This window comes from Ruminococcus flavefaciens ATCC 19208, from assembly GCF_000518765.1.
Taxonomy (GTDB): domain Bacteria; phylum Bacillota; class Clostridia; order Oscillospirales; family Ruminococcaceae; genus Ruminococcus; species Ruminococcus flavefaciens.
This window is the reverse complement of sequence record NZ_JAEF01000007.1, coordinates 233,647-283,615: the sequence shown is the minus strand read 5'-3', so window position 1 is coordinate 283,615 and position 49,969 is coordinate 233,647. Positions and strand designations below refer to the sequence as shown.

The window sequence follows — 49,969 nt, the reverse complement described above, 5'->3', positions numbered from 1 at the left end:
CAGAGCCTTTGGTCGCTGTTCCCAGCTTTTAAAGAACAGCGAAATAATACGAAGGCGCACCGCAAGGGTGAATTCCGAAAACAATCCAGTGAATTGTTTTCGGAAGAGGGTGACTCCCCACGGGGTGGGGAGATGTCGCAGCGCGACAGAGGGGACGGACCCGATTAGGGGGTCCTGCAAGAGAGGGCGTCCCTTAACAGTTTGATACGCTCTCTTGGGGACGTCGAGGACGCCGTCCCCTACATTTCGGGCGGATAATATCCGCCCCCTACACGGAACGCCGAGGGCGGCGTTCCCTACAATGGGCTAACAGGTCAAATCAAAATTCAGCAAAGCTAAATTATGATTTATGTGAGCTTTATATCGAATCGTTCCAGCCAGTAATTGAGCTGAATGAAGAACGCGATAGTCTGTGGCAGATTCATGAGCTGACCGTACCACTGTACGTGCTCTTCATGCCGCAGCAGCTTTTCAAGCTCTTCGCGTTTGACGAGCTGAGTGAGCCTTTCGCCGCCGTTGTCAAGGATATCCCGCAGCTTCGCGGTAACTCCCTCAAGAAATGCAGGATTATGAGTTTTCGGATATGGACTCTTCCTGCGCCACAGGACTTTTTCGGGCAGCCATTCCTTCATGGCTTCGCGGAGAAGTCCTTTTTCTCTGCCCATATAGTCCTTGTATTCCCACGGCACATTATACAGGTATTCGGCAATTCGGTAGTCGCAGAATGGCACACGGACTTCAAGTCCGCTGTACATGGACATTCTGTCCTTGCGGTCAAGCAGAGTCTGCATGAACCAGTGAAAATTCAGCTGAGTCATCTCGCGCATACGGTATTCGAGGGGACTGTCATCAGGGAGCTTCATGGCGTAGTCGGCAGTTTTTCGGTACGCGCTGTAAACGTATTCCTCGGCATCTATCTTTGCAGCGTAGTCGTCGCAGATGAAGCGTTTGCGGTAGGCAGTGCTCTGCGCCCACGGAAATCCGTCAGTCATGCGGATATCCTTATCCCTGTACCACGGATAGCCGCCGAATATCTCGTCTGCGCACTCGCCAGAAAGTGCAACTGTGCCGTATTTCTTTATCTCGCGGCAGAAAAGCAGGAGAGAAGCGTCCACATCTGCCATTCCCGGGAGCCCCCGTGCTTCTGTGGCTTCATCGAGAGCGGCTATAAGTTCGGGAGTATCGACTACTGTCCAATGGTGGTCTGTACCCAGATATTCAGCCATGCAGGAGATGTACTCGGGGTCACTGTCAGGCTGAAAATGGCTGCTTTGGAAGTATTTATCGTTGTCGCGGTAGTCCACGGAAAAGGTGGAGAGAGTCTTGCCCTGCTTTTTCAGTTCAGAAGCTGCCACCGAGGAAATAAGGCTTGAATCAAGTCCGCCCGAAAGGAAGGTGCATACAGGCACATCGGAAACGAGCTGACGGCGGATAGAGTCAAGAACAAGCTCGCGGACATGCTCGGCGGTCTGTTCAAAGCTCTCGTGGAGCTCATATGCCCGAAGCCGCCAGTATTCCCACAGCCGCAGCCCGTCTGTACTGTAATATCCACACCAGCCTGCGTTAAGCTCCTTGACTCCGCGAATGACTCCGCAGCCCATAGTTCGTCCCGGGGCAATGAGGAGAAGCTCCGCCGCACCCTGAGCGTCTATCTCATGTGGGATATCTGGGTGTTCAAGTAGAGCAGGGAGCTCGGAGGCGAAAATGAGCTTGCTGCCCGTGTCATAGTAGAAAAGGGGCTTTACGCCTATCCTGTCACGGGCAAGGAAAACGCGGTGCTCCTGCTCGTCGCAAACTGCAAAGGCAAAGATTCCATTGAATTTGTCGACGCAGGAGCTGCCCCATTTTATGTAGCTTTTGAGAACTACCTCGGTATCGGAATGAGTGTCAAAGGAGAATTCGTCGGACAGCTCTTTGCGGAGCTCAGCGGTATTGTAAAGCTCGCCGTTATATACAATTGTATATTTCCCGCAGCTCATAGGCTGTCTGCCGCCGTCAATGTCAATGACTGCAAGACGGGTGTGTATAAGTGCAGCTTCACGGGTCAGCGTCATGCTATGCTGATCGGGACCGCGGCGCAGAAGCGCACGCTGCATTTTCTCATAAATTTTCATATCCTCGCGCATATCTTCAATAAAGCTTATAGCTCCTGCAATTCCGCACATAATATCTCTCCACCGCTTTACAGCATACGGCACGCTGTTATAAATCCTAATTTTGCTTTGCAAAATAGGATTTGAGTAAGTAGTTAGTAGATAGTAGAGAGTAGAAACAGCTTCGCTGCATAATACTACTTACTACTCACTACTCTCTACTTACTAATAATATGAAAAAGACCTCTGATGTGTGTCAGAGGCCGTGAGATATTATTTTTGTTTGCGGAGTCCCGAACGTATGCCGTCCATAATTGTGTTGCGCGCTTTTATGGCATCCTTCTTAGAGAGTGGAGGTGTGTCGCCGAGAGGATAATCCAGTCCCAGCTCTGCATATTTCGGCTTTGCCATGTCGTGATAGGGGAGCACATCAAGGGCTTTCAGATTGCTCAAAGTGGACAGATACTCGCCAAGCGCGAAAAGCTCCTCATATTTATCGGTAATACCCGGCACTACAACGTGGCGTATCCATACAGGTATGCCCATATCACGGATATGCTCGGCAAATGCAAGGATATTGCTGTTTCCCTTGCCTGTAAGCTCCTTGTGGCAGTCGCTGTCGATGTGCTTTATGTCCAGCATAACAAGGTCTGTATATTTCAGCACTTCGTCTATCTTTTCGTGATGTGAAGGATCGTAAACTCCTGCGGAAGTGTCAAGGCAGGTGTGGACACCCTTGCTTTTTGCAAGTGCAAAAAGCTCTGCAAGGAATTCGGGCTGAGCAAGAGGTTCGCCGCCTGTTGCGGTGATACCGCCTGTTTTGAGAAACTCCTTATATGAATCGTACTCTTTCATAAGCTCCTCTGCGGTAGTCTCTTTGCCGCCTGAAAAGTCCCATGTATCAGGGTTGTGGCAGTATTTGCACCTCAGCGGACAGCCCTGAAAAAACACCACAAAGCGTACTCCCGGACCGTCAACTGTTCCGAAGCTCTCTGTTGAATGTATTCTTCCTGTCATAACCTGCACCTCTGTTCTGCATAATCCATTATCTCGGCTTTGCTGTTGCTAAGGTTCCCGTCTATGACATGTCCGAGTATCTCGTGCAGCAGACTGCCTATTTCCGAGCCTTTAAAGCCCAGTACAGCAAGGTCTGAGCCTTTTATAACAAGTCCGCGGATATTTCTGCACTCGTTATTGGCAACTATTTCGTGCCCCATTTCGATAAGCTTGTCAAAGAAGATGTTCTCTTCGAGGACGAATTCATTTTTAGCCGAGTTATCGCATTTTTTCATGACCATAAGGCTGAAGAAAAGCTCGTCCCCGATATTGGACATCATTTTCTTCACATCTGCGCGGCAGCGTATCTTTTTGCTGTGATTGGCGATAAGCGTGGAAACATCGGTGATTGACCTATTGTCGTAGCGCAGCTCCTTCATCAGCTCCCGAGTCATTTCCGCACCAACACTGTCATGCTTTTTGAAGTGTCCGCGACCGTTTTCGTCAAGTGTCATACATGCAGGTTTGCCGATATCGTGGAAGAAAAGAGCTCTGCGGAGCTGTATATCCTCGCAGGGAGCAGAAGCAAGTGCGCGGACGATATGCTCCCAAACCGTGTATTTATGGTATGGTGAGCGCTGGTCAAGTCCGATGCATGGCTGAAATTCGGGGATAACTGCGGTGATTATGTCGCTGTAATCAAGCAGCACATCAATGCAGTTTTTGCCGCAGATAAGCTTGTCAAGCTCGTCACGTATACGTTCACGGGATATTTTTTTCAGGTCGTCTTTCATTCTGTGTACGGCTGCTGCGGTAGCTTCGTCGATAGTGAAGCCGAGCTGCGACGAAAAACGAACAGCCCGCATTATCCTGAGAGCGTCCTCGGTGAAACGCTTTTCCGGCTCACCGACACATCTTATGATACCTGCTGCGATGTCGTTTTTTCCGCCGAATGGGTCGATGATGCTGCCGTTTTTGTCCATTGCAATGGCATTTACAGTGAAATCACGGCGCGCAAGGTCGGCGGTAATATCAGATGTGAACTCTACTTTGTCGGGGCGGCGGTGGTCGGAGTATTCACCGTCGATGCGGTAAGTAGTTATCTCAAAGGGCGAGCCTCCACAAAGTACGGTGACAGTACCGTGCTTTATTCCCGTGGGTATTACTCTGTAATCGCGGAAAACTTCCAGTATCTGCTGGGGAAGAGCATTTGTGGTAATATCTATATCGTGGCAGTTCCTGCCCATTATGCCGTCGCGGACACAGCCGCCGACCATATATGCCTCAAAGCCGCAGCTTTCAAGCTCTGTAAGTATCTGCCGAGTATTCGTATCTATTTTCACAGTGGCTGCCTCCCTTCTTCAGTAAGTAGTAAGTAGAGAGTAGAAAGTAGAATGGTTATATTCGCTTTGCTCACATAATTTAAATGTGTCGCCGAAAGCGGCTCCGCAACTCTCAATTCTCAACTTAATCATAATCAAGCTTCGCCGAGTAGTAACTGCTATCTGTTTACTACTCTCTACTCACTATTCACTAATTACTAATCACTAAAAACTATTATACTGCAAATGTGGCTTTTTTGCAAGTCGTTTTGAATCATACAGCAATTATGGATTGAATAATGCTGTTTTTGAGGTGAAGCAATGTGCTCAATGAGGATATGTTATTTTTGTGCTGATTGCTAAATTGATTAAAGAAGGTAAAAAGTGTATAATAAAAAATAGGGGATATGATAGAGGAATTAAAAAAACTGTGCCCATATAATAGCAATCTTAAGACTCTTTTAAGTCAAATTTAAGATTATTTCAAGGTGCAGACATTATAATCTAACTATAGTCAAAACTTGGTTGACTTTGAATGGGCGATATTAAAAAAAGGAGAATGATATTTATGAAAAAGCATGGCTTAAAGAAGCTTGTTGCAGGTCTTTCAGCAGTATGTGTTGCTGCTTCTGCACTTCCTGTTTGCAGTTTTGCAGCTGATGCCGCTGTTTCAACAATAGTCGGCGATGCCAACAGTGACGGACAGGTTGATCTTTCCGATGCTGTTATGATAATGCAGGCACTTGCCAATCCTAATAAGTACGGCGTAGGCGGTTCAGACGCTCATGCTATTACTGAACAGGGCTGGAAGAATGCTGACTGTAACGGCGCAAACGACGGTGTATCCACAAATGATGCGCTTGCTATCCAGATGTATCTCTTAGGCAAGGGCGAGCTTAGCAGCGGCAAGACAGACGTTCCGCCTGTTACAGATGCTACTAAGATCCACCTTAAGAACACTTCTATCGAGGTCGAGGGCGAGAATGCAACAGTAAGCGGTACTACAGTTACTATCACTCATTCGGGTGAGTTTTACATTGACGGTACTCTCGATGACGGACAGATAAACGTAAATATTGCTGATACAACAGCAGATGCTGAGACAGTAAAGATCTTCCTCAACAATGCAAATATCACAGGTAAGACTGCTCCTGCTATCTATGTTACAAATGCGGAGAATACCTCTATAAACATTGTTGACGGTACTACTAATACAATTACAGACGGTGACACTGCTTATTCAGGGGATAACGCTAAATTAGCTGTTATCGAAGCTAAGGACGACCTTACTATCAAGGGCGGCGAAAATGGCGACGGTGTTCTCAATATAACTGCTAACACTCAGGACGCTATCTCATGCAACAATGATATCAAGTTCAACGGCGGTGATATTACTATCGAGGCGCTGAACTCTACAGATAAGACTGACGCTGTAAAGGGCAAGAAGTCCGTTACAGTAAAGAGCGGCAAGCTCAAGGTAGAAGCTGAGGGCGACGGTATCAAGTCGAGCAAGGGCGCAGTTACTATCTCAGGCGGTACTACCAAGATCAAGGCGGGTAATGATGCTGTACAGGCTGAAACAACTATCGACATCAGCGGCGGCAAGCTCATTGCAGGCGGCGACAGAGGCCTTACAGCTGTAACAGGCGTTAATATCACAGGCGGTACAGTAATTGCTACTGCTACTGATAATCAGGTTGATGAAAAGCTCCTTACAGGCACTACACAGACTACTGCACTGCTCAATTGTATCCTTAATTCCGAAAATTCAAAGGACGGTACATGGAGCAAGGACAATGCATTAGTTGCAGGCAGTGTTGATGTAAAGTATCAGAAGAAGTACAGATATGTCCTCTTCAGCGATGAGTCTATCAACGGCGCTAAGTCATGCGGCTTCAAGAACCTTGCAACAGGTAATGCTGTAACTCATACAGACGGCAAGCAGACACAGTTCCAGCTCAGCCTTGTAACTGTATTCGATAATGTTGATCCTACAGGTATAAGCAGCGGTACAACTACCGATCCTACTACACCTGATGATCCTACACCAGTTACAGAAGGTCTTACAATAACTCTTTCTGACGCAGGTATGACCACAAATGCTTCATCAGAAGCTAAGGTGGAGAATAACGTCTGCACTATCTCTCAGCCCGGCGTATTTACAGTAACAGGCGAGATGACAGGCGGTCAGATCATAGTTGACGTAGACAAGACTGCTTATCCCGACGGAGTTGTAGAGCTTGATCTCAGCGGCATGAGCCTTACAAATACAAAAACTTCTCCTATATATGTAGCGTCTATCGCAGACGAGGTCGTTATCGTTGCAAAGAACGGCACAGAGAATACTATCTCTGACGGTACTGAGTACACAAATGCTGACAACGATACTGGAGCTATCTACTCCAAGGACGATATAAAGTTCAAGGGCAAGGGCAAGCTCACAGTAAACGGCAACGCAGCAGATGCTATCGTAGGCAAGGACGATATAAAGATATACAACGGCACTTTGGTCGTTAACGCAGCTGATGACGGTATCCGTGCAAAGGATACTCTCACTATCGGCAATGCACCAACAGACGGTAAGGAAGAGGACTATTCGGCTCTCTCCGTAACCGTAAAAACAAAGGCTGGCGACGGTATCAAGGCAACTTCCACTGATGTTTCTTCAACAGCAAAGCAGTTGGGACTTGTTACTATCAACGGCGGTACTATAAATATTGATTCCTACGCTGACGGTATCTCAGCAGAGCAGTTCTTCACCATGAACGGCGGCGATCTGACTATCAAGACCTTTGAGGGCAGCTCATACACAGGCAGCGGCTCAACAGGCGGCAATAACGGCGGCTTCAATCCCGGCGGCGGCAGACCCGGCGGCGGAATGGGCGGCATGATGGACGGAAACTCCAACAAGACCGACATATCCGCAAAGGGCATAAAGGCTGTAGGTCTTTATGACGAGGCTGGCACTACATGGCAGAGCGTAGGCGATATCACTATCAATGACGGTACTATCACTATCGACTCCTCAGATGACTGTATTCACTGCGGCGGTAGTATGCAGCTTATCGGCGGCGAGTTAAAGCTTTCATCAGCTGATGACGGTGCTCATGCAGACCATGAGCTCACTATCGGTACTAAGAACAGCGGCAGCTACGAGGATATCGTTATCGCTGTAGAGAAGTGCTATGAGGGTATCGAAGCACAGAAAATTTACCAGAACAGCGGTTCTGTTATCGTAAACTCCACTGACGACGGCTACAATGCAGCAGGCGGCAGTGACGGTTCAGGAATGGGTAACACAGGTATGCCTTGGCAGCAGGGCGGCGGCGGATTTGGAGGCGGCGGCTTCGGCGGCGGCAACTCAGGAAACTATCTTCTCCAGTTCAACGGCGGTTTAGCAATAGTCAATGCTACCAACGGCGACCACGACGGTTACGATTCCAACGGTAATATTGAAATAAACGGCGGCTACATCATCTCAAACGGCAACGAGCCATTTGACTGCGGCGACGGCGGCAGCACTATCTCAGTAAAGGGCGGCACATGGGTATCAAATTGTCCTTCGGGCGGAATGAGCATGGGCGGCAGTGAGATGTCTGCAAGCGTTACAGCTTCATCGAATGTATCCGCAAACACAAGATTATCACTGGTAGAAAGCGACGGAAAGGTAATAGTATCTTTCATCGTAGACAAGGCTGTAAGTCAGTTAAAGGCAGGCGGCAATGGAACATCGGGCGCATCTTTCTACACAGGCGGAACACTTAACGGTTCCACATATTTCCAGCAGGTCGATCCGACTCAGCTTGCAGCCTTTGGCGGTACACTCTCAGGAGGTACGAAGTGTTAATGACTGTAAGGAAAGTCGTTTTCGATAAATGATATTCTTTACAATTTATCATAAAAGCCACAGTGTAAGCTGTGGCTTTTATGATTTCAGAAACAAAGAGTTAGAGCAGAAGTAAAAAGTTGAGAGTTTAGAGTTGTGGAGTCGCCTTCGGCGACATTATTTAAATAATGTGAGCGGAGCGAACACATTAACTCTCAATTCTCAACTCTCAACTCTGAACTAAACGATAATACAAAGCCCCGAAGCAATTAAACTGCCTCGGGGCTGAACTTATCATAGGATATATTACTGTGGGTTTTCGCCGCCCTCGCCGCCTTGTTCAACAGGCTGCTGCTCAACAGGTGGAGCAGGAGGATCAGTCGGTGCTTCTGTTGGCGGCTCTGTAGGTGCAGGAGCCTGAGTTGTAGGTACAGGAGCCTGAGTTGTAGGTACGGGAGCCTGTGTAGTAACAACAGGAGCCTGTGTAGTCGGAGCAGCTGTAGTATACTGAGGTGCTTCCGAAGTCTCGGCAACATAGTATACCGTAAGCTTTTTGCCATCCTTGTTGCTGAAGAAATCTCCTGCGTGAACGACCTTGCCGTCTACCTGTATCTCAACTACTGTATTTGCCTTGCCGTAGGAGTTTTTTGACTCAACGAACTGATAATTGAAATCGGTGATACCTGCCTTGTCAAGAGCGTTCTTGTACTGTTCAACAGTCAAACCTGAATAATCAGGGATATAAGCTGATGACTTACCTTTGCTTACCTTTACCTTGATAACCTGTCCCTGTGCAATCATTTCGCCTGCCTTGACGCTCTGCTCATAGATCATGTCGTTTTCATAATTGTCATTGTAAGCATATTCGGCATCAAGTACGAAATGTTCCTTCCACAGATCCTTGGAGTGTTCATAGAACTTTCCCACAAGATCAGGCATTTCGGTATCTGCTGCCTTTGTGGTCTCCTTTTCGTCGATTACGTTTTCGGTAACTGACGGGCGTTTCGGCGTTACTGTTGTGGTATCCTCTTCCTCGGGATTTGAGAAAATTTTGATTATTATCACCGCAAGGGTCATAAGTATTGCAAGCAGCAATAGACCGATGATTATCGGAACTTTTATACGGTCAACGGTATTGACCTTTTCGTAGTTATAGCTGTCATTGCGGCGTGACTGAGCACTGCGCTGATGTATCACGTTCTGAGGCTCAGGCTGCTGATACTGTGGCTGCTGCTCATATGCAGGCTGTTCGTAAGCTGTCTGCTGATACTGCTGCTGCTCATATGAGGACTGAACAGGCTCAGGAAGTACAGTTGTACTTTCAAGATCTTCCTCTTCTTCCTCAGTGGGCTGCTCAAACAGTCGTGTAACAAGCTCTGTGATAGTCTGTATACGGTCTCTGCCGTTTAAATTCATACCCTCCATGATAACTCTTGATACATGGCGCGGTATACGCGAATCAAGGTCATGGGGCTCGTGCAGGTCATCGTGCTTCAGGCGGCTGAGTGAGTCAACAGGCATACAGCCTGTAAGCGCTCTGTAGAGAAGAGCACAGACTCCGTAAACATCAGTCCATGAACCCTGACGGCTGCTGCTGTTTGCAGAATACTGCTCGGGAGCTGCATAGCCCTTGAAAAGCTCGTATTCAAGACCTGCGTTTGCAGTTCTTACAGCTGATACGCAGAAGCCTGAGAGCTTCAGCTCACCCTTGTCTGTTATATACACAGTATCAGGGCTTATAGCGCGATGAATTATACCTGCGTTATGGAGTATGCCGATAGTAGTAAAGAGAGGCGGGAATATCTTTGATACCTGCTCCCAGCTCAGCTCGCCTGCATTTTCCTTGAGGTAGTCGAGCATTTTAACGCCTTCGATGTACTCAAAGATAGTGTAGGTGGTATTGTTCTCGGCAAACATATCGAGGATAGGCGGTATATTGGTATTGTTCCTGAGTCTTGCAAGAGACTTGTTTAGCTCGGTATATTCCGCCATAAAAGCCTTGTATTTAGCAAGGTTGTTATAGTTTACGCTTATAGTTGGTTTGTTTTTTACACGGGTGCAGAGGTTTATAGGGACATATTCCCTGATATGTACTTTCTTTCCTGTAGAAATATCAGTGCCTATATAGGTAGCACCCTCACCGTTGTATTCCAGAAGAATACCGCAGAGGTACTTGCCGTGGAGTATCGTACCGGGTGGGACATACATGGGTTCGTGAGCGTCGCTTTCCACAAATCCGCAGGACGGACATACATGAAGCGATGCATCATACTGTTCCATGCATCTGTAGCAAAATTTACTGTCTCCCAAAGCAGCTCCTCCTCCTAAAGATAATAGATGCATAAAAAAGGCATCATATCTATTTTATCAGTAAAAAAGCAAAATGTCAACCGTTTAGAGCCTTATAATCCTAATTCTTGTGAATTTGTATTTCTTTTGTAATAATTTCAGGGGCTTTTTTTCTCATTTGTAATAATTGGAGCAAAACAACGAGGTTCGGGAGCAGTCCCGAACCTCGTTATTATTATATATTTCCGCTGTTTACAGAAAGTATCTTCATAGAGCTGAATTTGAATGTACCGTCATCCTTTTCGGTAAGGCGGAATTCAACTTGTTTTGATACGTTCTTTTCCATCCACTGCGGGAGCTCATCAACATAGTCAACGGTGAGGGTATAGTTCTTTCCGTTCTTGACGATAGACTTTATCTCAGGTGAATATGTGTGAGTTATAGGCTTTAATCTTACGTTGTATACGCCGTCAGCGTAGTAGAAACGTGATTCCAGCGGTCCGACTGTAGCATGAGTGAATTCAGGCAGATTTTCACCGAAAAGGTCTACTGCGTACTTTTCTACGTCTACATCGGGGATCGAAACGGTATCAAGAGTAGGCTCATACTTTGATATCTTGCTGTCGTCCATGATTATCGACCAGATAGTAGCTGTGATTATCTGCTCGGAGGTGAGCTGTGAAGGATCTGAGAACGGCTCTATATCCATAATTGCAGCAGGATATATCATCTGAGTGAAGCTGTCCTTCTTTGCTTCGCCTGAAGTGAAGCTGCGGAAGAATCCCACACATTTGATTATGGTAGCGATAATGCCGATAACTGCAAATATGGTAAATATTACGCCAAGAACAGTATAAAGGCGCTTTTTCTTGTAAGGGTCGCCTGCTATAGCTTCATCAGGCTCGGTATGCTCCTTGCGCTGAACAATAAGCTCATCTGGGTCTTCATCGAGTATGCGTCCGAGAGCAGATGTGATCTTTCCTTTTGGCTTCTGAGGAGAAGTTTCCGAAGGCTCAGAAGCTTTTCCGGCTTCTGTTTCAGGTTTTTCAGCATTTTCCTCAGCTGATGTTTCAGTGGCTTCTGTATCTTCAGGAGCTGATACAGGTTCTTCCTCGGTCAGGAAGCTTTCATCAGCAGTCTCGTTGTCGGAAGCTACAGCAGGTGCAACTGCACCCATCTGTGCTCTTCTCATTTCGATGACCTGCTGCTGTTTGTCGGCAGAAAGTTCGTCAAAACGTTCTTTGAGCTCCGGAGATAACCCTGCGATTATATCCTCGTCTGAGAGTATCAGCGGCTCACTTGGAGCTTCGGCAGCTTCTTCCTTTGGAGCATTCATATCTGCAATGGCTTCTGCCGCGTCCTCGCGGATATTGTCCAGCATACTGCCTACAGGGTCACTGTCTGAAACAGCTTCAACGCTGTCCTCGGGGTGATTTATTGCAGCGATAGCTGCGTCTATAAGCTCTGTTGCCGACGGAGAATCAGCTGTTTCAAACAGTCCTTCCTCGGGAGCAGGCTCTGTATCTGCATCGGGCTTGGTCTCTTCCTTGCCCTTGCCCATAAGCTTCTTGAAAAATCCAAGTTTCTTTGGCTTTTCGGTCTCTTCTTCCTGTATATCGGCAGCAGCTTCTTCCGCAGCTTCGCCAAGAGATCCGATAGCTTCTTCAACAGCGTTATCAGATGAAGAGTTTACGATGATCTCCTCGTCCATAGTAACGGCAGTGGGAACATCAGACGCTGCTTCTTCGGCAAGACGCTTCATTTCCTCGATCTGACGGAGCTTTTCTTCTTCAAGTGCTATGCGGCGCTGTTCAGCCTCTTCCTCGGCAATGCGCAGTCTTTCGGCTTCTTCTTCAAGTCTCCGACGTTCAGCCTCTTCCTCTGCAAGGCGCTGTATTTCAGCTTCTTCGGCGAGTCTCTGGCGCTCAGACTCTTCCTCGGCGATACGCTGTCTTTCGGCTTCTTCGGCGAGTCTCTGACGTTCAGCTTCTTCCTCAAGCCTTCTTCTTTCAGCAGCTTCCTCTGCAAGGCGTTTTTTCTCCGCAGCAGCTTCTGCGATCCTGCGTGATCTTTCTTCTTCCTCAGCGATGCGCTGCCTTTCAGCCTCTTCTCTTTCAAGTCTTCGCTGCTCGGCTTCTTCCATTAAACGCTGTCGCTCGGCAGCAGCCTCGGCTGCTCTTCTGGCTCTTTCAGCTGCTCTTGCTTCCTCAGCGGCAGCTTCACTGGCAAGCTGTGCCTGTCTTTCTTTTTCGGCTTCTTCGCGTCTGAGTGCTTCATAATCAGGGAGTTCACCTGTTATGACTATTTTCTTTTTCTTTGCAGGCTTCGGGAGCTCTTCGCTCATTGGGATAGCATCGAATACTCTTGTCATTTCTGCCGAAGCCTCTGTATGCATGACTTCGGATATGATATTCGGTACTTCTTCCTCTTCTTCCTGCATTTCAGGCTCGGAAGTTTTTTCTGCCGGCGGTGCGAACTCCCATACAGAAGGCGGTGTATCCTCATGGTACTCCTCAGCGGGAGCGGTATCATCAAGGTAATGCTTTTTCTCGTCTTCAAGTGCGTGGAGCAGATCGTCGACCGACATATCGTCGAATTTGCTCTTTCTTACGGAACGGGGAGTATTATGGCTGCGGGCAGGAGTGCTCCCACCGCCGCCGTCCATAAGACTGTTGAGCATATCGTCAAGATCTTTTCTAATAGCCATTTCGACCTCCAAAAATCAAATAAAAACTGGATATATAATAAGTCAGTTATCTTATCTGACCGTTTCCGTTGATCAGATACTTAACTGTTGTAAGTTCAGTAAGTCCCATAGGACCTCTTGCGTGGAGCTTCTGTGTGGAAATGCCTATTTCTGCGCCGAAGCCAAATTCTCCGCCGTCTGTGAAGCGTGTGGAAGCGTTTACGTAAACAGCCGCAGCGTCTACCTGCTTCTGGAATTTCTGTGCATTTTCGAGTGAACGTGTAATTATGCACTCGGAATGCTTTGTGCTGTACTTTCTTATATGAGCGATAGCTTCATCTATATCGTCAACTACTTTTACAGCGATGATGTAGTCATCGAACTCTGTTGCATATTCTGTTTCGGTAGCTTTTTCAACTGAACTGCCAAGAATAGCGATAGTTCTGTCACAGCCGTATATCTTCACGTTATGTACCTTGAAGCGTTCAGCTATCAGCGGCAGGAACTTGTCTGCGATATCCTTGTGAACGAGAAGGCTCTCGATAGCGTTGCATACGGAAGGACGCTGAGTCTTTGCATTGTCGGTCACTTCAACAGCCATATCAAGGTCAGCAGAAGCGTCAACGTAAACGTGGCAGTTGCCTGCGCCTGTTTCAATAACAGGTACGGTAGCATTCTTGACTACAGCCTGTATAAGACCTGCACTGCCTCGTGGGATTATAACGTCCACATAGCCGTTGAGGCGCATGATCTCGGTAGTTGTCTCACGGTCGGTCTTATCAACGACCTGAACCATATCAGCAGGGAGTCCTGCTTCCTCGATAGCTTTTCGCATTATATTTCCGAGGCATACATTGGAGTTGATAGCTTCCTTGCCGCCCTTGAGGATAACTACGTTTCCTGTTTTAAGGCAGAGTGCGGCAGCATCAACAGTTACATTCGGGCGTGACTCATAGATTATTCCGATAACGCCCAGCGGTACACGAGTCTTGATTATCTGCAAGCCGTTTGGACGGTTGCCGCCGCCGATTACCTCACCGATAGGATCGGGGAGATTGATTATATCGTAAAGGCTCTTTGCGATATCCTCGATACGCTTTTCGTTAAGCATAAGTCTGTCCTGTTTGGCTTCCGACATACCGTTAGCCTTAGCGTTTTCGATATCCTTTGCGTTTTCAGCGATTATAAGGTCTTTGTTAGCAATAAGTGCCTTTGAGATCGCTGCAAGAGCGTTATTTTTCTGTGATGTGGAAGCGCTTATGGCAGCAGCTTCCGCAGCCTTGGCTCTTTTGCCCAGTTCCTCTGTATAACTCATAATTACACCTCGTTGTTAGTGGTCTATTATTATTGTGCTTTGAAAAGTGTGCCTATCTCTTTGTCCTCAAAGAGGTCATAGAGCTTTTCGGGGTCTTTTCCGTTCATGATTATCATGTCTATGCCCGCATTTGTGGCTATTTTGGCAGCGGTTATCTTTGTTGACATACCGCCTGTGCCCAGACTTGTTCCTGCACCGCCTGCAACAGCCTCTATCTCGGGAGTTATCTTCTCGACGAGGGGGATAGGCTTTGCGTCGGGATTTGAACGTGGGTCGTCGTCGTATAAAGCGTCTATATCAGAGAGTATAAGCAGCAGATCAGCGCGTGAAAGCTCTGCAACAAGAGCTGAAAGAGAATCGTTCTCGCCTATTTCAAGCTCCAGCTCATCTATAGCGATAGTATCGTTTTCGTTGACTATAGGGATAACGCCCATATTCACCAGCTTCTCTACGGTATTCATGAAGTTTTCGCAGTGATTGGGGTTATTTATAATTGCCTTTGTGAGCAGTATCTGTGCCACTGTTACGCTGTATTTAGCGAACATATCATCGTATACATGCATGAGCTCGCACTGTCCGATAGCGGCTACAGCCTGTTTTGTCTTGGTATCCTTTGGCTTTTCGGGGAGACCCAGCTTTCCTGCGCCCAGACCTACAGCTCCCGAAGATACCATGATTATTTCACGGCCCGAGTTGTGAAGGTCGGAAATAACGCGCACAAGATTTGTCATTCTGCGGATATTCAGCTTGCCTGTCTTGTGGGCAAGGGTGGAAGTACCAAGCTTTATGACGATACGCTTTTTTTCTGATATATTTCTCATAGGATCAGCTTCCTTTAGTTGACTTTGTTCTGCGGACAGCCCTTCTGCCACGCTTTTATATTGCTGCATACGATGTCCACAAGGCGTTCTCTTGTTTCGAGAGGTGCCCATGCTGTATGCGGAGTAATTACGCAGTTTTCAGCACCTTTAAGGGGAGTGTCGGGAGACATGGGCTCCTTTACCAGTACATCGAGATAAGCAGCTGCTATCTTTCCGTCATTGAGTGCTTTTGCGAGGTCGGCTTCATTGACAACGCCGCCGCGTGAGGTATTTATCAGCATAGCAGACGGCTTCATATGCGAGATGAGCTCGCTGTTGATGATGCCTGCTGTTTTGTCTGTGAGAGGACAGTGGAAGGTGAGTACATCAGCCTTTTCTGCGGCTGTGAACAGGTCTGTGACCTCATATGGGCAGTCCTTTGGCTGAGTCCTTGTGCTTACGACTATATTCATGCCGAAGGCAGAGCCTATCTCAGCAACCCTGCGTCCTATAGAACCGAAGCCCACAATGGAAAGAGTCTTTCCTGCAAGCTCGGCAGTAGGTACGGGGAAGTAAGAGAATGCGGGAGAACGCTCCCACTCGCCGTTCTTTACAGCAATATCGTAGTCTCTTATGCGGCTGAAGCGGTCGAGTATGTAGGCGAAGGTCTGCTGTGCAACAGCGTCAGTGGAATACTGACCTGCATTGCAGACAACGATGCCTTTTTCTGCGGCATAGTCTATATCAACATTGTTGAAGCCTGTGGCAAAAAGTCCGATATACTTGATATTCGGGCAGGCGTCCATAACTTCCTTTGTGATGAGCACCTTATTGCAGAGAACGATGTCTGCATCTCCGATATTGGCAGCTGTTTCCTCGGGGGGAGTAAGGGGGATTATCCTTACATCGCCCAGCTCTTCAAGCTGAGAAGTGGGGATATCACCGCTGATGTTGACGGTATACCAGTCAAGGACTGCAATTTTCACAGCTTAGTCCTCCTTAGCCTTTTTATCGGAAGATGCACTTGTTTCAGCTTCATTTGGCTTTGAGAAAATAGTTGTGAAAATTGCGATCAGGAAAAGTATAAGTTCAATTGCGCCAACTGTATAGAAAAGAGTTCTGTTGTTTGAGATCCATAAAAGAAGTGAAATTGGCGCAGCTACTGCGAAAACAAGCTGATATGGCTTTTTCTGTACAGCGAATCTGTAGCTGAAAAAGATTAAGGAAATTACAGCAAGTGAAATATGTAATTTAAAGGGGAATGGAAAAATGATCGGATTATTTACGTCTGATATTTTTGCTAAACAAGTGAGCATATTTGTAAGATTCATACTATCTCCTTACCTCCGCCGTTTTTATAACTGAAAAAGTGGCGGAATTTATAAATTTGCAAAAGTCTGCACATTACAGTATAACATAAACGGCGGAAAAATTCAACTATTTTTTAAAAAATACACAAAAAATTTATGACGCATTTCTGCGTATTTTCGGATGTTTTTAACAGGGGGTTGAATTTTTTGCCGAACAGACGTATAATATAGGGAGTAGTGAGTAGTAGGGGAGCCTGCCTTCGGGCTCCCACATCATACATTCCAATTAACATTAGCGCGCTGTAGGGGCTGGTGTCCGCGACAGCCCGTAAATTTAGAATGTAGGGCCGGCGTTCCGCCGCCCGTGTTCCCGTAAATCCCGCTGCAAATAACATGAATGTACTGTAGGTACGACCAATGGTCGTCCGCAAATCAAGAGAAAATACTAAAAATGAGAAGGAAGGCGTTATTATGATATATATGCTCGAAGATGAAGCAGGAATAAGAAATTTCGTTATATATGCCCTTGAAAGCTCAGGTATGACAGCTAAAGGCTTTGAAACGCCTTCTGAACTGCGTGAAGCTATGGCACAGGAACTGCCTGACCTGCTGCTGCTTGACCGTATGCTTCCCGAAGAGGACGGCCTTTCGGTGCTGAAAAAGCTGCGCAGTACTCCCGAAACACAGAAGCTGCCCGTTATAATGCTTACGGCAAAGGATTCGGAGCTTGACAAGGTTGAAGGACTTGACAGCGGTGCTGATGATTATATCGCCAAGCCCTTCGGCACTTTAGAGCTTATATCACGTATAAAGGCACTTCTTCGCCGTGCTACGGATAATCTGGCTGAAAAGCTTGAATTAGGCAGGCTTACGGTATATCCATCAAAGCATGAGGTGTTTGCGGACGGAAGCAAGGTAACGCTCACCCTTAAAGAATACGATCTGCTTATCATGCTTATGAAGCACAGGGGAGAGGTATTTTCCCGCGATGACCTGCTGAAAGAGATATGGGGCTATGATTTTGCAGGTGAAAGCCGTACAGTTGATGTTCATATAAGGACGCTGCGTCAGAAGCTGGGGGACTGCGGCGATTTTATACAGACTATACGCGGAGTCGGATATAAGGCAGGTGACGATATTATTGACTAAGAAAATATTTGTCAGTATCATAACTATCTGTGCTGTATCGGTAATAGCGGCTATAGTGCTTGTTACGGCGTTCATGTATGACAAGTCGGTAGAGACGGCGGAAAAAGAAGTGAAAACACAAGCTCATATAATATCCTCTGCCGTTGAAAGGCTTGGAGAATTTTTCCTCGAAAGCACAGATTTCGGCGATGATATCCGCGTTACATGGATAGATAGGCGCGGACAGGTGGTTTTCGATACGGAAGAAGCTCCCGAAGCTCTTGAAAACCATTCCGACAGAAAAGAGATATCCGAAGCCTTTGAAAAGGGCGAGGGCAGCTCGTCACGCTATTCAAAGACTATAATGCAAAAGACTATAAATTACGCTGTAAGGCTCAATGACTACTCCGTAATAAGAGTTTCAAGTGTACATATATCTCTTGAAGCCCAGCTTCTTGATGTATTGAAGCCTATGCTGCTCATACTTGCGGTAGTTGTCGTTTTCTCGGTACTTGCGGCAACAAGGGTATCAAGAAATATCGTAAGACCTATTAATAATATCGACCTTGCTCACCCTGACACGAAAAACAGCTATAAGGAGCTTGCTCCGCTTCTGGAAAAGCTCCGCAGCCAGAATAACAAGGTAAGCCGTCAGATGGACGAGATACAGAGCAGCCGTGAGCAGTTCGGACTTATGACAGAGTCTATGGACGAGGGACTTATAATCACAGACCCTAAGCTGAATGTGCTTACCTGCAATACCAGTGCAAAGAAGCTTCTCGGAGCAGGTACATTTACGGAAGGGCAGAGCATCTATGCTCTCAATAATTCCGAGGTATTCAGAATATGCCTTATGAACGCTCTCGGCGGCAGGCGTTCGGAGTGTATCCTGCGTACAGGCGGCGGTCAGCGCGAGGTCATTGCCAGTCCTGCAAACAGTATAGACATGGTCTGCGGACTTGTGGTATTTATCATGGACGTTACGGAGAAGCAGGAGCTTGAGACTATGCGCCGCGAGTTTACGTCAAATGTGTCCCATGAGCTGAAAACTCCTCTTACGACTATATACGGCATTTCCGATATGCTTGCAAACGGCATGGTCAAGCAGGAGGACGTTGCGCAGTTTGGCGGAAATATCCGCAGCGAAGCCGAAAGACTCATAAACCTTATAAACGATATCGTTTCCCTTTCAAAGCTTGATGAGGACTCTGCTCCACGTGAGAATGAAAGTGTTGAGCTGTACAGCCTTGCTGAGGAAGTGCTCGGAAGACTGAAGCTAAGTGCTGAGGAAAAGGGCGTGAATACGGAGCTTACAGGCGAAAAGGTATCACTTATCGGAAGCCGCACCATACTTGGCGAGATACTGTACAATCTCTGCGATAATGCAATAAAGTACAATGTCAGCGGCGGAAGTCTGAGCGTTAAGATATCCCATATACCGCAGAGGGCTATAATTACTGTAAGCGATACGGGTATGGGAATACCGCAGCAGCATATAGGACGTATTTTCGAGCGTTTTTACCGTGTTGACAAGAGCCGCTCGCGGAAAATAAAGGGTACAGGTCTCGGACTTTCTATCGTTAAGCACGGCGTTATGTACCATAACGGTACTGTAAGAGTTGACAGCGAGGCAGGAAAGGGCACTGTTTTCACAGTAGAGCTGCCCATAGAGAAAAAACAATGAGGTGTTTCAATGAATAATGGCATTACTGCCGCAGAGCTTGAAAAGCTCGATAATTCGGAATATACAATAATAGATATACGTGACAGCTCCGCTTTTGAGTACGGTCATATGGACGGAGCTGTGAATATTCCGCAGGATGAGGTACTTTCTGTGGAACTGCCGCCGGATAAGAAGCTGATAATATGCTGCCGCAGCGGTATAATAAGCAGAGATATCGCGGATAAGCTGTGCGAAAAAGGCTTTGATGCATATAATTTAGATGGCGGCTATGTTGATTGGCTTCGCGTTAAAATGGAGAACAGGGAAGTTACAGAGGCTGTGGAGCTTAGTATCAGGAAGAAGTTCAAGAAGTCTATATGGTGCAAGTTTACAAAGGCTATAAACGAATACGAGCTCGTAAAGCCTAACGACAAGATAGCAGTCTGTATTTCGGGCGGCAAGGACTCAATGCTCATGGCTAAGCTCTTTCAGGAGCTGAAACGCCACGATAAGTTCCCCTTTGAGCTGGTATTCCTTGTTATGGACCCGGGCTACAGTCCCGAGAATCGCCGTGTTATAGAGGAAAATGCACGTTCTATGTCCATTCCCGTGCATATATTTGAGTCGGATATATTCGATTCTGTGTACAATATTGAGAAGAACCCCTGCTACATATGTGCGCGTATGCGCCGCGGCTATCTCTACAGCCACGCAAAGGCTTTAGGCTGCAATAAAATTGCCCTCGGACATCATTTTGACGACGTTATCGAGACTATCCTCATGGGTATGCTTTATGGCGGACAGGTTCAGACTATGATGCCGAAGCTCCACAGTACCAACTTCGAGGGCATGGAGCTTATCCGTCCCCTTTATCTTGTGAGAGAAGCCGAGATAAAGCACTGGCGCGACTACAACGATCTGCATTTCATACAGTGTGCCTGCAAATTCACTGATACCTGCACTACCTGTGCTCCCGACAGCCGCTCGGTCTCAAAGCGACTGGAGATAAAAAATCTCATTGCGGAGCTTAAAAAGGTCAATCCGCAGGTTGAAAAGAATATCTTCCGAAGCGTTGAAAATGTCAACGTGAATACGGTCATCGCCTATAAGGACAACGCAGGTGTTCACCGTTTCCTTGATAAGTATGATGATGTGAAGGAATGAATTTGAATATTCATTTATGTTGCTCTTTTGTAAATGGGCTGAAAAATGGCGGAATTCAATGCAAAAACGTTGAATATCGGAAAATAAATTTTTGAATTCAGTGTTTTTAACAAAAGTACAGACTGAGTTTTGTGAAGTATCACGGATATTGAAAAAAGGACTGAGATTTTCTCAGTCCTTTTTGCTTACTTCCAGAATATAACTGCATCTTCAAGAGTATCTATAAGGCTTGGGAAGCGTTTCATAATAGTGCCTTCTCCCCAGTTGAAGAGCTGACCGAAGATGAATACCACTGTCAGTGCCATTGAAACTCCCGAAAGAACGTATCTGCTCTTGTGAGCGGAGGGCTTTGAACAGCCGCGGAATATGCCGATCATGGCTGCAAATGTCATAAGGGGCATGATGTCAAATATATAGTGTGTGATAAATCCGCCGAGACAGAAGTCAGCCCATGCAAGGAATACTGACATTGCAAGGCATATAGCCAAGAACCATCTTCTGTAGCGGTCGTTTATCTCCTTTGTTTTCGGACCGAAAGCCTGAGGCTGGAGAAGTGTACCGAAGAGGATAACAGGGAGTGTAAGTGCTCCGAAGCCTATTACCGTGTATACATATGAGCCGTAGTTTTCAAGTCCGTTGAAGCCTGTTTCAAAGAAGGGGAATGCAGGCTTTGATTTCGGCATCTGTAAGAAATAGTGATATATAGCCGACGGCAGATTTGAAAGCCTGAGAGTATTTGCGTGGATATCACTTACTGTGAGCTGATATGCGGCACCAAAATCAAATGGTGAGCCAAATCTTGCAGCGTTGTACTTCATTATCAGTGCCGCACCTGCAATAAGCGGAGCTACAAAGCTTGCTGCAAGTCCGAGACGGTAGTTGAGCTTTTCCTTCTTGTCGAGGAGTATGCCGATGAAGAATGGCCCAAGAACTGCACCGCAAAGTGCAACTGTAGGACGTGAAGCAACTGAAAGTGCAAGAGCTGTACCGCTTATGAGGAGCAGTACCGGTTTCAGCTTCTTCTTTGCCGTGGTGCAGGCTGTCATGCCTGTGAAAAGGCTTATCATCAGGAAGCAAAGTCCCGATACAGTCGGCAGAGTATAGCGGTCTATCTCATTTCCGAGAGTCCAGAAGCCCATTGTGGCTGTTGCAGTAGGCAGCATCAGCAGCAGGAGCAGGAGCTTTGGTTTCAGGTCAAGCAGCTTTACAGCGGCGAGTACAGTAAGGCACATGAAGAGAATGCCTATCACTGTGTAGAAATTGTTCGCCATTGCAAGTGTGGGCAGCTTTCCTGTTAATTTATAATAAGGATAGTAGAATGTGAGCACGGGAGCTACGCCGAAATAGCTGTAGTATTTGCCGTTGTAGTATGCAAGATCCCAGTAGGAGAAAGCCTGAGAGCTGCCGCGCAGACCTGAATCGTATACGTTTTCGATATTTTCAAGTTCGGGATCAACATCAAGGTCAAGGTAGACCTGATCCTTTTCAAAGGCATCAAGAGTCAAAGCAAAGGGGTCGTCTGTATATTTTTCCGTGCCTGTATACGGTCTGCTTTCCTGATTTGGCTGACGGAGGCAAAGTCCCGAAAGTGTACATAATACTATAACAGCTGCAACAGCAATAATGTGGGAACGTTTCTTTCTGTCGTAGTCAACAGCGTAAAATCCGAATGTCTTTATTGCAAGACAGCCTATTACTATAATATAGAGAAGAACGAACCTCAGATCTGAGAATGAATAGGGGACAGCCCTTAGAGCTCGTATCTGATGTATCTTTACAGGAGTTGTTATTCCTGTTAAAGAAAGCGTGAGAGTATTGAGCTGTTCGTATGGTTCAAAATAGAGTGAAAGCTCTGTATTTCTGCCGCAGGTGCGTTTGTGCTGAACGACAATGTCCTGAGTGGAGAAATTCTTATCTGACATACTGAGCTTTACATCAAAGGGTGTTGACGAGCCGCCCTCAGCGTCAAGACTTACGAGCAGTATCCTTGCATCTTCGGGAATATTGCTCATTCTCAGGTCTGTGTCGCCTGTGACGGATATATCGCTGTTTTCGGAAAGAGCCGTATTTGCTCCCAGTGTGATATCGTAAAAGGATATTTCCTTGTCTGTCTTATCGGAGGTGAAGCTTTTTCCGTTGAATATGAGGACTTCCGCAGCAAGTATAGCTACAGCACATACTGCGCTCTTTTTCAGGAATGTGCCTATTCGCGGAGCTTCATAGCGCTTTGCAAGTACAGCACCGAAAACGGCAGCACTTGTAAGGGCAGCCCCAAGAAGGGATATGTCGTTTTTCCCGTCTATCATGGCAATTGATGTTATAGCACTTACCAGTACCATAGAACAAATAAGAATGCCGAGAGCGACAGCGAGATCTTTCATTGTATGTTTTGAGGCGTCTTTTTTCTTTTTGTCACTGAATTTTTTATCACAAATATTCATTATTGACAGTGAAATAAAGAACATAATTGGCGGTATGATTATTGACCAAAGCATTTTTTATAGCTCCTTAAAAATATATTTCGTAGATCAGACATTTAAAGACTGTGATTCTCCTGCATAAAAACTGAAAAGATCAGCAAATAATATCAAAAGACACAGACATATATATTATACTATCAATATGATGTCAAAGCAAGGGTAAAAACACCGGAAATTATATTTTGGGGGATTTTCGTCAAATTGTACATATTTTCCCATGTCATAAAAGGTGCTGAGCGGGCTATAATACTATCACGGCATCAATAATCAATTTCTTTAAGGAGATAATGATAATGAGTAATAATAACAGCAATAACAACGGAGAAATGACACAGAAGGGCAGAGAGACTCTTGAAAGATTCAAGATGGAGTCTGCAAACGAGCTCGGTATCGACCTCAAGAAGGGCTATAACGGCGATCTTACTTCACGTGAAGCCGGTTCTATCGGCGGCAACATGGTCAATATGATGTGTCCGGAACAACAATGGGAATTTTGGCGAAATAGCGTGAGATCAATGGGACACAAGGTGGTGTATACATACTATATGCAGGTCGGAATATGAAAAAATCAGGCGTTGCTTGCAGAATATTATGAAACCGTACCGACGCAGTTTTGAGATAGTCAATTAACAATTGCATCAAATATTTATTACTAAATATTTGAGCCTTGAACGTATACGTTGTGTTATTGTTGCCATACAATAACACAACTTTTTTTATCCATAATTGTAATGATGTGAAGCAGACTTATGAATGATTGAAAAACCTCTCCGAATATGGTATAATTATGGAAATTACAGAAAGGCGGTGTCTCTTACGGGAGAGAAGGTCTCGCTGCTGGGCAGCAGGACTATCCTCAGCGAGGTGCTGTACAATCTCTGCGACAACGGCATAAAGTACAACGTCAGCGGCGGCAGACTGGACGTGAAGATATCCCATGCGCCAAAACGTGCTATAATCACCGTCAGCGATACCGGTATCGGTATACCCAAGCAGCATATCGGGCGTATCTTCGAGCGCTTCTACCGCGTGGACAAGAGCCGCTCACGTAAGATAAAGGGCACAGGTTTGGGACTTTCCATTGTAAAGCACGGCGTAATGTACCACAACGGCACTGTCCATGTGGACAGCGAATCGGGCAAGGGAACTACGTTTACCATTGAGCTGCCCATTGAGAAGAAAACCAACGAACAAGGAGAAAATATATGAGCAGGACTATTACTGCCCCGGAGCTGAAAGACTTCGGGGACGCAATGCTTGTGGATATCCGCGACAGCTCCGCCTTTGAGTACGGACATATCAGCGGAGCCGTGAATATTCCGCAGGAGCAGGTGCTTACAGCGGAGCTTCCCCGTGATAAAAAAAATAGTGATATACTGCAAGGGAGGTATCATCAGCGGTGATATTGCCGAACAGCTCTGCGACAAGGGCTATGACGCCTACGAGCTGGCAGGGGGCTATGTAGAATGGCTCCGCGGCAAAATGGAGCAGCGCGATGTCACAGAAGCGGTGGAGCTGAGCCTGCGTAAGAAGTTCAAGAAGTCCATATGGTGCAAGTTCACCAAGGCTATAAACGAGTACGAGCTGGTACAGCCCAATGACAAGATAGCCGTCTGTATCTCGGGCGGCAAGGACTCAATGCTCATGGCGAAGCTCTTTCAGGAGCTGAAACGCCACGACAAGTTCCCCTTCGAGGTGGTGTTCCTTGTTATGGATCCGGGCTACAGTCCCGAGAACCGCCGTGTTATCGAGGAGAACGCTCGTTCAATGTCCATACCCGTCCATATTTTCGAGTCGGATATCTTCGACTCGGTATACAATATCGAGAAGAACCCCTGCTACATATGCGCGAGAATGAGGAGAGGCTACTTATACAGCCACGCAAAGGCGCTGGGCTGCAACAAGATAGCTCTGGGACATCATTTCGACGACGTTATCGAGACTATCCTCATGGGTATGCTTTACGGCGGACAGGTACAGACCATGATGCCGAAGCTCCACAGCACCAACTTTGAGGGCATGGAGCTGATAAGACCGCTTTATCTTGTCCGCGAGGCTGAGATAAAGCACTGGCGCGACTACAACGACCTGCATTTCATACAGTGCGCTTGCAAGTTCACCGATACCTGCACTACCTGCGAGCCCGATAGTCGCTCCGTGTCAAAGCGCCTTGAGATAAAGAACCTCATCGCGGAGCTGAAAAAGGTTAATCCGCAGGTTGAAAAGAATATCTTCCGCAGCGTGGAAAACGTCAATGTGAATACTGTCATCGCCTATAAGGATAACGAGGGAGTTCATAGATTTACCGACAGGTATTGAGCCGGTAATTTCTGTGTTATAAAGGGAAACAGGCTCGTTCATGCATATTGTTTCAAAGCTTTTGCATGAATTATAACTGAGAACGCTTTTTATTACTGCGGATATAAAAATTATCCCGATGAGGAGTTATGACCATACTTGATAAAGCAGAAAACCGCCTTAGGAATTATCCTGAGGCGGTTTTTCAGTGCATTTATATACCCTCTCTTTTTCTCTTTTTGTATCTCAGGATACAGCATATCGGAACTGCAGGGAGAATAAATACAATTAAACTGAATACAAATGATACTGATACACCTGTCGGCACTATCTTATTGAAGGAATTCGTAACGACAAGAGATGTATTTTCAGTGACGATGAAGCTCTTTGAGGTTATCTTTTCTGCTTCACCCGAATTAAGGCAAAAAGTTGTGGAATAGTCTTCGTTGTCCTCGGAAACTGTTATATCCGTGCCGCCGGGCAGTGATATGACCACAATATCGTCGTTTTTCATAGTGAACGTGCAGTTTTTAGTCATAGGAGCCTGCAATTCACCATTCTTTGACCAGTCGAATCTGTCGCCTTCCGCTGCACTATTAATAGTTACATTAAAGGTGAACTCCTTGTCCTTATTGCCAAAATTACCGCTTATCAGCTTTTTTATAGAAAGCTCTGCATTATCATTTATCTTTACGTTTGGAACGCTGAGAGTATAGATATAGCTGTCCTCGTTTTCCACAAGCTGACCGTTGTATGCGTCGCTTACCATTGAAGGAACTCCTATAGCGGATATCCTGAAAACTATATCTTCTTCAAGCTTTGAATAATTCAAAGGAGCTGCTGTTTCGGTCAGGAAGTATATCGCGCCGTTTTCGCCAGGATCTATGATCCTGCCGCTGTTTCCGCCGCACACGCTTACCTCTCCGTTTACGGTTTCCATGTCCTCAAAGCCTGTCATAGGCTCCTTGTTCTTTACGTAGCCGCTGATAGTGGTATTTGCCTGTTTATACAATGCGAAATGGGCTGAACCCAAATGGATCGGGGACATTTCGTTGTCGACCTTAACTATTTTGAAGTTGAACGGCTTATTATAGACATCAATTGCGGCTGTTATGCCGTTTTCGCCTTTTTCCCATTCAGCCCACTTTTTATCATAGCTGTCAACCATGCCCCATTCTGTAGCACCGTCCTGATAATACAGGGAAATGGTATCGTCGTTGTTTACCTTGAAGCAGAGCTTCTTCTGCATACCTACATAGCCCTTTGGAGCAGCTTTCTGAGTAAGGGTATAAAGCTCGCCCCTTTCAAAATTATACATCATGGTTACGATACCGTCGGAATTTGAGGTGTATCTGCCGATAACATTTCCGCTGCTGTCGGCAAGAGTGAAGTGTCCACCGCTGAGGGGCTCACTGCCTGCCCATTTAAACAGTCTTACGGCTATTCCGCCGTCACGGGTATTAGTGATGGTGTCGGTACGCGCAGAACCGTTTGATGTACCCTTTTCATAGGAAGGGATATAATCATAATTCTTGTCTCTGTCCTCACCTGCGGGAGTTGCCTCGTCGGTACGAGTCGCCATAAGGTTTATCCTGTCTCCGCTTGAAAGAGGGGTGAGGGTGTCATAGCCTGTGACATTTCCTTCGCTGTCAACGCTTATATCTCCGCTTAAAGCAACTTCTCTCACCTCATAGCCATTCATGCTTGTTCTTACTGAATTATCGGCATTCGGTTTAAGAGCTGTCCAGAAATAGTATGCAGAGGTCGAAGGAGAAGCTATCTGCTTTACCGAGCCTTCAAGAAGCTTTCCGTCCACATATACCGCAGTATATATCGGCTCATGGTATGTGGTTATGTCAAGGTCGCTCCATTTTTTGTTGACGGTAAGACCGTAGCCTTTTTTGTTGTGTACCTCGATATACGGATCAACGTCAGATATTACCTTTCCTATATTTGTAGGATTTCCGTCGTAAATGTGATATGAAGCGATAGGAGTTACACTGTTGTCGGCATTTACCTTTTCGCCGAGAACTCGCTTGTATCCTATAAGACCGTAGCCCGTCTTTACGTCTTCTGTGACCTTGAATATAGTGCCGACAGGCAGACCGGGAACGCATACCGTATAGCCTGACGGTATTCTTGATACAGCGCCGTGAGACGAGGTATCAAAAACAACATTTTCCGTTTTTATACCGTATGAAGCTATAGTTCTGCTGTGCTTGCTGTCATATTTTTCCCATATATCGTCATCATCGGCGGTCTCGTTTGAATATGCATTCAGCGCCTTGACAGCGTCGCGGTTGTAGACAAGCTCTGTGGGAACGAATTTTCCGCTTGTACTGTCGTATCTGCACATTCTCTTTTCCCTGTCGAGCACGTAGTAATTGTACATGAAGGCAGGCGGTATATCAGCCGCATCAGTATCGACTGACGAGATATACAGTCTGAAATCAAATGAAGCAGGATCGTCTGTTGTTTCGTTGTTTTCGTCATCATACAGCCTTTTTGTGATGTAAAGATCCTTGATAACGTCGTCATTTACGTGATTATCGAAGGATATCGTAGGTCTTTGAACTGCGTCTACCTTTTCCGAGCCATAGCTCTTCAGGTTGCCCTTTATCTGTATCCTGCCGTCGGGAACCTCCTCGCCGTTTATCAGGACGTTGTCATATACCGAGCTGTCCACAGCACATTCGACTATCCTGTAGCTTATAGTCTCGTCGGGGAAGGATATTTCTGCGTTTTTCAGCGGATTTATGAAGTATATGTTCTCATAGGCGTCTTCATCGCTGAATCCCGGCGGTCGGTACTTCTTTACGAAGGTAACAGGCTGATTCGAGTTCTGATAGGTAACTCTTATATGAGAGTCGTCGTTGCCGAGGAGGTGCTCCTCGCCCTCAGAGCCGTCTTCCGATTCAGGGAGAGTATAGTATATCTGGAAGGGATATTCCACGAAATCCTTGTCGAGAACGTCTGCACCGTCGCCGATCATGTTCTTTGATACTACAACGTGTCCCGGAGTTACCGACGCAAGATTGAAGCGCATATGGAGATTTGAAGCTCCTGCACCTCTTTCCATGTAGAATACTCTCATGGTATGGGTGGTATAGTCCTTGAATATGTAGCCGCCCTTGCCGTTATCCTCAAATATCTCGTCAAGCTTGCTTTCGATATCAGTTTCGCCGCGTGATTCGTAGTTTTTCCTGAATATTTCCTTTAAGGTCGTCTTTGTTTCGATTCTTGCGGTATTTCCTTTGTCTACAAGGCTGAAAACCACCTCGCCTGTACGGAAGTTTACTCTGCCGTGCTCGGCACTGTGAGTACCACCGAGGTCGATAACAAGTTCTCCGTCAACATACAGCCAGAAATCGTCGTCGCCTGTGAAATCAAAGATTATGTCATGTCCCCATGCGTCAAGACCGCTGACTGTCTGAACGAAGCTTGCGCTCATTTCCATGCCGAAGAAATAATCGGGATTATCTATCTTATGGAGCTTTTCGTATTTACGCGGATCGCTCTCGTCGAGCTTTCCGACGTTTTTATTTGAAGCCAGCGCGTCCATATTGTAAAGATTCTGAGGGCTTTTTGCTGAGTAAACGCCTGCCTGAATGGTATTATACGGGAAGAACTGTCCATGCTGGAGGGTAGGCTTTGTATCTGAATTGGTAGTGCCTATCTCGCGGTATACGGTAAAATCTCCGCCTGTTTTTCCGTTCAGAGTAGCGAAATTCTGACAGCTGTCGAACTCGAAATAGCCGCTTGAATTATAAACGCTCTCAAGGAACAGATGATTGACGTCCTCTGCACCTGCATACATATCCCTGAAGGATTTTCCGTTGGACTTTATGGTAGGGTAGCCTGCGTTCTTTTCGCCGCTGCTGTTGGTATCATAGGTGAGTTCGTTGTTCAGAAGTCCCTGAGCATTGGAGAAATCCTTGTCGAAATAGTTCTTTGTGACATCTGTATTTGCAAGGTCGTTGAATTTTCCGTCGAAATTGAACATCTTCATGGTTATACCATGCTTAGTATTGTCAACAGTGGGAACAGGGTGGAGCTTATCACGCTGATTCAGCTCTTCAAGAGTTGCGAAGTAGAATGGAACTGATGTTGCCTGAGAACATGGGATAAGGCGTGTCTTGTCCTCGTTTGGTCTCATGCCTACGAAAGCATAGTTATCGTCGTCCCATGCGATAATATCAGAGAAGAATTCGCCGTTTTTACGTCCCGGCATGGTTATACCGGGCTTATTATAGGAAAGGATCTGTTCATTGTTGAGCTGAGGAGCGATGTATTTTCCGAATAGGGATTATAGAGCTCGTAGTAATAATTGGGCTCTTTGGTGACCTCATGGTAGTATTCCGTAAATACCCATTCAAGAGAACCTGTACCGTCGCCGAGCCACAGTATCTTACCGCCGCTTGCATAGCACGGATAGAGAGTACCGTTATAGTCAACGGCGTACATATCGTATTTTTTGTTGACATCGTCCCAGATACGGGTATAAATTATGACCTTTTGTCCGTTTTCTGCTTCGGAAACACTTATACGGTCTGCGGAATAGGTGATAAGGTCATCATCGTCAAGGGGAGCAAAGTTTATGAAGCTGAGCCATGAATTGCTTCCTGAAATTGTGCCTGACATGGTGAAATCCGTAGTAAGTCCCTCACCGTTGTCGGCAGCGGTAAAAGTGACATACTTTCCGCCTGTTGAAAGCTGTATTCTGCCATTATTATCGGCATTTACCTTGAAACGCGAAGCACCTTCCGCGGTTTCTGCAAGAGTCAGGGAATCACCGCTTACAGCAAGGTATTTTTTACCGAGCTCGGTATCGCAGCTGAGAGTATAATTATCTCCGCCGACATTATGGAAGGTCCAGCGTGTTACCTCGCTGCCCTCATCTACATATAGGGTGATACCCTCGGCGTCTGCGGTCTGATGTGTGATGAGCTCAACAAGGGTATGGACTCCGCCGCCGTTCATAAGAGCGTAGCCGTGGGTACTGCCCTCGGTATAGTTCATAAGACCGTAGGTCTTGCCGTCAAGCTTATAAGGATCGTCGTCAACGGCTGCGGAATACCATAGATCCATATAGTTGTTTACATCACCGGCACTGTCATATGAACAGAATCTGCTTCCGTTTGCGCCGCCCTGCATATTCCAGTACCATTTGCCGTTGCTGAACCGAAATCCCTTGCTGCTGTCATAGCTGACGGTGAATACAGTTTTATTGCTTTCGGTAGTGAACGAAAGGCTGTTATTGCCATTGTTGTAAAGGTACTGTTTTTCGTTGCCATTGTAGCAGTATACGCAGAACCGGTCATCTGTTCCGTCGACCTTTTCAAAAAAGTAGGCAGCAGCGCTTCCATAGGGTGTCGAATTAGTGGGTTTCGTTTTGGTGATACCCATTCTTGAGCTATCGCCGGTTGTTGAGTTGGTGAAATAATAGCCTTGTGTACTGCCTATATACAGTCCGCCGCTTCCGAGAGAGGTGATATCTTCGATACTTGTTATCTTATGCCATTCGCTTTGACTCTGGTCAACGTTTTCGTCCTTGACTATCTCATAAACGCTGAAGCCCGAAGCATAAAAGCTTACGGTATCGCCTTCGATATCAAATATTTCGACCTTTTCGCGCTCACCGCCGTCCTTTATATGCCATACGGCGATATTTTCATGATCTGCAATGGCAGGATCGGTTATTTCGACAAATACAGGCTCATCCTCAACAGGCTGGAATTCGTCTCCGCCGTTCATGATAGTGATATCGTAAGCGACAATGCCTTCGTATTCCTCGGAAACGTCTTCTGCTACCGCAGATGCGCCCTCGGGCATTTTTCCTTCAAGGGTTATGACCTGTTCGGCTTCTTCACCGTTAGGGTGGAGCTCAAGGCTCTGATGACAGAGCTCAGAGGACGAAAGCTCCGCATCTTCGCGGGCAAATACATTCAAAGGAGATATTGTGCTGCCAATGTTAGAGAACAGCATTGAAAATGCACAAACCGTGCTAAAAAGCCGTTTTTTAAGTATATCATTCATCATTGTCGTCCTCCTTTCCTCTGTTTTTCTTAAACATGAAAGAAGCGACAGCAGTCAGAAAAGCGAAAAGCATGATCATTCTGACTGTATGTGCAGGGAAGCTGTCTCCTGTGAGGACACTTCCGATGAATTCTGTGATAGAAGGGCTGTTATTTTCAGCTAAAGCAGAAACTGCCGAGGTTTCTGTCGATGACTCTGTTTCTGTTGATGCGGCTGATGTTGATGAGATTTCGGCAGTTACCTCAGCGCCATTTACAGCACTGTCGTTATTGGATACCGTTACAGTCATTCCGGAGGCTGCCGACAACGGATCTGTAGTCGTTGTGGGTTCATCTCCTGCAATGACCATGTTTCTGAACCTTATTGCGTCTTTTTTGCGGTCATTGCCTTCTGAATATACAGAAATTGAGTAGGTAAGCTCGTCGTCATCGCCGTGTTCTGCGAAAACAGTAACGATATATACATTCCTGTCGTATTCTATTTCAGGTTCTTCTCCTGATAATTCGTATATCCTGTAGGTATACGTACCGGGTTCGGTGATATCTATTTTAAAGCAGCCCTTGCCGTTTTCCGATATTTCCAGCTTATCGGATCTCGGAGCAGGGAAGCTTTCGTTTTCACTTTCGATTTTTATTGCGTAGGTATTATCCCTTTCGTCGGGTATTTCAAGACAGTCAACAGTGATATCCGCGTCTATGGGAACATATGCGTATGCATTGATACTAAAAGCATAAGAGAAAAAAAACGAGAGCAGACATACTGCCGCTATGGATAATGATCTGAGTTTAGTTTTCATATGCCTGCCCTCCTTTCAATGAGCTTTATTCAATGACATAGCAGAAAACAACGATACGTACTGAAGAATCCGCGTCCGCACAGGTAGAGAGACAAATAATGTCATAGTCCTTTTCTTCTGTGAAAACAATGGAATTATCGCGGATATAGTTCCGTATTTTGTCCTGCTGAATGTCAAAAACTGTTTTTTCGCGGGCATTTGCTTTAGCTGACGCAAACACTTGCAATTTATATGTTTTTTCAGCATTTCTGCCTGATGTGAGCGTACCTGTAGAATGAGTTTTCAGGTACGATTCACTTAAAAAGTCATCAAGTGCGCCAAACATCTTTCCATAGTCCATATGATGACCGTAGATGACAGAGTAGCTGTCCGAAAAATCGGGACTGCACCTGCTGTCAAGGAAAATACTGCCTGTAAGCGAGTATTCTCCGAAAGGATCGGTGTTAAGGAAATACGAATTGTCCGAAGCCTGCATGACAGGATAGTCTATATTCGTATCGTCAATAGTTATCCAGCCGACCATTTCATCTGTTATTGGTGAGCTTACGGGCGCAGTATCGCCGCCTTGGTTAGGCTGAGGCTTGTACTTGGTGATACTGCTGTCAATGGTGTGCTCAAAGATATAATAATTATCATAGACCTGCCATAAGCCGATAAGCATGATAAAGCCGAACAGCGCTATAACAAGCCAGCCATAAAGCTCGTTCAGCCATTTAAGAAGTCGGCACAAGGCTTACTGCTCCTCTGACTTCTTCTTTTTGAGGTAAAGCATACCGCCTGCGATACCTGTGATACCGATCGCAACGATACCCAGTGAGCCTGCAACTGTGGAGAGGATACCTGTGGGGATAGAACCGCCGAGGAAGTTGGTATATTTTACGGTCGCATCAGCTTCAAGTTTTTTGTCGCTGATCGTATCTATACCCTGAGCTAATGTAGCTATATCACCTTCCGTTGTGTTTTTAGTATCGCCTGAAACAGTAATTGTAGGCTTATATTCTTCTTCTGCTTCGACTATTTCGTATCCTAATCCCTCGGGAATACCATTGATTATAACATTCTGACCGCCTTTAAGATAAAATATCTTTCCTGCTGCTATTTCAGCGAATGTGACATACGTAACTTTATTTGCTGTCTCTATAGTTTCGGCTGTATATTTAGTAGAATCGGTGACAGAGGAAACTGTTCTGTCCAGTGTACCTGTAACAGAGAATCTGTCATCATTGTTTATTGTAATCTTGTCTGTACCTGTTGGATTAACAAGCTTTACAGTGAATGCAAAGTATTTATTCTTTGAGGACTGATTACCGCTGACAGTTTTTTCGATAGTAAGGTCTTTGGTATTATAGCTGTTTGTAAAGCCTGTTGATTTCTTATCACCTGTAGTAATAGCCTGTATATAGGAAGGCTGACTGTCATCTATCTGGAATACACTTGCTCGTATTTCAAGCTCGTTTTCAGTTCCTTCCTTGTTTACGACATAAACATCAAGATATCTGTTAGGATTTGGGTCTGAAACTAATCCGCCGTATGTGTTTGCAGTTTCGGTTATAACATATCTATACAGACCAGGTTCTGTGAAGGTAACACCTGACAGGTCTATAGTGATAGCTTTGGTAGCAAATTTTTCATTTCCGGGGGTAGAATCCTTAAAACCGATAGTTTTCTGAGCGCTTGCTGCTTCATCTAATACTGCTGAATCAGTAGGCACAAAGGAAACTTTAGCAGTAGTATCGCCTGTACCTGATACGGTAACGCTGTCTCCGTCTACATGTTTGAATTTAGCACCTGCAGGACCTGCGCTTATTGCCTGTGTTGTTGCAGTTGCGGCTTTAGCCTCTCCTGGAGCGATAGTATATGTAAAGGATACATTTGGAGTAGTAGCATCTTTATCCATTACGAGATACTTATCAAAGCTTACATCTCCGCCGTTAACGGCAACATATCCATCTGCACTTGCACTCATCGGAACAGCCGTAAACAGGGCTGCGGTAATACCGAGTGAAGCAGCTAAAGCTGATATTTTTCTGGTTTTCATAATTTTTCCTCCTCTTTAATGAGCATTTATTATTCAGATACCGCGCATTCTCATGGTAAAAACCACAGCGCCTTCAACATCATCAAGCGGTATACCGCCATAGGTCCTGCTGTCGGAAATATCGCTGCGGTAGTCATTGAGTACAAATACGCAGTTTTTCGGCACCTGATAGGGATAGCTGAAAGCCGAGCCCTCAGGCGAGGTCGGATAGACCACGTTTTCGGATATGCCATAGTCGTTTACAGCGATATAATCGTTGAATATCTCGACTTTATCACCGCCGAAGGCTATAACGCGCCCGAATTTGACTTTATTGCCATGTTTGTAGATTATCATTGTTCCTTGTTTAAGGTCAGCCCGACGGTATGTCAGACAAAACTCGCCGTCTCTTATCGTAGGGTAGGCACTGTTTGTATGGCATATATGCACACCTGCGATAAAGGTAAATATCACCCAGAGCGCAAGAGCTGTGCATAAGAGCTTCAGCAGAAGTGAAACAGCGTAGTTAAGTGCCGTTTTCTTCTTTTTCGGCTTTTTTGCAGCTTCGGAAGCCTTATCATGAACGTCTTCATTAGTTGTCAGGTTATCCGTCATCGGCACTCTCCTTTACAATAAAATAACACCCCGTGGGAGCTCTGCAGCTTGTAACAAGCAGAGTTTTACCCTGAGGTGTTCTGATAAGATCTGAAATTTCCTGTAAAAAGGCAATTATATATTTGAAAAGAGCAGAATTTTTCCATAAACGGAAAATCCCATTCAAATATCGCATTTATGTCACCCCCCTGAGCAATGTCAAAAGCTCGAAATTCAGAAATAATGTTAGTATATGTCATCTATAAATTATATTATATCATTATAAAAAAGCAATGTCAACATAAAATAGTACAAAAAAATTCTTTTATTAGCTTTTTTGACACTTTTGCTTTGTTTGAACAATTGAAAAGCGGCATTTCATTGGCGGAGCTCTGAACTTGACGATCCGCGCTATTAATGCTATCATTCAATGGTATAACCTATAGAAACTATAGTGAGCCACTAATAATAATCCTGTATAATAAGAGAAAGAGCTTGTGTACAGGAGAAACAAGGAGTGGCAATAGCAATGGAGATCTATGAAAAGATCAGATATTACGGCAGTCAGAGAAGTAATATCTCCGGCTGCTGTTTTTTGTATAACATAACAAAAAACGCAGAAATGTTGATATTGTTTGCAAAAAGTCTTTATATATGTTGATTGATTATGTTATCATACAGCTGTAAAGATTCTTTTATATTTAACAAAATCAAAGCGACTCTTATTAAATATATTGAGCTAGTCGTGTGCCATTTGCCTGCCGATTACAAATCTGTAATTATCCGCATTCGGGAGAAAAAATATGCTACAATTACTTTGTCATTAGAAAAAAGGACATAAATGCTTCCATCAATAACATAAAACAGAAGCAAATATATCTGCATATGGGGATTGATGATATGTTGTAACAATGTTTTTTATGAAATACACAGATAAAAGAAACGGTTTAAATTTAAAAGGAGGAATTGAAATTGTCTAATCGAAGAATACTCAAAAAAATGCTCAGCTTTACCACAGCAGCTCTTACCTGTACAAATCTTATGTTCGCAGGTAATTGCGGTCAGCTCTTTTCACAGGAAGGTTTTACAGTATTTGCAGCAGAAACAGAAAATACTGGGATAAGTATCGACAAAACTTACTTGAAGGTCGGAGAGGCTCTGAAGATCAATAATCCAACAGGAAGCATGATAAGATGCCTTGCGGACGGCAGTGAGGTCGATCCTGAGAGCTTTGTCCTTACAGAAGAATTCTATGAGAAGTGGATAGAAGTTCAGGAATTTGACGGTGAAGGATACGAAACAGTGGACAAGGTATACTTCAGCAAGCTTCCCGTTATTTATATCAATACAGATGACGGTCAGGTCCCTGCATTTAAAAAGGACGCCAAGAGCGGCGAAATGTTCATACAGAACAACGAAGATACAGCAGAGCCGATTTACAACGACAAAATGACTATGCAAGGCCGCGGCAATACTACATGGGGTTGGGAAAAGAAGCCATATAAGATAAAGCTCGATAAAAAGACCGACTTTTACGGTATGGGTAAGAGCAAAAAATGGTGCCTGCTTGCAAATTATCAGGACGAAAGCCTTCTGAGAAATACGACTGCTTCAAAGCTTTCCAAGGAGCTCGGTCTCACCACTATGGAGACAGTCTGGACAGATGTAGTCATAAACGGTGAATACGTCGGAAACTATCAGCTCTGCGAGCAGGTAGGCATTGAAGAAGCAAGAGTGGATATATTTGACTGGGAGGGCGAAGCTAAGGACGCCGCTTCTGCTATCGCTAAAAAGGAAAAGATAAAGGGTGACAAAAAAGACGAGCTTACAGATATGATGACAGAGGATATGTCATGGATAAAAGAAGGCGGTACAGTTACTTTTGACGGAAAAAAATATCTGGTATCGGACTATTATGACTTTGAAAGCGACATTTCGGGCGGTTACCTTTTTGAGTCCTCTGAGGAATACGACGAGGAATCAAAATTCATGACAGATTCGGGACTTAAAGTAATGCTCAAATCCCCCGAATTTCTTGCTTCAAACGACGCAATGATGAGCTATGTGCAGGATTACTGGCAGAATTTTGAAAACGCCTATCGTTCCGAGGACGGATATACCGAGATAGACGGCAAGATGACTCATTACACCGAGCTTGCTGATTTTGATTCAATGGTATCCTACTGGCTGCTTATGGAGATAATGGGAAATGACGATTCGCGCTACAAGAGCAGATATATCTATAAACCGCATGATTCTCTCCTTAAATTCGGTCCTCCATGGGACTTTGACACAGGCGCAGGTTCAATAATCGTAAGTCAGGAAATAAGCAGTGAGGCAACAGGCTGGAAGGTATCAAAGTTTGAAAATCCGCAGAATTTCTACAGAGAGTTCCTTGATGATCCGCTGTTTATTTCGGCAGCAACCGACAGATACTGGCAGATAAGGCCTTACCTTGAAGACGTTATAAAGGAAAACGGCGCACTTGAAAGAGACAGCGAATATCTTTACGAATCGGGTATGGCTGACAGTGCGCTCTGGGACAGAAATAATCAGTGGCCCGGTTACGGCAGAGGCTATATAGCCGACAGAGACTTATTCATATCGTATATGCGCGAAAGGATAGCGTGGCTTGACGAGCAGTTCAGCTCGGATGACGCATTGCTCGCAAGCACATATAACGAAAACAGCGCTTCACCGTATATTAGATCAGATGCAGTGAACATCTCGACACCAAACGCTGTTGATGATACGATATCAGTCAGCGCTCCTGCCGATGCTGTTATCAAGCCTGAAAAAGATCTTATCATGCAGATAACCGTAAATGATTCGCAGACAACAAGTCTGAAAGTATACGTAAACGGTTTGTATTATGATACTTTTGCACTGTCAAACGGTTCTGTAAGATTTGAGCTTCCTTCCGATAAGTTAAGTCAGGCAGCAGAAAAGAAAAACGTGATATCCTTTATCGGAAGAGACAAGTATAGTAATACTACAGTGAGAAATTTCACTACTGTAAAACAAAGCGAATACGCTGATGAACCCTTTCCTGAATTCAAGACGCAGAGTATTGTTCTGAGCAGACAGATCAGCTTTAATTTCTACCTTGACATTACTTCTCTTACAGAAGAAGAAAAGAATAACAGCTATATGGAATTCAATATCAATGGCAAAACATACACAGATGCCTTTGACGCTGATTTTATGAGCTGTGACGAAAAATATTATGGCTTTACTTGTTCTCCCGATTCATTTGCAATATCCAACAGGATAACTGCGGTATATCATTACGGGGACAATAAGACCATAACAAATACGTTCTCGGTTCCCGATTATATAAATACGATAATAAGGAACACATATAACAGGTACAATGAGAGAATAATTTCTATTATCCGTTCATTGCTTGGTTTAAGGAACTATTTCTGTCCGCCGCGCCAGAATAATAGTATTTTCAGAACATGGTACTAAAATGATGTAAAAAGATGGAGCCGCTTTTGCGGCTCCATTATCATCAAAAAAGCTTTTGCGGCAACTACCTGTTCAGTATTTGATTTTCCTGCAGCTTTACGGATAAATACGCTTGTTCTCGGAAGAACATTGTGTATCACTGCTCTGTCTCCGCCAGTTATATCAGCCATAACATAATCGCCTACGGCAGGGAAATCAGATACAGTTTTGACGTCGTATCTGAATTTGCCCGATACCTGTGCCTGCATCATCCCGTCTTTATGTATGACATGGTAAAGCTCTTTTTCCTGCAAAACTATACGGCACACTGTAAGATCAGGATATTCTGCGCTATACGCCTCATATACAGGCGGTAAGTTCTCTAATTTCATTTGTCTCTCCTATCTGTTCAGTGCTCACTTTTTGGGAGTTTGAAAAGCATTATCCCCTTTATTATCAGCAGCAGGAACGCTACTGTTGCCGCATAGGGTATTCTTGCCATAGTCAGGAACAATACCGCGATAATGCTAAGTACAAGCGATGTGCCAGTAACTGTGCTTCTGCCCTTTTCTATGTTCCTGTAATTCATAAACAACTTCACTGCACCGATGATTATAAGTATTGAAAACAGTCCCCAGCATACACAGCTTATCCCGAACGATATATGCGTGTAATCAAACAGGGCAACTGCCGAAACTGTCTCCCCAGCCTTTTTAGGATAGAGCGGCAGAAGAATAAGCATTATACTCATTATATCTACTATCCCTATCAGCAGGTCTATCATTTTTCCGATATTTGAGCGGTTCTCGTCTTTTGCCGCGGTAATGAGTTCTTCCGATGACAGCAGCTCATCTATAGTCACGGAAAAGAACTTTGATATCTCTTTCAGTGAATCAATATTAGGATAACCCTTTCCCGATTCCCATTTAGAGATCGCTGTACGGGATACATATAGCTCCTTTGCAAGTTCTTCCTGAGTTAAGCCTTTTTTCTTCCTTAATTCCTGCAATTTCTCATGAAATTCCATTTTCATTTCTCCGTTAGTTATTTTTGTCAGTGAGGTGGACAGCACCATGATATATTAAGTACAGTCCAGAGCTCAGCAGAACAGAGCCTGCTATATCCGTCAGCCAGTGTACTCCCGCAACGGTGCGTCCCACCACCATAAACGCCGTGAATAAGGCCGTAAACGCATAAAGCACATATCTGACTTTAGTGTTTCGTATCCTGCGATGCACCTGAAAAGCAAACGTAGGCATTACGCTCATAACAAGGAGCGTTGTTGAAGACGGGTAAGAAGCCTCCATACGTCCTTCTAAAAGTATCGGCCGGTAGTTTATAGGTATCATCTCAAATATGAGATAACCGAATATCACAAGGATATAGTAAATACCAAGCAGGATAATATCCTTATCAACTTTAAGAAGACTTCTCCGCTTTATAAGCTGGACAAGACCGACAACTCCGAATATCATACAGATAAAGATCGGCACAAGTCCAAGCCAGTCGGTGACAGTATACACCCACATATGAACGCCTGTCGTTTTATGGAACCACACATTCAGACCTGCAAAACCGATGTCCGTTCCGTTCTGTCCCACTGCCTGAACATCAACTGTCTGTATCAGTACAGTCCAGACTGCAAACAGTATCAGCATAATCGTGCCTGTGATAAGTGTGTTCTTTTCATTCTTTTTCATAATTCCGTGTTCCTTTCAGATGATTTCCTTTCGGCTGATCTCATGGTAACACGGGGGCTGAAAAAAGTAAAGAACCGTACGGTCACACCCATGACACGAATCGTGACATATGCGATATTACAACGTTTACAGCATATCTGTCGACATAACATTTTTTAATGACTTAAGCTTGATTTTATTATAACCGAAAGGTGAGATTCCGTCAACACATAGTCTTGACCAAAACATGCTGATGTGTTATGATATATACAGCACAGCAGTGCGATCAGATGACAAAGATAAAAACGCAACGTGTACTTTCGGGTATGCCAGAGCCGGTAGGTAGCCCGGCCGTCCTGTGAATACAGGGTAAGTAACCTGCCCCTCCGGGTTGTCCGTTCTTTGTCCATAACTATTTTCAGGAGGGAAAGATATGGACAAAACGAACGGTATGCTGACGGTATTTTTCGATGAGCCTTTCTGGGTGGGAGTTTTTGAACGCTCTGAAAAGGGTAAACTCTCAGCGGCTAAGGTCTCATTCGGAGCAGAGCCCAAGGAGAGCGAAGTCTGGGATTATGTGCTAAGGCATTACTACAAGTTGAAGTTCAGTCCTGCTGTCAAGGCAAAAACAAACCAGACTGCTGACAATCCCAAACGGCGGCAACGCAATGCACGAAAGCAGCTCAGTACCGCAGGTATCGGCACTAAGTCTCAGCAGGCGCTAAAGCTTATGCAGGAGCAAATGAAGACCGAACGCAAGCAGATCACAAAAGAGCAGCGTGAAGCCGAAAAGCATCGTCAGTTTGAGCTTAAACAGCAAAAGCGCAGGAAAAAGCACAAAGGTCATTGACAGCTTCCTGCAAAAAAAGTCCTGACAGTTTCAACTGTTGGGACTTTTTATCCAATCAATTAATATTAAGATATACATTTTGTTCAGGAGACCAGATATGATCGATACAGCGTCTTTGATAGATAAATTTATCTCAGCCTTGAAAAATACATTTCCAGACAGGGTATGTTTCGTTGGCTTACAGGGCAGCTATGCACGCGGAGAAGCAACAGAAAGCAGTGATATTGATATAGTTGTGATTCTCGATAATCTTTCGTGTGAAGATGTAAGACGTTACCGGACTATGCTTGACACTCTTCCGCACAGGGATTTACTTTGTGGATTTCTTTCTGATGCAGACGACCTCAGGAACTGGGAGGTATCTGATCTGTTCCAGTTCTATCATGATACGAAACCGATAATCGGGACTCTTGATGATATTATTCCGCCAATAACTGATGATGATATCAGACGGTCAGTCAGGATAGGAGTCTGCAATATTTATCATTCCTGCGTTCATAATCTGATATATGAGAAAGATCCAGAAATACTGAAAGGCTTGTATAAATCCGCCTCCTTTGTGATACAGGCACTCTGGTATCTGCGATCAGGAGAATATATCGCACATTCTCAGGAGCTTGTCTGCAAAGTTGTAGACAACGAAAAAGATATTATCTCTGCTTATATACAGATAAAAAACAGCGGCGTATCTGATTTTGATAGGCTGTCAGAGCTTATCTTCTATTGGTCGAAAAAGCAGATAAATCAGATGCACGAATAAATTGAAAGAAACATTCTGATATTATGAGACTGCAATGATTGAAACAGAACATTTGAAAAAATACAAAAAGGCGCAAAACTGACCCGCCTTTTTTATCATTTTATCTCACCATTACATATTGCAGCATACATATCTTCCGATATCATCGGAGAGCATATTTCTGCGAGTAAATCATTATCTATCGCACCGGTTCCGGCGTACTGCTTTCCAGCTTGTCTGACGAGTGCAAGTCTCGGTACCGTCACTTCTGCGGCTTCAGGAGCGTTGAACATCGGACTTTCGGGAACGGTTATGATGGTATGATTGCTTGGAAACATAAGCTTGAACTGGGTTACGACAGGCTCGAAATTATGTTTGCTGTTGGGAAATCCGCAGCCGCATATCATCATGTATCTCAGGTGAGAAAAGTCAGCCTGTCCGACATGAACATATCGGTCTCCCTGCTTTTTCATTGCCATACTGGAAAGCGGCATCGTGCGGTCGATAAATACTTTCAGCGGAGCAGGCATTCCGTAAGCGTAGAGAGGATAACTCATCAGCAGGAGATCACTCTCCAGAACCTCGCTGAGAAGCGCACTCATATCATCGTTGTGTATGCACTCTCCGCCGTTACGTTTACAGATGAAACAACCTGTGCAGAATTCGATGTGCTTGTCGATGATATTGACTATGTGAACTTCCTGAGGTGATTCATCTTTCATGCCGTCAAGGAATGCTCGGGTTATGTGCATAGTGTCACTTTTTTCACGCTTTGGACTACCGTTCAGAACAAGTATTTTCATAATAACCATCTCCTTGTAGGTTTCAAAAATATCTGTTTTTATTATAAACCTGAGGAGAAGCAGCGTCAATCCACGTTCCGTAGAGTTGACATTATCAGCGCTAAGGTTTATACTGTTTTGGGTGGATGAATATTATAAGAACGAAAGCGAGTAAACTATGGATCATGTTTATATCTATTCTTGACTTTGGGCGACAGTGCGGTGTATAATATGGATAGTAAGCAGTTTTACTGCGATAAATCGGAATTTAACTGTGAAAGGGGTGTTGCGTATGAAAACGATAATAATAAAAACGAATCAAAAGAGTGAAATAGATAATATAGGAGGATTATCATTTGATTAAAATTGAATTATTATCAGAAAGAAATTTCTGTTTAGAATCATTGGATTTATATAACAGAAAACAGAATGTAAATAAAGTATATCGAAGAATAGACGGAGAATATACATTAGTAGAATGCAAATATACCGAAGATTGGGATTTAAACAAAAAGCGTTCTGTGGCAAAGCAAATAAGCAGTGATGATTATATTACATACGTTGCATTAGATAATGAAAAAGTTGTTGGCTTTATAGGGCTATTAAGGAAACTAAATGGTCCATACATGATTCTTGATATGATGCAGGTATCTTCTGAATGTAGAGGTCAAGGTGTTGGCAGACAATTATTTGAAGTAGGAAAAGCTGAAGCAAGAAAAGCTGGTGCAGAGGCTTTGTACATATCTGCTTGTTCTTCTGAGGAGACGATTGCATTTTACAGAGCAATGGGAAGTGGCCTGGCAAGTAATCCTATAAAAGAAATTGCTGAAGAGGAACCATTTGACCTTCAGATGATTTGTCCTGTGAAAGATTAAGTGGTGATTAAATTCTGATTCAGCTTAGTACCATGACAGATCAAAACTTATGAAAAAATGATACAGATAGCCCCCGCAATAGCGGGGACATTTATATTAGAAAGCTCTTATATTAGAAAAAATCTTAGAAAAAAACGAAAAAAGCACTTCCGATTTCTCAGAAGTGCCTATTTCATAAGGGTGGGAGATGGGATTCGAACCCACGGTCTTCGGGACCACAAGCCTATGCTGACGGATATTCCGCAGTTTCATCCGGTTTATCAAAATACTTTTTTGCGCCTATATTTCGAGGATTTGAGCAGATTTGCCGTGTAATGCCTTTGCAGAAAAAATTGTCTAACTGTAGGAAAAGTGTAGGAAAAATATTGCAGACAATTACTGTTGATACTTCATTTTTCACTGGTTGCAACACAGGCTGCAATCAACGAAGGAAAGTAATTCCAAAATATACTCAGATTGGCTGTTTTACGCTGAATCTGGACGATGCTAAAGAATACCTTTACGCGAAGTCTACGAAGCGCAGAATACTAAGCTGGCGTGATATTCACGTTAATGTGTTTATCTGAATAAAACAATAAGGCTCTCATAGCTTCAGCTATGAGGTCTTTTTTGTCCCAGAAAAAACTTTTGAGTGAAAAAAGTGGTATAAGTGGTAAAAGCATTTTTGTATGCTATGTAGTATTAGTGAAAGACAGTCATAACTTACTGCTCGCATTCAATGCAGTGATTCTCACAAACTTTGCAATATAGCTTTATTTGACCTTTATCCCAGTTGATTCTGCCCATCTGAATCATTTTCTCATCTTTTCCCCAACATACAGCGCAGTAGCACACCTTTTGATTATCACCTTGCAGTGTTATATACGGCTGTTCATGCCTAACAAACCTTTGCTCCGTTTCTTTGGATTTTTGTAGTTCTGAATTCTCTTCGCGTAGTTTTGCTATTTCAGTCTGCATATCCAAGGCCTGTGAACTTAAATCAATGAGTTGTTTGTAAAGCTCGACGTTATCAGCTTTTTGTGCTAGTGCAGGACTCCCGTCCCCAGGCATGATCTATAATGAATTCAGCGTTAACACCAAATTCCTTGTATAACAGAGCCTCCGGTAGCATGGTGATACCCTGCATATCATAGACTCCGTATTTTGCTAGCCTTGCGGCTTTAATGAATGGATATTCGACTAGCTTAATGACATTAGCCATTACTGCGGAGTTTTTTATAATTTATATTAATAAGCATGGGATGTTTGGCGCTAACAATCAATGGCACAACATCCCATTATTGCCTTTCTCTGTATTCAGATGGAGACATTCCTGTCTTCGCTCTGAACTGACGCATGAAGTGAGTAGCGTTCTGATATCCGCAGGAAGAGGCAACCTCGCTGACACGCAGATCGGTCGTTAACAGAAGCTTCTTTGCCATACCTATACGTGCTTCAAGCAGGTCATCAATATAACTGACCTCGAAATGCTCCTTGTACAGTTTCTGAACATAGCTTTTGCTGATGTTCAGCCGTTTGGCGAGTACAGAGAGACTCCAGTCAAGCTCAGGCGCCTTGTGTATCTCACGCCTGAGCTTTTTGAGCTGACTGATACCTGTAAATCCCTTTTCCGCAGGCATACTGCTGCTAAGCGACTCCCACAGCTCAGAGAGACATTTCTCAGCCGGATATGACACCTCTCCGCAGACATAGTACGGCTCAGGAAGAAATGCAGCCGCCGAACCCTCCTGCATTTTGCGTATGAGTACTTCAAGCTGTATCATCAGTTCTTCTGCATAGTATTCAGGTGTTTCTTCCTCAAGAGAAAAAACTATTGCAAAAGTTCTTTTGTCGAGACGTGCAGTCTGATACTTCCGTCCTGATATCAGACGTATCGCATTTGCAAGCAAAAGCTCTGACTGAAGTACGTTATCGGTCATTATACTGCTGCTCATGTTGTTCGGTGAAGCCGTAAGCATAGCGATAGTAACGAGCATTATGCCGTTATTTCTGCTTGTCTGCTCCTGGTTCTCGAGATAAAGCAGCAGCCCTTTTTTGCTGAGCATATCAGTCATCTTATCGTACATTGAAGCTTCTTCTACCGTTTTTTGCAGATACTCCGCATATAGTCTGTGCCGCAGGATACGCAGACCGTTTGCCACGGAACTCAGAAGGTTGAAAAGCATGACCGATGCCTTGAAGTCTGCTGCTTTTTCATAGACAAATCCGCAGTATCCGAAAACCTGTGATGCGGCGTGCAGCGGCAGAAGTATCAACAGAACAGGTTCATGAGGCTTTGCAAGCATTGGCACTATTTGTGACGTAGGAAACAATGAGCCGCTTTTGCCGTCCTTCCATGCCTTCTTTGTAACAGCACAGAGCATTTGTCCGGGATATGGCTTTGTACGGCATATATCCGGCTGTTCAGGTTCGCTGTCCCAATCGGGAAGAATGCAAAGATGCAGTGAGCGGTAGCTTTTGATTATGTGTGCTGTCTGGTCAACGATATCAGTCAGCTCAGAGAGAGACTCAACGGCTGAAGCTCTTGTTATAACATCAGCATTGATTCGCATTTCGAGCATATCGCTGACCTCAGTGTCACGCCGAATCTGCTCACGTACCTGTAGTGCTGCTGTCTGATAATCAGCCATTTTCTCTACACATCCGCAGCTTGCACCATAGATTATGTGTAAATCGTTTCCAGAGTCCGGAACCGGCATCCCTCCGCTAATTCTTAGCAGTTTTTCTGTTCCGGCTCTGCCCGTTTCTGACATAATACCGCCTATCGTAGTAATAGAAGGAAAATTTGATATCGCACTGATATGTCCGTCGAAGCCGGTTACAATGATATCGCCGGGGACATTGATGCCGCCTTTCTGCAGAACATCACATAGTGTTACTGCCATTATGTCATTTGCACATACAACAGCATCAGGACACTTCCTTTTGTGATGTATTAACTCATTACCAAGCTCCTCTGCACGCATCTTCCAGAAGTCTCCATAGAATATCTCATGTGTACAGTTGTGTTCATTTACTGCGCGGAGGAAACCGGACATACGCTGCTCTGAATCAGGATTGCCTTCATGTCCGGCAAGAAACATCAGTTCTCTGCACCCGTGCTTTTCTATCAGGTGACACGTCAGCTCATATACAGCATCATCCTGCGGTACAGAGACAGTTTCAAAGCCAAGGGAACTGCCGCCAAAGTCAATGCACGGAATTCCGGTCCGCCTTATCTTTTCCGATATCATGCGGCGGACGCTCTCTTTGACGAAATACTGCGAAGCGATCAGCACTCCGTCCAGTGCAGCTCGTTCAAGAAGACAGTAAATGCTTTCTTCTCCATCCATTATCTCACTCTGAACGTGAAATTCCAGTCCGTTTGTCATAGTTGTCAGCACTATTACATCACAATCCGCGGCAGAGGCAGTTTTGAAAATGCCATCAAGAAGCTGTGTCTGCAGATTGTCTGTTATCGAAGGTATTACTACACCTATACGTTTCATGATACCGCCTCCTTTTCATTTATTATACATTACGATGCTGCTTTCTGTCAACAAGGATTCTGTATTATGTCAGTCGGAGTGTTTAAAATGTTATTGAAAAGATAAAAATGTCATGCTATCATATAAGTGACAGGAAAAGCATATGCAGTGTGCAGGGAGCGGAGTATCGGATCTTCAGGCACCTTCTCCCTTGCCGACATGAGGAAAAACGGTAATAGGCATACCGTAATACTAACGGAGGGATCATTGATGTTCAGATCAGCAAGAAAAACAGCAGCGACCGTATTGGCGGCGGCGCTTTCATTAAGCACAGTACCATTATCAGCTTGCATTGAAACTGCCGGAGCAGCTGATGCTCTGATGACGCGGGATATATGGTGTGCAAACGAAGATGTCAATCGCTGGGAATCAGAACATTTCCAGTTCATCTGGGGCAAAAACGGAGCTGATTCAGCGAAGATAACCACACAGTTTCTCAAGGAAAATGCTAAAAACCTTGAAGCCTGCTGGGACGTCTATATGAACGACCTTTCCATGGAAGCTCCTACACAGTCGGTAAATCTGGCTCTCCGTGACGGAAACAGATACAAGGTCAATTTCTACATATCCGGTACCGGCCTTAAGCCATTCCCGGATGACTGGGCTTATATGGGATATGACAATCAGGGTTATGCTTTCATGTTCTGCTGCGTGGGTGCTATGCAGAACTCTCCTAATCCTTCATGGGTGCTCCCACATGAGTTCGGCCATGTCGTAACAGCTCATCAACTCGGCTGGAACGAAAATAAATACGTATCTTCGTGGTGGGAGGCAATTGCCAACTGGTATCGTGAGCAGTTTCTCTATTCCGATTACTACAGTAGTCAGTGGGGGAATGTGAACGGCATAACCGATTACTTTGAGACCTATATGAAGAATCTTTGCTTCACGCCGATACTTGGCCGTGATAATTACGCTTCATGGGCATTTTTGCAGTACATTACCGAAAACCCGGATGATCTTCCCGGCTATGGCAGCAGCTTCGTCAGAGACCTTATGCAGCAGGGTAAGCGTGATGAATATCCATACATAGAGATAGAGCGTATATCAGGTGCAGATATGAAAGACACCCTCGGTCATTATGCAAAGAGACTTGCAACACTTGACCTTGCTCACAAGAAGGACTATCAGTCACGTCAGAACGAGCTTCTTGCACGAGGCGAGTGGAACTGGGGCGAGATATTTACTATCCTTGAAAATACCACAGGCATGGAGGACTATTATACCGTTCCGACCGAACGTGCACCTCAGCAGTTCGGCGTGAACATCGTACCGCTCGAGGTTACGGGCAGCAGTATTTCCGTCACTCTTGAAGGACTGACAAAGACCAATGGCGCAGACTGGCGGGCTTGTATCGCAGTTGAACAGAAGGACGGTACCACACGCTATTCTGAGCTTTTCAAAGCTGGAGAGACTATGAATATGGATTTCGGCAGCAATGACTCTGCGGCGTATCTAACCGTCACAGCTACACCTGACATTTCAGTCTGGCAGCAGACAGGTGTTCCGTGGGCGTATGGAACAGGTGAATTTGATGAAGCTCATGCACCGTTTCTTAGCAAGACACGATATCCATGGGGAGCAATTATCACGGGTGCAGGCATAAAGCAGACTCAGAACGATGCTGCAGCTGTACACGGTTCGCGTCATCCGAACGGAGGAGGATTCGTTGCTTCAACAGCTAAGGTCGAGCCATCTGTTTACGTTGGTGCTGATGCAAAGGTGCTTGGATATTCAACCGTCAGTGGCAATGCAATAATTGACGGCTATGCTGTAGTCAGCGGAAATGCAAAGATCTCAGGCAATGCTGTCGTGAAAGGACACGCTGTTGTAGCAGAAAATGCAGTTGTTAAGGATAATGCTATAATAGCTGATAATGCCGGTGTAATGGGATCGGCAGTCATCTCCGACAATGCAAGAGTTCTGGAAAGTGGTCTTGTTTTTAACACGTACACGGTCAGCGGGAATGCGACTGTCAAGGGAGTTGCATATTGTCTGAGCAATGGCTCTGCAACAGGGCAGGCAATGCCTGACGGCGATTACTATGATGACTCCGGCAGAACGATACAAAAGGGTTCCATGTATGGCTGGACGAGCTACGATGAATATGCACAGAACCGCCCCTATACTGACGGCCAGATGGCGGCTCTGGAATTTGCTGCCGACAGCACTGACATTGCAGCAGATGAGTATACCTCAACATTCGGTATTTCTATTGGTAGTCCGGTATGGAGCAAGGCTATGACCTCCGGCAAGGGAGTGCTTACCTTTGAGGGTTCGGATGAGCAGTATCTGCTTGCAGACAGTTCCTATACTGCACTTCACACTGCAGAATATCAGACAGCTGTCCTTCTTCGGAGCAAAAGTAGGAGCGAACTTTTCCGTTTCGGCTCAGAGGATAAGGGAATAACACTTGTAGCTGAAAACGGCTCTGTTGCACTTTATGGCGTAGATCAGTGCGTGAAGGTCAATGAAGCATATAAACTCGGAGAGTGGATAACTGTCAGCGTTCTTATTTCGGACGGAAAGGCGACTCTTAAGATCGATAACGGCAATGAGTTGAAAACCGAAACCGCAGAATTTTCTGCTGAGTCGATTGATGTTATCGGCACGAATGATGTTTATCTCATTGGCGCAGGTATGAACGGCTCTATGGACTATTTCCGTGTATATAACAAGGACGTCCCCGAGGCTGATTATTACTACACCGAAAAGGAAGACATACAGGATGTGACAACTTCCGGTTATGTCGGTGATCTCAACAGTGACGGCAGCGTAGATGTGTTTGATTTCGTACTCATGAAAAAGGCAATTATTGACAAAAACACCATCAGCGGTAAAAATATGCTTGCAGCAGCTGATGTGAACGGTGACAAGGAGATTGGTATCGCAGACCTTGTTCTGTTGCAGAATTATCTCCTTGGCAAAGACAAAAGCTTTCCGGTTGGCGGAACATATACTGTCTGAAATATATATTCTCATGTAAACTATCATTCCTTTTGTCAATAAATAAAGGAAAGAGGCCTTGCTGCTAATGTCATTAAGCTAAGAAACTAAAGTGAATGAAACAGGAGTAGGATCCTGTTTTGTACCTATTTTTCGAGGACAAAAGCTGAATTTACGGATATTGTCTTTGCAGAAAAAATCTTAAAACTGTAGGAAAATATTAGCTCTCACAAATTAATTTGTGAGAGCTATATAATTTAAAAGTGTGGCATATTAGTAATATGATGTGTCCGGAACAACAATGGAAA

34 protein-coding genes are annotated in these 49,969 nt (G+C 44.9%); 13 read left to right on the top strand and 21 right to left on the bottom strand.

Going from position 1 to position 49,969, the window contains the following annotated elements; translation table 11 throughout:
• Positions 1 to 347: 347 nt before the first annotated feature.
• The 3 genes from asnB to L870_RS0103410 form a co-directional block, all read right to left on the bottom strand.
• A complete protein-coding gene (asnB, locus tag L870_RS0103420; protein WP_028516944.1) occupies positions 348 to 2,165 on the bottom strand; it encodes an asparagine synthase (glutamine-hydrolyzing) in 1,818 nt (605 codons plus the stop codon).
• Positions 2,166 to 2,366: 201 nt separating this feature from the next.
• The gene (pflA, locus tag L870_RS0103415) at positions 2,367 to 3,110 is read right to left on the bottom strand and encodes a pyruvate formate-lyase-activating protein (RefSeq protein WP_028516943.1); all 744 of its coding nucleotides are present in this window, start codon (positions 3,108 to 3,110) and stop codon (positions 2,367 to 2,369) included.
• The gene (locus L870_RS0103410) at positions 3,107 to 4,432 is read right to left on the bottom strand and encodes a CCA tRNA nucleotidyltransferase (RefSeq protein ID WP_028516942.1); all 1,326 of its coding nucleotides are present in this window, start codon (positions 4,430 to 4,432) and stop codon (positions 3,107 to 3,109) included. Before L870_RS0103410 ends, pflA begins: the two co-directional genes overlap by 4 nt.
• A gap of 547 nt (positions 4,433 to 4,979) precedes the next feature.
• On the opposite strand from L870_RS0103410, the gene L870_RS18315 reads away from it, so the two are divergent.
• On the top strand, positions 4,980 to 8,258 hold the full coding sequence (locus L870_RS18315) for a carbohydrate-binding domain-containing protein (RefSeq protein WP_028516941.1): 3,279 nt from the start codon (positions 4,980 to 4,982) through the stop codon (positions 8,256 to 8,258).
• A 285-nt stretch (positions 8,259 to 8,543) separates the two neighbouring features.
• Here the strand turns inward: L870_RS18315 and L870_RS0103400 are convergent, their stop codons facing one another.
• From L870_RS0103400 to L870_RS0103375, 6 genes are all read right to left on the bottom strand, one after another.
• Positions 8,544 to 10,547: a protein kinase domain-containing protein gene (locus L870_RS0103400; protein ID WP_028516940.1), complete on the bottom strand. Its 2,004-nt coding sequence runs from the start codon at positions 10,545 to 10,547 to the stop codon at positions 8,544 to 8,546.
• Between the two features lie 214 nt (positions 10,548 to 10,761).
• Positions 10,762 to 13,233, bottom strand: a complete 2,472-nt coding sequence (locus tag L870_RS18310; protein WP_051411388.1) for a prolipoprotein diacylglyceryl transferase — start codon at positions 13,231 to 13,233, stop codon at positions 10,762 to 10,764.
• 46 nt (positions 13,234 to 13,279) lie between these two features.
• A complete protein-coding gene (locus L870_RS0103390; protein ID WP_028516939.1) occupies positions 13,280 to 14,527 on the bottom strand; it encodes a glutamate-5-semialdehyde dehydrogenase in 1,248 nt (415 codons plus the stop codon).
• 29 nt (positions 14,528 to 14,556) lie between these two features.
• A complete protein-coding gene (proB, locus tag L870_RS0103385; RefSeq protein WP_028516938.1) occupies positions 14,557 to 15,348 on the bottom strand; it encodes a glutamate 5-kinase in 792 nt (263 codons plus the stop codon).
• A gap of 14 nt (positions 15,349 to 15,362) precedes the next feature.
• A complete protein-coding gene (locus L870_RS0103380; protein WP_028516937.1) occupies positions 15,363 to 16,313 on the bottom strand; it encodes a D-2-hydroxyacid dehydrogenase in 951 nt (316 codons plus the stop codon).
• A 3-nt stretch (positions 16,314 to 16,316) separates the two neighbouring features.
• A complete protein-coding gene (locus L870_RS0103375; RefSeq protein WP_028516936.1) occupies positions 16,317 to 16,658 on the bottom strand; it encodes a hypothetical protein in 342 nt (113 codons plus the stop codon).
• 450 nt (positions 16,659 to 17,108) lie between these two features.
• Between L870_RS0103375 and L870_RS0103370 the strand changes: the two genes are divergently transcribed.
• Genes L870_RS0103370 through L870_RS0103360 form a run of 3 tightly spaced genes read left to right on the top strand, consistent with a single transcriptional unit; the run spans position 17,109 to position 20,592 of the window.
• Complete coding sequence (locus L870_RS0103370; protein WP_028516935.1) at positions 17,109 to 17,786, top strand: response regulator transcription factor; 678 nt, start codon at positions 17,109 to 17,111, stop codon at positions 17,784 to 17,786.
• A complete protein-coding gene (locus L870_RS0103365; RefSeq protein WP_028516934.1) occupies positions 17,779 to 19,449 on the top strand; it encodes an ATP-binding protein in 1,671 nt (556 codons plus the stop codon). The genes L870_RS0103370 and L870_RS0103365 overlap by 8 nt, the downstream gene beginning before the upstream one ends.
• Positions 19,450 to 19,458: 9 nt before the next feature.
• Positions 19,459 to 20,592: a PP-loop family protein gene (locus L870_RS0103360; protein WP_028516933.1), complete on the top strand. Its 1,134-nt coding sequence runs from the start codon at positions 19,459 to 19,461 to the stop codon at positions 20,590 to 20,592.
• 185 nt (positions 20,593 to 20,777) lie between these two features.
• Here L870_RS0103360 and L870_RS0103355 read toward each other — a convergent pair whose 3' ends face one another.
• Positions 20,778 to 23,087, bottom strand: coding sequence for a hypothetical protein (locus tag L870_RS0103355; protein ID WP_028516932.1), 2,310 nt, complete (start codon positions 23,085 to 23,087; stop codon positions 20,778 to 20,780).
• A 278-nt stretch (positions 23,088 to 23,365) separates the two neighbouring features.
• On the opposite strand from L870_RS0103355, the gene L870_RS20105 reads away from it, so the two are divergent.
• From L870_RS20105 to L870_RS16480, 4 genes are all read left to right on the top strand, one after another.
• The gene (locus L870_RS20105) at positions 23,366 to 23,635 is read left to right on the top strand and encodes a small, acid-soluble spore protein, alpha/beta type (protein WP_037270994.1); all 270 of its coding nucleotides are present in this window, start codon (positions 23,366 to 23,368) and stop codon (positions 23,633 to 23,635) included.
• Between the two features lie 190 nt (positions 23,636 to 23,825).
• Positions 23,826 to 24,281, top strand: a complete 456-nt coding sequence (locus tag L870_RS0103345) for a sensor histidine kinase (protein WP_028516930.1) — start codon at positions 23,826 to 23,828, stop codon at positions 24,279 to 24,281.
• A complete protein-coding gene (locus tag L870_RS20185) occupies positions 24,278 to 24,475 on the top strand; it encodes a rhodanese-like domain-containing protein (RefSeq protein ID WP_479725126.1) in 198 nt (65 codons plus the stop codon). Before L870_RS0103345 ends, L870_RS20185 begins: the two co-directional genes overlap by 4 nt.
• Positions 24,426 to 25,391, top strand: coding sequence for a PP-loop family protein (locus L870_RS16480; protein ID WP_479725125.1), 966 nt, complete (start codon positions 24,426 to 24,428; stop codon positions 25,389 to 25,391). Before L870_RS20185 ends, L870_RS16480 begins: the two co-directional genes overlap by 50 nt.
• Positions 25,392 to 25,584: 193 nt before the next feature.
• Here the strand turns inward: L870_RS16480 and L870_RS0103335 are convergent, their stop codons facing one another.
• Genes L870_RS0103335 through lepB form a run of 6 tightly spaced genes read right to left on the bottom strand, consistent with a single transcriptional unit; the run spans position 25,585 to position 34,834 of the window.
• Entirely contained in the window at positions 25,585 to 29,601 is a 4,017-nt protein-coding gene (locus L870_RS0103335) for a SpaA isopeptide-forming pilin-related protein (protein WP_028516929.1), read from the bottom strand.
• 2 nt (positions 29,602 to 29,603) lie between these two features.
• Positions 29,604 to 31,409 carry a hypothetical protein gene (locus L870_RS0103330; RefSeq protein WP_028516928.1) on the bottom strand — a complete coding sequence of 602 codons (1,806 nt, stop codon included), beginning with the start codon at positions 31,407 to 31,409 and terminating at the stop codon, positions 29,604 to 29,606.
• The gene (locus L870_RS0103325) at positions 31,399 to 32,202 is read right to left on the bottom strand and encodes a Spy0128 family protein (protein ID WP_028516927.1); all 804 of its coding nucleotides are present in this window, start codon (positions 32,200 to 32,202) and stop codon (positions 31,399 to 31,401) included. Before L870_RS0103325 ends, L870_RS0103330 begins: the two co-directional genes overlap by 11 nt.
• Before the next feature lie 25 nt (positions 32,203 to 32,227).
• Positions 32,228 to 32,932: a class B sortase gene (locus L870_RS0103320; protein WP_028516926.1), complete on the bottom strand. Its 705-nt coding sequence runs from the start codon at positions 32,930 to 32,932 to the stop codon at positions 32,228 to 32,230.
• Positions 32,933 to 32,935: 3 nt separating this feature from the next.
• Positions 32,936 to 34,240, bottom strand: a complete 1,305-nt coding sequence (locus L870_RS0103315) for a DUF7601 domain-containing protein (protein ID WP_028516925.1) — start codon at positions 34,238 to 34,240, stop codon at positions 32,936 to 32,938.
• 33 nt (positions 34,241 to 34,273) lie between these two features.
• Complete coding sequence (gene lepB / locus L870_RS0103310) at positions 34,274 to 34,834, bottom strand: signal peptidase I (RefSeq protein ID WP_028516924.1); 561 nt, start codon at positions 34,832 to 34,834, stop codon at positions 34,274 to 34,276.
• Positions 34,835 to 35,785: 951 nt separating this feature from the next.
• On the opposite strand from lepB, the gene L870_RS0103295 reads away from it, so the two are divergent.
• Positions 35,786 to 38,284, top strand: coding sequence for a CotH kinase family protein (locus tag L870_RS0103295; protein ID WP_028516922.1), 2,499 nt, complete (start codon positions 35,786 to 35,788; stop codon positions 38,282 to 38,284).
• On the opposite strand, the gene L870_RS0103290 is transcribed toward L870_RS0103295, so the two are convergent.
• Genes L870_RS0103290 through L870_RS0103280 form a run of 3 tightly spaced genes read right to left on the bottom strand, consistent with a single transcriptional unit; the run spans position 38,281 to position 39,963 of the window.
• Entirely contained in the window at positions 38,281 to 38,655 is a 375-nt protein-coding gene (locus L870_RS0103290; protein ID WP_028516921.1) for a ribosome small subunit-dependent GTPase A, read from the bottom strand. The genes L870_RS0103295 and L870_RS0103290 overlap by 4 nt on opposite strands.
• Before the next feature lie 17 nt (positions 38,656 to 38,672).
• On the bottom strand, positions 38,673 to 39,290 hold the full coding sequence (locus L870_RS0103285) for a helix-turn-helix domain-containing protein (RefSeq protein WP_028516920.1): 618 nt from the start codon (positions 39,288 to 39,290) through the stop codon (positions 38,673 to 38,675).
• A 13-nt stretch (positions 39,291 to 39,303) separates the two neighbouring features.
• On the bottom strand, positions 39,304 to 39,963 hold the full coding sequence (locus tag L870_RS0103280; RefSeq protein WP_028516919.1) for a phosphatase PAP2 family protein: 660 nt from the start codon (positions 39,961 to 39,963) through the stop codon (positions 39,304 to 39,306).
• Positions 39,964 to 40,375: 412 nt separating this feature from the next.
• Here L870_RS0103280 and L870_RS0103275 point away from each other — a divergent pair, with 412 nt between their 5' ends.
• Both L870_RS0103275 and L870_RS0103270 read left to right on the top strand, forming a co-directional pair.
• Positions 40,376 to 40,792, top strand: coding sequence for a YjdF family protein (locus L870_RS0103275; protein ID WP_028516918.1), 417 nt, complete (start codon positions 40,376 to 40,378; stop codon positions 40,790 to 40,792).
• A gap of 97 nt (positions 40,793 to 40,889) precedes the next feature.
• Entirely contained in the window at positions 40,890 to 41,552 is a 663-nt protein-coding gene (locus L870_RS0103270; protein ID WP_028516917.1) for a nucleotidyltransferase domain-containing protein, read from the top strand.
• Between the two features lie 95 nt (positions 41,553 to 41,647).
• On the opposite strand, the gene L870_RS16475 is transcribed toward L870_RS0103270, so the two are convergent.
• A complete protein-coding gene (locus L870_RS16475) occupies positions 41,648 to 42,334 on the bottom strand; it encodes a flavodoxin family protein (protein WP_051411386.1) in 687 nt (228 codons plus the stop codon).
• A 335-nt stretch (positions 42,335 to 42,669) separates the two neighbouring features.
• On the opposite strand from L870_RS16475, the gene L870_RS0103260 reads away from it, so the two are divergent.
• Entirely contained in the window at positions 42,670 to 43,188 is a 519-nt protein-coding gene (locus L870_RS0103260) for a GNAT family N-acetyltransferase (RefSeq protein ID WP_028516916.1), read from the top strand.
• 1,277 nt (positions 43,189 to 44,465) lie between these two features.
• On the opposite strand, the gene L870_RS0103250 is transcribed toward L870_RS0103260, so the two are convergent.
• A complete protein-coding gene (locus L870_RS0103250) occupies positions 44,466 to 46,676 on the bottom strand; it encodes a helix-turn-helix domain-containing protein (protein WP_028516915.1) in 2,211 nt (736 codons plus the stop codon).
• 249 nt (positions 46,677 to 46,925) lie between these two features.
• On the opposite strand from L870_RS0103250, the gene L870_RS18305 reads away from it, so the two are divergent.
• Positions 46,926 to 49,682 (top strand): DUF6055 domain-containing protein, encoded by a 2,757-nt coding sequence (locus L870_RS18305; RefSeq protein ID WP_051411382.1) that lies wholly within the window; start codon positions 46,926 to 46,928, stop codon positions 49,680 to 49,682.
• Positions 49,683 to 49,969 lie beyond the last annotated feature (287 nt).

What these genes read in the sequence shown, in the direction of transcription:
- asnB (WP_028516944.1), bottom strand. Translation starts at nt 2,165, where the DNA reads ATGTGCGGAATTGCAGGAGCTATAAGCTTTATTGAAGATATGCGCGAG.
- pflA (WP_028516943.1), bottom strand. Translation starts at nt 3,110, where the DNA reads ATGACAGGAAGAATACATTCAACAGAGAGCTTCGGAACAGTTGACGGT.
- L870_RS18315 (WP_028516941.1), top strand. Translation starts at nt 4,980, where the DNA reads ATGAAAAAGCATGGCTTAAAGAAGCTTGTTGCAGGTCTTTCAGCAGTA.
- L870_RS18310 (WP_051411388.1), bottom strand. Translation starts at nt 13,233, where the DNA reads ATGGCTATTAGAAAAGATCTTGACGATATGCTCAACAGTCTTATGGAC.
- L870_RS0103390 (WP_028516939.1), bottom strand. Translation starts at nt 14,527, where the DNA reads ATGAGTTATACAGAGGAACTGGGCAAAAGAGCCAAGGCTGCGGAAGCT.
- proB (WP_028516938.1), bottom strand. Translation starts at nt 15,348, where the DNA reads ATGAGAAATATATCAGAAAAAAAGCGTATCGTCATAAAGCTTGGTACT.
- L870_RS0103375 (WP_028516936.1), bottom strand. Translation starts at nt 16,658, where the DNA reads ATGAATCTTACAAATATGCTCACTTGTTTAGCAAAAATATCAGACGTA.
- L870_RS0103370 (WP_028516935.1), top strand. Translation starts at nt 17,109, where the DNA reads ATGATATATATGCTCGAAGATGAAGCAGGAATAAGAAATTTCGTTATA.
- L870_RS0103360 (WP_028516933.1), top strand. Translation starts at nt 19,459, where the DNA reads ATGAATAATGGCATTACTGCCGCAGAGCTTGAAAAGCTCGATAATTCG.
- L870_RS0103355 (WP_028516932.1), bottom strand. Translation starts at nt 23,087, where the DNA reads ATGCTTTGGTCAATAATCATACCGCCAATTATGTTCTTTATTTCACTG.
- L870_RS20105 (WP_037270994.1), top strand. Translation starts at nt 23,366, where the DNA reads ATGAGTAATAATAACAGCAATAACAACGGAGAAATGACACAGAAGGGC.
- L870_RS0103345 (WP_028516930.1), top strand. Translation starts at nt 23,826, where the DNA reads ATGATTGAAAAACCTCTCCGAATATGGTATAATTATGGAAATTACAGA.
- L870_RS20185 (WP_479725126.1), top strand. Translation starts at nt 24,278, where the DNA reads ATGAGCAGGACTATTACTGCCCCGGAGCTGAAAGACTTCGGGGACGCA.
- L870_RS0103335 (WP_028516929.1), bottom strand. Translation starts at nt 29,601, where the DNA reads ATGCCGGGACGTAAAAACGGCGAATTCTTCTCTGATATTATCGCATGG.
- L870_RS0103330 (WP_028516928.1), bottom strand. Translation starts at nt 31,409, where the DNA reads ATGATGAATGATATACTTAAAAAACGGCTTTTTAGCACGGTTTGTGCA.
- L870_RS0103325 (WP_028516927.1), bottom strand. Translation starts at nt 32,202, where the DNA reads ATGAAAACTAAACTCAGATCATTATCCATAGCGGCAGTATGTCTGCTC.
- L870_RS0103315 (WP_028516925.1), bottom strand. Translation starts at nt 34,240, where the DNA reads ATGAAAACCAGAAAAATATCAGCTTTAGCTGCTTCACTCGGTATTACC.
- lepB (WP_028516924.1), bottom strand. Translation starts at nt 34,834, where the DNA reads ATGACGGATAACCTGACAACTAATGAAGACGTTCATGATAAGGCTTCC.
- L870_RS0103290 (WP_028516921.1), bottom strand. Translation starts at nt 38,655, where the DNA reads ATGAAATTAGAGAACTTACCGCCTGTATATGAGGCGTATAGCGCAGAA.
- L870_RS0103285 (WP_028516920.1), bottom strand. Translation starts at nt 39,290, where the DNA reads ATGGAATTTCATGAGAAATTGCAGGAATTAAGGAAGAAAAAAGGCTTA.
- L870_RS0103280 (WP_028516919.1), bottom strand. Translation starts at nt 39,963, where the DNA reads ATGAAAAAGAATGAAAAGAACACACTTATCACAGGCACGATTATGCTG.
- L870_RS0103275 (WP_028516918.1), top strand. Translation starts at nt 40,376, where the DNA reads ATGGACAAAACGAACGGTATGCTGACGGTATTTTTCGATGAGCCTTTC.
- L870_RS0103270 (WP_028516917.1), top strand. Translation starts at nt 40,890, where the DNA reads ATGATCGATACAGCGTCTTTGATAGATAAATTTATCTCAGCCTTGAAA.
- L870_RS16475 (WP_051411386.1), bottom strand. Translation starts at nt 42,334, where the DNA reads ATGAAAATACTTGTTCTGAACGGTAGTCCAAAGCGTGAAAAAAGTGAC.
- L870_RS0103250 (WP_028516915.1), bottom strand. Translation starts at nt 46,676, where the DNA reads ATGAAACGTATAGGTGTAGTAATACCTTCGATAACAGACAATCTGCAG.
- L870_RS18305 (WP_051411382.1), top strand. Translation starts at nt 46,926, where the DNA reads ATGTTCAGATCAGCAAGAAAAACAGCAGCGACCGTATTGGCGGCGGCG.